We start from the raw sequence: 57,671 nt of genomic DNA on the forward strand, positions 1-57,671 counted from the left end.
AAGTGCCCACACAGATTGATAGGTCTATATTGTTAAAGAGCTTGCTTTGCGAGAAATTTTCTCTCAAAGCGGAGGTGAATTCTAGCGAGATAATTGAGAGTGTCAAACACTTTTTTCAATTTATTTTCTCAGAAGTTTTTTACCCCTTCGACTCTGCTGAAGCCTTGTGGCGTCTGCCGTGTCGATGGATGCGCATTATAGGGAGAAGATTTTCTTTGGCAAGACTAAAAATGCATTTTTTCTAAAAAAACATGCCAAATGGATACTTTCCATCCAACCAGAAAAATACCCATAAATAACACCCAAGTTTTCTACAGATTACCCACAAAACCCTGTGGATAACTACTCATCACTGTCAAAGAAATAGGAAATCCGAGATCTTGGATTTAGGTACTCCCTAATTTTTTCAGGCAGTTTGGATGGATGAATCGCGTTTACGATTTTTAAGTCTTTTGATGCAAGGTCAATAATCGGCGCTTGTGTACGCGGAACTGAAGGGTCATAAACTAAGACATTAGGAAACAACAAGTGTGACGCATTTACCGAGATCACCAACCCCACCATATTATTGGAAAGTTGTACTACCGTTCCCGGTGGAAAAACGCCCATAAACTTGATCAAGATATTAAGGTTTTCTTCTTTATATAGATGTTTGCAATTCTTATATAAATGAGAGAGCGCGGTATAAGGTATCTTTTGTTCGGAAGGGACTGGCGTATGGCACAAATTATCAAAAGCATTCGCCACAATGATCACTTGAGCCAGCTCATCGATATCATCCCCTTTTAACCCTTTAGGATAACCCGAGCCATCTCTCATCTCATGATGTTGGGCTATGACTCTTTTCGCGCTTTCAGGAAAGTCATCAATTTGATTCGCCATATCCAAGCCGTACTTGGTGTGCAACTTAAGATAGTTACTTTCTGGTTCAGTGAGCGGCACCTGTTTACGTAAAATAGCCGTTGGGATTTTAATTTTGCCCATATCATGAAAGAGCGCTGCAAAAGAGAGCGCTTTAAGCTGCTCTGCGGAGTATCCTTTTGCACGTCCAATCATCATAGCAATGACAGCAACGTTCAACGAATGGAAGTAGATATCTTCAAATTCATTTTTGCCATTCATTAAATGTAATGTGACATTATCATCGCACATCAACTTCTCAACGATATCGTCAATCAATTGTTTGGCTTCATCAACAGCAGCGGCGGGACGATTACGTATTTTCGTCATCACAGAGCGCATACGGGCGAGGGAACGCTCGAACTCTTTCTCACATTGAATGACTCGACGGCGATAAGCGCTAAGCTTTTCGATGCGCTTTTGCTTCTCTTGCCATAGCTTCTGAGCTTCCAGCTCTAAAGTGTCGTCCTTCTTTACTTCTACTTGCGGCTGATTCGCTGGTAGAGGCGATACTTCGCTCTGTTCTGAGTTAAAATAAACAAACTTAACTCCAAGGTGTCGGATCATCTCAACTTGTTCTTGGTCTTTGATTTTGAAGCTATTTAATAGGAAGGGGTGCTCGTTCCACTTGAGTGGGAGACGGATATGTAAGCCGGGCTGAATACGATCCACTGTAAGTTTAATTATTGCCACTTTTCCACTACTGATTTAGTTCTTCTTGATAAGCCTTTAATAGTAGTGGATTTTGTAAATGAATTCATCAATAAGGCCGATGTATAAAGCGTCGATGTGCTCACCATCAATAGACAATAACGAGTAGGTTATAGGCCACTCAACCTTTAGCACTTACCATAAAGACCTATCGGCCTTACGTATTTTCAGTTGAGCTTCAAAGATAGGCTTGCTTTCTATTTGTTGATCTTTGACTAGCCCTATAAGAGTTTGCACTGCCACTCTCGCCATGTCACTAATTGGGAAATGAACCGCAGATACCGTAGGGTAGAGACTTTCACATAGGTCGACACTATCAAAGCTTACTAACGAAATTTGTTCTGGGACAGATATCTTATGTTCATGCAGAAATTGCATTGCCCCAACCGTCATCTCCTCACTACAAGAAAAAAGCGCGGTTATTTCAGGATGCCGTCTATATATAGAAGCCATTGCATCATAACCACTTTGACGGCCGTAGTTACCTTCTTCACACCAGCTTTCATCAATTTCGATGCCCGCACTCTTCATTGCATCTACATAACCTAACTTTCTAAGTAAGCTATTATGACGCTGTGAAGGGCCGGTAATACAAGCAATGTGCCTGTGCCCCCCCGAGATAAGGTGCTCTACCGCTATTCGACTCGCATCATGATGATTGAACGTGACACACCGCTCTTCAATACCTTCTACATAACGATCAAGTAATACAAACGGCGTTGGTAACTTTGCTAGTTCACGCAACTCATCATCAGACAAATAACGGCTGTGAAGCACATAACCATCGCAGCGAAGATCATTAAAACGCTCAATAGCCTCTCGCTCTCCTTCTGCGGAATGGTGACCTTGTGCGGTAATCAAAAACTTCTTATGGATGTCTAGTTCCGTTTGAACTTGCTCCATCATCTCCCCGAAAAATCCACCGGTGTAGTACGTCACCAATAAACCAACCATGTTACTTGATGAAGTCGCTAGGGAGCGGGCAATCGCACTTGGGCGATAATTTAATTGCGCCATGGCCGCTTCGACTTTTTTTCTTGTCTCTTCACGGAACTTGCCTTCGCCATTAATAATGCGAGAAACGGTGGAACGGTTTACTCCAGCGAGTTCTGCGACATCTTTTATCCTTGCCATATTGCTATTTAATCCAACTGCATGTTTTATTCGAAGAGATAACCTAGATAAAGCGGCCACCAGCAAGTCGTAAGGTGATAATAGGGTTCGACGCCGGCGGCCTAAATCATACACTGGCAACTTTGTGAGAAGAAATAAGCTCAGAGTAATCCGTGACTGCGATACCATGTTGAACAAGTTCTTGCTTAAGTATCGGGGAGGTCAGAACCTGCAGCTCTAATTCTCGTTGCAGCGCGTAACCGCTGCTAAGTATTAGAGGTTGATCGGCCTCTGCGGGATGACACATCACTTCGACAATATCGTACTGAGACTTTAATCTGAGCAAGCCCCTTAGCAACCCATCGAGACTTACACCTTGATCATAAAATTCATCAGTGAAGAAATATCGAACAGGATTCCTGACATGGCATAACCCACTTCCGCGTAAAGGTACACGATATTTTGTAGCAAGTTCTCTTATAACAGGGAGCAATTGAGGGTGAGTGTGCGCATGGTGATGGCTATCTAGATGACTCAATGATAAGCCTAAAGCAAGAAAGTGCTCTATTTGGCTTTGCGCTTCTTCATACACAGCCTTTAAATCGAAATCTTGTTTTTTCCATAACTCGGCATAACTAACAAAGTGCTCCTTACCATTGGTAAGATTAGGGTGCCCCGTAATTGGAGCACCAGCGGTAAAACGAAGGTGTATACCAATTTTCAAGTTAGAATTTTGTTTCGCTAATTCGACGGCATGCTTCTCGGCCCCCATCCCTACCATCATGGTGGTCGACCGAACCACACCTTGCTGGTGTGCTTTGATGATTCCGTTATTCACTCCGGGCGTTAAGCCAAAGTCATCAGCGTTAAAAATCACTTTCATTGGTGATATCCCTTTTTACAGCATTGTCAGTTTAAATTGAGGAAGGTAAGGTGCATTCACTTTCAATATGTCGTCCAAAATGGATTTCGCTCGCCCAATATCAGGCACTAACGGATTATTGGTCAACGCCATAAGTGCTTTGTCATAACTCCCTTCAACCGCAGCTTCAATCGCTAATTGCTCGTAAGCCTTAACTTGGTAAAGTAGTCCTTTTATGTTGGTCGAGAGCTCCCCTACTGCGAGCGGTTTTGCCCCCCAACTACCAATAACTGCACTACATTCAATCACAGCATTGTCAGGTAAACCGTTAATTGCGCCATTGTTTAGTACGTTCACCACATGAATACTATTGCGATTGTTATAAATCGAGTCCACTAGGTTCAATGATGCATCGGAATAGTAAGCTCCTCCCCGCTCTTCTAACTCTTTTGGTTTATGAGCCAAGTTAGGATCTTGATACAGCTTAAATAATGCCGATTCGGTCTCCATAACTTGTTCAGCACGCGTGCCTTGTTCACCCGCGCTCTGTTTTTCTTCCGCTAGCATGGCATCTGTTTGATAGAAATAACGATGATAAGGACAAGGGATCGCCCCTAACGCTTTAAGAAATGCAGGATCCCACGGTTCCTCCCAAATATTCTTCATACTGAAGTTGGCACCATCTCCAACCTTCTCTAGTACCGTTTGAGTAATATCCTCTCCTCTAAGCCATGCTTTATGTACCCACACCAAGTGATTCAAACCAGCGAACTCAAGTTGCAGCTCTTTTGGTTCACAATCCATCATCTCGGCAATCATCATTTCCATCGAAACAGGCACATTACAAAGTCCAATACTCTTCACTTTGGTATATTTACTCACCGCTTCAGAGACTAAACCTGCTGGGTTAGTAAAATTCAACATCCAAGCATTTGGGGCTAATTCTTCAATATCTTTGCAAATATCGAGGATTACAGGAATGGTTCTCAATGCTTTGGCGAAACCACCCGGTCCTGTAGTTTCCTGACCGATAACATCATATTTAATAGGAATACGCTCGTCGTTCGCTCGCGCAGCTAAACCACCAACACGGAATTGCGTCATAACAAAGTCCGCACCTTTGATTGCTTCACGACGATCAAAACCCGCTTTAATTTCAATGTCAGCACCAGCTTTATCGACCATTCGTTGCGCTAAACCTGTGATGATCTCTAACTTCTCCGCCCCAGACTCAATATCAACAAAGTGCATCTGTTTAACAGGTAAGAACTCCAAACGTTTAATAACACCCTCAACAAGTTCCGGAGTGTAACTACTGCCGCCACCTATAATGGCGAGCTTGATTGCATTTCTCGGCATCGTGGCTTCCTTACCTTTCAGAAATTTGCTTGTTCAATGCGACGATTTCTACCGCCATTTCCTGCGCTAAGATGGTCGTCATTAAATGATCTTGAGCATGCACCATAACCAAGGTCATTGGCACTTTGCCCTCTCCTTGATCCTCTTCAATCAATTGCGTTTGAATCAGGTGCGCTTTGTTAATGCACTCTTTCGCTTGAAAAAGCTTTTCTTCCGCTGCTGCAAAGTTTCTCTCTCTCGATAGGCGCAATGCCTCATAACTCAAACTTCTGGCTTCACCCGCGTTGCAGATAATTTCCATCACGACTAATTCTTGTTCCATGTATTCTCTCCGAAAGGGAGGGCTATCGAATGACAGCCCAATCATCTTTATGCTGTTACGCCTTCACCGGATGGTTGTTCCGCGTCTTTTGTTTCTTTGCTTGTTGGAAGCTCTTGCTCTAATACTTGCTTTTCAAACATCTTGAAGAACGGCAAGTAGATAAACAGGTCAAGAATCAGTAGCCCTATCACGAGCAACACAGGTGAGAATGTCCAGCCGCTACCCCACGATGCACCGATAATAGCTGGTGTAGTCCAAGGTGTTGTTGCCACACCCATTCCAACAAAACCAAGATGCACAGCAAAATACGCAATGGTGGCATTCAAGATAGGTGCGAATACGAATGGAATAAATAGAATAGGGTTCATCACCACAGGGCTACCAAAAATAACCGGTTCGTTAATTTGGAAGAAACCAGGCACTGCACTCATACGTCCAATACTTTTGAGGTGAGCTGAACGACTGAAGGACATAAGCATTACCAGCGCTAATGTTGCACCCGAACCACCAATAAAGATGTAGAAGTCCCAGAATGGCTGAGTGAATACATTTGGAATAGGTTGGCCAGCAACAAACGCGTCGATGTTAGCACTGATATTAGTAAGGAAGATGGGAGACAGAAGACCAACGACAATCGCCGCTCCATGGATGCCCGCAAACCACAATAACTGACAAACAAGCAATGCGCCAATGATCGCTGGTAACGTATTTGAAGCACTGATCAATGGTTTGAACATTGCCATCACCGCATCAGGAATCAACATATCGTATTGCATTTGAACAAAAATACTCAGAGGGTAAAGCGTAACGAAAATCGCTAAGACGGGTAGCAATACCTCAAAGGATCGTGCAATAGCCGGAGGCACCTGCTCTGGCATGCGAATCGTAATGTTATGCTTTTTCATAAAGCGGTACAGCTCGACAGAAAAGAAAGCACTCATTACCGCAGTAAAAATCCCCGTTCCTCCCATATGATTCATTGCCAAAGCGCCGTCTTTAGCAGGAGCTGCAATTAATAAGAAACTCATAAGCGACAAAACAGCACTGGTTATCCCATCCATTTTGTACGCTTTCGCCAAGCTATAGGCGACCCCTAGCGAGACGAATATCGTCATGATTCCCATCGACATATTGAACGGCATCATAATGGTATCGAAATGCGTCGTCGCAAAGTCCAACCATATTTGACCTAGAGTAAACGAAGTCCCTTCTTCAAATGGTGGAAAAGCAAATATTAAGATAAAGCTACCTACAATAATAAACGGCATTGCCACGATAAATCCGTCTCTCATTGCTCTAACATGAGGTTGATTACCCACTTTTGCTGCAATTGGGGCTATATGCTTTTCGACTATTCCTATAATCACATCATAAAGCTTCATAGAGTCCATCCTTATTTTTAGACAAAAGAACCCCACATCAAATATCAATATTTGATGATTGTTCTTTTTATTTTAAACTATTGAATTAGTTAATAAGTTCTAATGCTTGCTTTAATACTTCTTCCCCTTTCATCATTCCATAAGCCTGTGGGGAAATTGCTTCTATATTTTTACCGTGCTCTTGAGCTGTTTTTCGCAACTCTTCTAATTGGAATCGAACTTGAGGTCCAAGCAAGCAAACATCGTACTCTTTGATTGCTTCATCAAACGCGTTCACAGACAACGCATCAATCTTACATACAATACCTTGCTTTTCAGCAGCTTGCTCCATCTTTCTAACCAACATACTGGTCGACATCCCAGCGCTACAGCATAAAAGGATCTTTTTCATAGCCTTACTCCCGTTGTGTAATTTTCAATCTACAAAAACTGTAGCAAAAATAACCAACGCAAAAAAGCGCAACCGGTTGCATTGTTCGTGAACTAAATCTCACTTTAGAAAATACGCTCTATTTTTTATTAATTATTTAGGTCTAGGATAAAAGCCAACAGAATAATAAAACACAAAATTTATATTTATAACTATCAATATATTACTACTGACAACGTCATAATTAATTTCTTAAAAGGAATAAAGAATGAAATTAAATAAACTGGCTATGGTTACACTCTTAGGCACTGCTCTATCTCAATATTCGTTTGCCCAAGCAGACCCAAAAGGCACGATATATTTAACTTTTGATGACGGCCCTATTAACGCGTCAATCGATGTGATTAATGTGCTTAATGAACAAGGGGTTAAAGGCACTTTTTACTTTAATGCTTGGCACCTAGATGGGATTGGTGATGAAAATGAGGACCGCGCTTTAGAAGCTTTGAAACTGGCTCTCGATACAGGGCATATCGTAGCGAACCACAGTTATGCCCATATGATCCATAACTGCGTGGAAGAATTTGGCCCTAACAGTGGTGCAGAATGTAATGCGACGGGCGATCATCAAATTAACTCTTACCAAGATCCTGTCTACGACGCTCTAACATTTGACGAAAACTTAGCAGTACTCGAGCGATACCTACCAAATATTTCCAGTTACCCAAACTATCGCGGTGAAGAGTTTGCTCGATTGCCATATACCAACGGCTGGCGTGTAACAAAAAACTTTAAAGCAGATGGCTTATGTGCAACCTCTGATGACTTAAAACCTTGGGAACCTGGCTACGTCTGTGACACTAACAACCCGTCAAACAGCGTTAAGGCCTCGATTGAAGTTCAAAATATCTTAGCGAATAAGGGATATCAAACCCATGGTTGGGATCTCGACTGGGCACCGGAGAACTGGGGCATTGCAATGCCAGCAAATAGTTTGACGGAAGCAGAACCGTTTCTAGGTTATGTTGATGCGGCCCTAAACAGTTGTGCGCCAACGACGATCAACCCTATCAACTCCAAAACACAAGAATTCCCTTGTGGTACTCCGCTACACGCAGACAAAGTTATCGTGTTAACACATGAGTTCTTATTCGAAGATGGCAAACGTGGCATGGGAGCAACCAAAAACTTACCTAAGCTGGCTAAGTTTATCCAAATCGCAAAAGAAGCAGGATACGTTTTCGATACCATGGATAACTACACACCTGTTTGGCAAGTTGGTCAGGCATACGTTGCTGGTGATTACGTAACACATTCAGGTACTGTTTATAAAGCGGTTACAACGCACGTCGCACAACAGGATTGGGCACCGTCTTCAACGTCTAGCCTTTGGACAAATGCCGATCCTGCAACTAACTGGACACTAAACGTTGCTTATGAAGCAGATGATGTCGTGACTTACCAAGGTCTTCGCTACCTCGTAAACATTCCGCATGTATCACAGTCGGATTGGACTCCTAATACACAGAACACCTTGTTCACAGCTCTATAGGCTGTTCCTACTATCACCATGTAGTAGTTTGCGCGAGGCATACCCCTCGCGCTTTTTTTATTTTGGATAACCAGAAACAACAAAGCCCCGACTTTCGTCGAGGCTTTGTCTTAAAATATGGTACCGGTGGGCAGAGTTGATTGGACAAGCATTCCTGCCGCCACCGCGAAGGCAACGCTAACTTTCTTCCACCATTTTCAAACACCCAAAACGACGAAAGGCGGCTATACAAGCGACCTTTCTATGTATGGTACTGGTGGGTGGCTTGATTGGGCAGGCACTCCTGATGCCACGCTGGATTTGAATTTACAAACCCCAGATACAACAAAGCCCCGACTTTCGTCGAGGCTCTGTCTTGGAATATGGTACCGGTGGGCGGACTTGAACCGCCACGCCCGAAGGCAACGGATTTTGAATCCGTCGTGTATACCAATTTCACCACACCGGCATCTCGGGGCTATTGCCCTTTGATGGTTGGCATTATACGTAAGCTTTTGACCTGCGCAAGCAGAAAAACCTTAAATAACTATCGTTTGCTGATAATTTCGCCACAAAGTGTGACAAAGAAGATCTCATCACAGTTCAGTCTGCCATATCACCTGATAACAAGACCTCCCTCTCAGCCCTATAAACGGTTAACTGTAATATCCGAAACGTAACCATTACCAATATTAGAAAGCGCACCATGAATCATCCGCGCTGCATCACATGCACTCATAAAGCTACTGGTGTCTAAAGACTTACCGCTCGTCTCCCAAAATTCCGTCGCCATACCTCCGGGATACACAGCGATAATTTTCATTGGTTTGCCTTTTAACTCCATACGAACGGATTCAATCAAACCTTTGACAGCCCACTTCACCGCACAATAGGTCGATTCTTGTGCCTTAGCTTGCTGTGCTGCTGTCGACATCACCATCACAACATTTACTGGCTGCTCTTGATAACGTTTGACCAACTCTCGAAGAATATTAATCGCCGAAGTGAGGTTATTTTCAATCAGCTTTTGAATCTCTTGCGGGTCTTGCTCAGCTAATAAACCAAAATACCCACTTCCAGCACAGTGAATCAGAGTAGAAGGCGCTTTAGGCAGCTCATTAAACAAATTCTCGACTTGGGATGTATCCACCAAATCACAACTACGCACTTGAGCTTTATTAGATAGGTGTTGAGCAAGAGTCGCCAACTTCTCTTCACTGCGTCCAGTTAACAGTGTTTCTTCGCCTTGAGCATCATACAACTTAGCTAGTTGCGCACCTAGTCCACTGCTCGCGCCGGTAATCACGATCATCTTGTACCTCTATCACGTCATTCGTAATCTCATGTTCTAAGCAAGGTACCGTATGTTTGACGATTTCACAGGTTAGGTGACGCGAAGTTTGAACTGGATAGCTTTGTTAAGTTAGACGATGGATATAAAGTGTCTTCTGCTATGGTGATTTCTTCGTAATTAGAGACTCTGTGCGTTAGCTCTCTTTTCACCGACAAGCGGAATCTATATCCTGACGCACAATTTTAAAGGTAAGTGATGGAACTATGACGACTTCTACAACTCTTCCACCAGCGGGCTTATTTCGCCGATTAGCGGCGTTGTTCTACGATATGCTGATTATCTTAGCAATTGAAATGATGGCCGCCGGCGTAGTGATGGCAATCGTCTTTGCGTTAAATGCAGCAGGATTATTGAGCTATGGAGAATATGCAGATGCAGCGGATATGCTAGGAAAGCACCCTGTATTAAGCCCGCTATTTACCCTTTACTTGGCGACAGTCTGGGTATATTTCTTTGTCTTCTTCTGGACACGAGCAGGTCAAACACTAGGCATGCGAGCTTGGAAGATGCAGATCCGAAACAGCAAAGATGGCTCAGCTATTTCTGTAACTCAGGCACTGATTCGCCTAGCAACCTCTGGTTTCGGCTTAGCTAACCTCACTGTACCCATTGACCCACAGAAACGTGGTTTCCATGATATCTGGGCAAAAACTGAAGTCGTGGTATTACCGAAAGCTAAATAGTTAAATGGCAGAAGCAAAATAGAAAAAGGAAGGCATGCCGCCTTCCTTTTTTATGTTTACTGTCTTTGGGAATCTATAGCTTTCTTCTGAGCAGAGATACCGCAATAGCTAAGAATACGAGACTTGGAGCCAGTGCACCGAATACTGGCGGGATGCCATATACCAAGGTTAGAGGACCAAAGAATTCACTGGATATGTAAAAAGTAAAGCCAGCAACCACCCCCGAAAGCACCCTTGCCCCCATGGTCACACTACGTAATGGACCGAATACAAATGACAGTGCCATCAACATCATTACCGCGATAGAAAGCGGTTGAGATAGCTTGCGCCAAAATGCCAGTTCATAACGTGAAGCATCTTGCTCTGATGCTTTCAGGTATGTCACATAGTCATACAAGCCACTTAGTGACAGCTCTTCTGGTTTTACCGTCACGACTGCCAGTTTGTCTGGTGCTAATGAGGTGTGCCACTCCATTTGTTCCAAATCACGCTTGGTAATGACGTTTTCATTCTCCATGTCAGTAACTTGCACGTAGCGCATCAGCCAATTGTTGTCTTGTTGGTAATCAACCTCTTCAGCAAAAATGACTTTCTGTAGGTTTTTATCATCATCAAAACGCCACATGTTCAAACCATAGAGTTTGTCGTCTTCAACTTTGCCGATAAAGATAAAATCATTGGCATCACGAGCCCAAACACCAGCCCGAACAGAAACGATACTACCGCCAGACAAAGCAAACGCTCGTAGATCACGTGCCATTTTTTGTGCTTCAGGTGCGCCCCATTGGCCAAGCGTCATGACGATTAGCATTAATGGAACCGCGGTTTTAAGCACTGATAAACCGATATCCAACTTAGAAAAGCCGGCTGCTTGCATTACTACGAGCTCGGAGCTGGAAGCCAACATACCAAGGCCAATTAATGCCCCCAACAACGCAGCCATCGGGAAAAACATTTCTACATCGCGAGGGATACTTAGTAACACAAAGTAGAGGGCATGCATTAAGTCGTATGCACCACGGCCGACTTTACGCAGCTGCTCTACGTATTTGATGATGCCAGACAAACCAACAAAGGTCGCTAACACCAAAGCCGTGGTAGAGATTATCGTTCTACCGATGTAAAGGTCTAAGAGTTTGAACACAGCTTACGCGAGCCTCTTCTTACGGAATTTTTCTTTCATTCGACGAGCAGGAACACTGTCCATCATGTTCGCCAGGATAGCGACCAAAAGCAGCATCGCATTAATAGGCCACATGCCAATAGCAGCAGGTATAGCACCATCCTCTAACGCAGATTTCGTTGCACTAATTGCAAGGAAGTACGCCAAGTAAATCAAGATGGCAGGGCCCATTTTAGCGAAACGTCCCTGACGTGGGTTGACCGCGGAAAGCGGAATAACCAACATCGTCAACAGCGGAATACACACAAACAATGAAATTCGCCATTGCAGTTCTGCTTGCGCTTCTGGATCGGGATGACCGATCAAATCTGCGGTTGGGTAAGCTTCCCAATCACGACCTTTTTGCTTCACTTCGCGCTGGCCAATCAAGCCTTCATATTCGTCAAACTTGGTGATCATGTATTCCACGCGAGTCGGCACACCTTCATAGCGCGTGCCCTCATGCATCGTAATGATCTGACGACCATCCGACAGTTCTTTTACATCGCCTGAAGAAGAGAACATCACGCTTGGTAGAATGGAATCGCGAGGGCGCATCTGTGCAACAAACACGTTGCTTAACGTGCTGTTTTTGATGTCGTCAATAAACACGACTGACGAACCATCTGGCGTTCCTTGGAATTGGCCTTTCTTTAGCAGGTCAACGCTGTTTTCTGCCGCGACTTGCTCGTACAGTTGCTCGACACGGTCCTGAGACCAAGGCGATAACCACAACGCATTAAACGCAGCAACACCTGATGTAATCAGAGCTAAGTACAATGCCGCCTGTACCAAGAATTTATTCCCGATACCGGTGGCATTCATTACCACGATCTCACTTTCCGCATACAAGCGACCAAAGGTGATCAATATGCCGATGTACAAACTTAATGGCAGCATCAATAAACCCATGGCTGGCATGTTTAAACCAACCACTGAGAAAATTAATCCAGCAGGAATATCCCCGTCCGAAGCATCAGCAAGAACACTGATAAACTTCTGGCTCACAAACACCAAAAAAAGTACGAAGAAAATCGCAAATTGGCTCTTGAGTGTTTCGCGGATCAAATATCTAACAATAATCACGCTGAAATTACCTATACAAAACTTGTTTTTTTGGTCGAATCACTATAGTTTCCCGTTGAACCATTTATTTTTTTAAAAATTATAAACTAGATGTTAGCGCTTAAATCAGCTCTGTTGGTAAGACCTGAGCTTAAATTCAACAAGTAAGCGATCATTATCTAACATTTAGAGCAATTTGTCTTCAGGATGTAGGAGTACGCATGGAGTTCAGTGTTAAAAGTGGCAGTCCAGAGAAACAACGTAGCGCATGTATCGTTGTTGGTGTGTTTGAACCACGTCGCCTTTCTCCAGTAGCCGAACAACTTGATAAAATCAGTGACGGTTACATCAGTTCACTACTTCGCCGTGGTGATCTAGAGGGTAAACCTGGTCAGATGCTACTACTGCATCAAGTACCAGGTGTTTTGTCAGAGCGCGTTCTACTTGTAGGTTGTGGTAAAGAACGTGAACTCGGCGAGCGCCAGTACAAGGAAATCATTCAAAAGACGATCAGCACACTTAACGAAACCGGTTCAATGGAAGCAGTATGTTTCCTAACTGAACTGCACGTTAAAGGTCGCGATACGTACTGGAAAGTACGTCAAGCAGTTGAAGCGACTAAAGATGGTCTTTACACATTTAACCAGTTCAAGAGCGTTAAGCCAGAAACTCGTCGTCCACTGCGTAAGCTAGTGTTCAACGTACCAACGCGTCGTGAACTGAACCTAGGTGAAAAAGCAATCACCCATGGTCTAGCTATTTCTTCTGGTGTGAAAGCATCAAAAGATCTTGGCAACATGCCACCAAACGTAGCAAACCCAGCTTACTTAGCCTCTCAAGCTCGTCGCCTTGCTGACGATTACGAAACCGTAACCACCAAGATCATTGGTGAGCAAGAGATGGAAAAACTGGGCATGACATCTTACCTAGCAGTAGGTCGTGGTTCGAAGAACGAATCTATGATGTCGATTATCGAATACAAGGGTAACCCAGAGTCAGAAGCAAAACCTATCGTTCTCGTCGGTAAAGGTCTGACGTTCGATTCAGGCGGTATCTCTCTAAAACCTGGTGAAGGTATGGATGAGATGAAGTACGACATGTGTGGTGCTGCGTCTGTATTCGGTACAATGAAAGCGCTAGCGAAGCTAAACCTACCAATCAACGTTATTGGTGTTCTAGCAGGCTGTGAAAACATGCCAGGCAGCAACGCTTACCGTCCAGGTGACATCCTAACAACCATGTCTGGTCAAACTGTAGAAGTTCTGAACACGGATGCGGAAGGTCGTCTTGTTCTTTGTGACGCACTGACTTACGTAGAGCGTTTCGAACCAGACTGCGTAGTTGACGTTGCAACGCTAACGGGAGCTTGTGTTATCGCACTAGGCCACCACATCAGCGGCGTAATATCTAACCACAACCCACTTTCTCATGAGCTAGTAAACGCTTCTGAGCAAGCAAGTGACCGTGCATGGCGTCTACCAATGGCAGACGAGTACCATGAGCAGCTGAAGAGTCCATTTGCTGATATGGCAAACATTGGTGGTCGTCCTGCAGGCACTATCACCGCAGGTTGCTTCCTGTCTAAGTTTGCTAAGAAGTACAACTGGGCACACGTCGATATCGCGGGTACAGCTTGGAAGTCAGGCGCAGCGAAAGGCTCAACGGGCCGTCCTGTCTCAATGCTTGTCCAATTCCTTTTGAACCGCAGCGGCCAAGAGACTGAAGAGTAATTTCTGAACACTATCTAAAAGGGCCGCAAGGCCCTTTTTTATTACCCCGATTTTCTTGAGAGAGAATAGGAATGTAAAATGGTCTAAGGATGAGACCAATGGCAAGTGAGAGAATGATGCAAACTGCAACCTTCTACATCATTAAAGAAGAGAGCCCTCAAGCAACAAAGACGGGCTTTGAACAATACATCGTATTCTTGGCTCAGCACTTTGCTCGCCAAGGAGCTAAAGTGTATTTGAACTGCCAAGATAAGTCGCACGCCGAACAACTGGCCGAGGCTTTTTGGCAAATTGATGCAGATAAGTTCATGGCTCATAATCTCGTAGGTGAAGGACCGAAATACGCCACCAATATTGAGATCGGCCATGAAGGCGTAAAACCTAATTGGAATCGTCAATTGGTAATTAATTTGGCGGAAAATGAGACAACCTTTGCGAACAAGTTTGCTCAAGTGGTAGACTTCGTGCCTTGCGAAGAAAAAGCTAAACAGGTCGCAAGAGAAAGGTATAAAATTTACCGTCAAGCAGGTTATCAACTGCAAACGATCGAAATTCAATATCCTTAACGGTCAATCCTTATAGTTAAGGCGATCTTGTTAAGATCCCTCACTTATAAAGATTGACTTAGATTCAACCATCAACGTATCCATTAAAAGAGCGCTATGGAAAAGACATACAACCCAACTTCAATTGAACAAGCTCTGTATCAGACTTGGGAAGAGCAAGGCTACTTTAAGCCACACGGTGACACTACTAAAGAATCATACAGCATCATGATCCCGCCACCGAACGTCACTGGTAGCCTACACATGGGCCACGCGTTCCAAGATACGATCATGGATACGCTTATCCGTTGTGAGCGCATGAAGGGTAAAAACACTCTTTGGCAAGTAGGTACGGACCACGCAGGTATCGCAACTCAGATGGTTGTTGAGCGTAAGATCGCTGCAGAAGAAGGCAAAACAAAACACGATTACGGCCGTGAAGCTTTCATCGACAAAATCTGGGAATGGAAAGGCGAATCTGGCGGTACTATCACTAAGCAGCTTCGTCGCCTTGGCGCATCTGTAGACTGGGACCGTGAGCGCTTTACGATGGACGATGGTCTATCTAACGCCGTTCAAGAAGTGTTCGTACGTCTATACGAAGACGATCTAATCTACCGCGGTAAGCGTCTAGTTAACTGGGATCCAAAGCTACACACAGCGATTTCAGATCTAGAAGTAGAGAACAAAGACACTAAAGGCAACATGTGGCACTTCCGCTACCCACTAGCAGATGGCGTTAAAACAGCGGATGGCAAAGACTACATCGTTGTGGCTACGACTCGTCCAGAGACCATGCTAGGCGATACTGGTGTTGCGGTTAACCCAGAAGATCCACGTTACAAAGATCTTATCGGTAAAGACATCATCCTTCCTATCGTTGAACGTCGCATTCCAATCGTGGGCGATGAGCACGCAGATATGGAAAAAGGTACTGGCTGTGTGAAAATCACACCTGCGCACGACTTCAACGACTACGAAGTTGGTAAGCGCCACCAGCTACCAATGATCAACATTCTGACTTTCGACGCAAATATCCGTGCTGCATCTGAAGTCTTCAACACTAACGGTGAAGCAAGCGACGCCTACAGTACTGAGCTACCAGCTAAGTACCACGGTATGGAGCGTTTTGCCGCTCGTAAAGCTATCGTTGCTGAATTCGACGAGCTAGGTCTACTTGAAGAAGTGAAAGATCACGATCTACAAGTTCCTTACGGCGACCGTGGTGGAGTGGTTATCGAACCAATGCTAACTGACCAATGGTACGTACGTACTGCACCTCTAGCGAAAACAGCGGTTGAAGCAGTAGAAAACGGCGACATCCAATTCGTTCCTAAGCAATACGAAAACATGTACTTCTCTTGGATGCGTGACGTTCAAGACTGGTGTATCTCTCGTCAACTATGGTGGGGTCACCGCATCCCAGCTTGGTACGACAACCAAGGTAATGTTTACGTAGGTCGTGACGAAGAAGAAGTTCGTAAGAACAACAACCTAGAGTCAGTAATTGAACTACACCAAGACGAAGACGTACTGGATACATGGTTCTCTTCTGCACTATGGACGTTCGGTACTCAAGGTTGGCCAGAGCAAACTGACGATCTGAAAGTATTCCACCCTTCAGACGTACTAGTAACTGGTTTCGACATCATCTTCTTCTGGGTTGCGCGCATGATCATGATGACCATGCACTTCGTGAAAGACGAAAACGGCAAACCACAAGTACCATTTAAGACAGTTTACGTTACTGGTCTAATCCGTGACGAAAACGGCGACAAGATGTCTAAGTCGAAAGGTAACGTACTTGACCCAATCGACATGATCGATGGTATCGACCTAGAGTCTCTAGTAGAGAAGCGTTGTGGCAACATGATGCAGCCTCAGCTAGCGAAGAAAATCGAGAAGAACACTCGTAAGACGTTTGAAAACGGTATCGAAGCATACGGTACAGACGCACTACGTTTCACTCTTGCAGCAATGGCATCAACAGGTCGCGATATCAACTGGGATATGAAGCGTCTTGAGGGTTACCGTAACTTCTGTAACAAACTATGGAACGCAAGCCGTTACGTAATGATGAACACAGAAGAGCAAGATTGTGGCTTCAACGGTGGTGAGATTGAATACTCACTAGCGGACAAGTGGATCGAGTCTCAGTTTGAACTTGCAGCGAAAGCGTTCAACAACCATATCGACAACTTCCGTCTAGATATGGCGTCTAACACGCTTTACGAATTCATCTGGAACCAATTCTGTGACTGGTACCTTGAGCTTACTAAGCCAGTTCTATGGAAAGGTACTGAAGCGCAACAGCGTGGTACTCGCCGTACACTAATCACGGTTCTTGAGAAGACTCTACGTCTAGCTCACCCAGTGATTCCTTACATCACTGAAACTATCTGGCAAAGCATCAAGCCACTAGTTGAAGGTGTAGAAGGTGAGACAATCATGCTGCAAGCACTGCCTCAATTCGACGAAGCAAACTTCAACCAAGAAGCGCTAGACGATATTGAATGGGTGAAAGCGTTCATTACCAGCATCCGTAACCTACGTGCTGAATACGACATCAACCCAGGTAAGCCGCTTGACGTTATGTTGAAAGCAGCAAACGCAGAAGACGCAGCGCGTCTAGAAGCAAACAAACAAGTTCTGATGTCTCTAGCGAAACTAGAATCTGTACGCGTACTTGCTGCTGACGAAGAAACGCCAGCGTGTGCAACAGCACTGGTTGCTAAGTCTGAGCTTATGATCCCAATGGCGGGTCTGATCGACAAAGACGCTGAGCTTGCTCGTCTAGATGGCGAAATCAAGAAAACTCACGGCGAAATCAAGCGTATCGAAGGCAAACTAGGTAACGAAGGCTTCGTAGCGAAAGCTCCTGAAGCGGTTGTTGCTAAAGAGCGTGAGAAGCTTGAAGGTTACAAAGAGACACTAGCTAAGCTGGAAGAGCAGAAGACAACGATCGCTGCACTTTAATCGCTAAAAGCTAGAATAAAAGAATCAAAGGGTTGGTGTGAAAGCATCAACCCTTTTTGCATTTTATTGCTCGGAAAGCTTTCAAAGATATTCACTACTCTCTCCTACTCTGCCTCATATTTAATAGTTTTTACCTATCAAACTAATCTTAACTGCCCATTAGATTTAATGATAATAATTCTCAATAATAGACCTATCGAAACAACACAACAATTGAGTAATTATCATGAAAAAGACACTAACCTTTGCAGCACTCCATTTTACTATCGCGTTTAGTGTCGCTTACGTGCTTACTGGCGACATTCTAATTGGTAGTTTAATTGCCATGATTGAGCCTTCAGTGAACACCGTCGCTTTCTACTTTCATGAAAAAGCATGGGCAAAAGTCCCTGCGCTTAAAGCTCGTCAGTGGATGACCAAAATAAAAACCGCAAGCTTTGCCACTATCCACTTCAGTGTTGCCTTTACCGTAGTTTACTTACTAACAGGTGATGCGTTTGTCGGCGGTATCATGGCAATGCTAGAGCCAAGCTTGAATACAGTAGCGTACTACTTCCACGAGAAAGTATGGATGCGTAGATCAGATAACCAAGCACCACAGTTCTGTCTGCACCAACACGCTTAAACATGGAGGCTCAATACGCCTCCTAACGAGCAAAATGACATTTACCATTGACAAAGTTGCGCACCGCAATTAATTTAATTGCGGTGCGCAACTTTATTTTTAGAGGTAAGTGATAATGAATGCTCGTCAACTCCGACACTATTCCCGTCAAGCCGTCCGATTGCTTGGTATGCTCGATAAGCAATGTGGCGACGTCGCTCTCACTCCAGTGCAAGCGCACGCGTTAGGTGAGATCCAACTGCAGCCGTTGACCATCAATCGACTAGCACAACAGCTCAATGTCGACAAGTCCAATGCAAGCCGCACCGTAACTGGGCTGATCAAATTAGGTTTAGTTGAGAGTATCGAAAACCCGAAAGACAAACGCAGTCAACTTGTGGCGCTTACAGAGCAAGGTCAACAGGCGTTATCGCAACTAGACCAACAGCAAAACAGCTTCTTTGAACAACTGCTTACCCAACTGGATGACAGCGAGCAAGAGCAACTCAAACTTGGTTTAGAGACTTACCTAAAAGGGCTAACAAAAGTGTGTCAGGCAGAGGAATACGTTCTTCGACCTCTTACCAAAGCAGATAACTCGCAAGTTGCAAACGTGATTCGCGCAGTCTCCGCAGAATACGGTTTAACCGCAGACAAAGGTTATGGTGTGGCCGATCCAACGCTTGATGACATGTACTCGGTTTACGACCAACAAGGCGCAGCTTACTGGGTAGTAGAGTACCAAGGCGAGATTGTGGGTGGCGGCGGCTTTGCACCTTTAGCTGGTGAGCCAAATGTGTGTGAGCTGCAAAAGATGTACTTCTTACCTCAAACACGAGGGCACGGCTTAGCCAAACGCATCGTCGCATTGAGCTTACAGCTAGCGAAACAGTTTGGGTATCAGCAGTGCTATTTAGAAACGACAGAATGTCTAAGAGAAGCGGTAGGCTTGTATGAAAAGCTAGGCTTTGAGCATCTCGATGCCCCGCTAGGACAAACAGGGCATGATGCATGTGAAGTCGTGATGCTTAAGACGCTATAGCGTTTTATCCCCAAACTTAAAGTACAAGATGGGTAACACAGAGCTCTTGGCTAAGTGCCACTGTAAATGCTTGGCGCTGCCCATCCAACTCCACTACGAGTTCGTAGAGATCTTTTGGATCGGGATCGTTAAGATCGGCATACTTTGGCGCTTCAATCTGGAATAAAGCACTCGCATGATCCGCTCGGACATCAATAGGAATATGGTAAGTCATGCCATTAAACTTAACCGATGCCGATACTAGACCCGGTGCAAAAGTTTGATAGTACAAGTCTACTTTAAACTCACAACCACCACCGTGGTGCCAAATCTGCTCGGTAGCCACGCGGTCTAAACGCACATTGCGAATAAACTGCAGGTACGGTTCTTGCCATACCCCTAAGCGCTCATCACTCTTTTGGTATTCATGATCCGCAAGTGAGCACAACTCCGGTTTATCCTCATCCAGCAGAAGATCTTCTTCTTCCTCGAGGAAAAGGATCTCAAAACGGTTGCGCCCCATCTGCATAAATGGACGAATGTCTTTTTTGTATATGCTTTGCGAACCGTCACAGTCGAACAATGCGACTCCGTTCAAACGCACTTCTGCATGGTAATCCACACCACCCAACACCATTTCTACCGCTGGAAATGCCATCATGGATTCATCCACTTCAATGTCGTGCATCAGGTGCCACTCTTGCTGACGAATCGCTTCTTCAGTCAGTTCAGCAGGCAATACCTGACTCAAAGGAGCAGGGAAAGTAATGTCATCCTGTGGGATAGAAAGGTCCGTCAGTGGAGAGACTTGCCATAAACCGGCGAGTGAGAGTTGCATATACACCTTGAGCTAGATCAATTTTCACGCATTATATACACAAGTAACTTAGGGTTACAGGCTATAAGCAGACAAACTCAATGAGAATTATTTATCGTTATCTTCGGTTATCATTTTCAAGGCACAAAAAAGCCAGCGATAAACGCTGGCTTTTTAGATTGAATAAGAGGATTACTCTTCGTCTTCATCATCTTCTTCAGGGTAAAGCGCATCTTCGCCTTCGTAGTAAGTACCCCAACCGTCGTAAATGATGTCGTATTTTTCTGCAAGGTGAATCAACTTCTCAACCTGTGCATCAATCGCTTCTGCGTTTAGTGCAGATTCCATTGTTGCATCACAGCAAAGCAGTTTGTTACCGTCTTCATCTTCTGTTTCTTCAGCTTCAAGCACTTCAAAGCCCATTTTGAATGCTTCCACAACCGCTTTCTCTAGCGTGTCGAAGTCTTCTGCAAATAGGTGGTGCTCGATTTCGTATAGTGAATCTGGATCGCTGCCGTCTTCTAGCAATGCTGCAATGATATCGCGAGTCTCTTCCTTTTGAATCTCAATTAATTCTTCTACTGATAGATATTCATCTTCGTGAGACATGTTTTGGCTCCAGATTAGTTACTTGATGAAAACACTATACTCAAGACTGAGTATGTTAATGCGGTGAAATATGGCACGGATTGCGATGAAAAGCCACAAACAAACACCAAACGGCTTGGATTCTTAACGAATATTCTTTCTCAAAAATCGAAACCTCGCTCACAGAAACAAAAAATTAACAAAAACAAGAAATCTTTAATATTCAGAAGATCCTAATCAAGTAAATTCGTCGAGATAGGAGAGTGCATTGCGTGTTTATGGCTATGAAGTGAATACACCAACAAGGCAATTAAAAATGCAAGCGAATAAAGAAAGCTTTAAAAATGCATATTTGAGAATAGTTATGCGCGTTTTATGCACTAACAATGTGAGTCTATTGAAAGCGAGTAAAAAGAATAAAAACGCACTTTTTAAATACTATGAACAAAGCTCTAAATATAGAATTTAAAAATGCAAAGCATTAATTTACAAAATATATCGCTAATAAAACCCAAAATATCGACATATAGAGTAAGTTCTAGGACTTGCATCTTTGCGGCAAGCTTGTCATAACTAATGGCTGGAAAATTTGTAAGGATACAAAATGAGCAAGCTGTACGTTGGATCAGAAGTTGGTCAACTTAGACGAGTGTTATTGAATCGCCCAGAGCGTGCCCTCACCCACCTCACCCCATCAAACTGTCACGAACTGTTATTTGACGATGTGCTCGCGGTAGAAGCTGCAGGGGAAGAGCACGATGCATTTGCCCGTACACTACGAGAGCAAGATGTCGAGGTGCTACTGCTACACGATTTGCTCGTAGAGACACTTGCCGTTCCTGAAGCAAAACAATGGTTGTTGAATACTCAAATCTCCGATTTCCGCTACGGTCCAACATTTGCTCGTGATTTGCGTCAATACTTTGCAGAAATGGATGACGAGCATCTTGCGACTATCTTTCTTGGTGGTTTGGCCTACTCTGAACTACCAATCAAATCCTCTTCGATGCTACCGAAAATGAAGCGTCCATTGGATTTCGTTATCGAACCTCTTCCGAACCACCTCTTTACCCGCGACACATCATGTTGGGTATACGGCGGCGTTTCTCTTAATCCAATGATGATGCCAGCGCGACAACGTGAGACCAACCATCTGCGCGCGATTTACCGTTGGCACCCAACTTTCGCAGGTCAAGATTTCATTAATTACTTCGGTGATGAAGACCTTCACTATGACAACGCAAACGTAGAAGGCGGTGATGTACTGGTTATCGGTAAAGGTGCCGTTTTGATTGGTATGTCTGAGCGTACAACCCCACAAGGTGTAGAAAACTTAGCGGCGAGTTTATTTAAATCTGGTCAGGCGAAAGAAGTGATTGCTATCGACCTACCAAAACACCGCTCGTGCATGCATCTTGATACGGTCATGACGCACATGGATGTGGACACTTTCTCGGTATACCCAGAAATCATGCGTAAAGATTTAGACACCTGGCGCCTAACACCTAAAGGCAACGGTGAAATGCATGTCGAAGCATCACACAACTATCTGCATGCCATCGAATCGGCACTTAGCTTAGATCAATTGAAGATCATCACAACGGGTGGTGACAGCTATGAAGCTGAACGAGAGCAATGGAACGATGCCAACAACGTACTGACGGTGAAACCTGGTGTTGTGATTGGTTACGAACGCAACGTCTACACTAACGAGAAGTACGACAAAGCTGGCATTGAAGTCCTGACTATTCCGGGTAACGAGCTTGGTCGCGGTCGTGGTGGTGCACGCTGTATGAGCTGCCCAATCGAACGTGATGATATTTGAGAAACCTCTCCCACCAAATAAAACCAATTGAGACTAAGGTTGATGTGAATGCATCAACCTTTTTTTGCTTTTAATTAAAATAATTATTCACAATAAAAGCATTTATATGTTTTAATGCTTTTATTCTTTATCAACCAAACGACCTAAGGGACGAGCTATGGCTTTCAATTTACGTAATCGCAACTTTTTGAAGCTATTGGATTTCTCAACTAAAGAGATCCAGTTCTTGCTCGAACTGTCCGCAGAGCTGAAAAAAGCTAAATATGCAGGAACAGAGCAGAAGAAACTTCAAGGTAAAAACATCGCGCTAATCTTTGAGAAATCTTCTACTCGTACCCGATGTGCGTTTGAAGTTGCTGCCTTTGACCAAGGCGCTCAGGTCTCTTACATCGGCCCTTCTGGTTCGCAGATTGGTCATAAGGAATCCATGAAAGACACCGCACGCGTTCTTGGTCGTATGTACGACGGCATCGAGTATCGTGGCTTTGGTCAATCTATTGTTGAAGAGCTCGGTACTTACGCAAGCGTCCCTGTTTGGAATGGTTTGACTGATGAGTTCCACCCTACCCAAATTCTTGCTGACTTCCTGACCATGCAAGAGCACGGGCGCGGTAAACAACTACATGAGATGACGTTTGCCTACCTTGGTGATGCTCGTAATAACATGGGTAACTCACTCATGGTTGGCGCAGCAAAAATGGGCATGGACATTCGCCTTGTAGCGCCAAAAGCCTTCTGGCCAGAAGAAGCATTAGTCGCAACTTGCCAAGAGATAGCCCAACAAACTGGCGCGAAGATCACGCTGACTGAAAACGTTGAAGAAGGCGTTAAAGGCTGTGACTTCTTATACACCGACGTTTGGGTCTCCATGGGCGAATCTGCTGAAGCTTGGGATGAGCGTGTTGCACTGATGACACCTTACCAAATCAATATGGATGTGATTAAGCAAACGAGTAACCCTCATGTGAAGTTCATGCACTGCCTGCCAGCCTTCCACAACGATGAAACGACTGTAGGTAAAGAGGTGGCAGAGAAATACGGCATGAAAGGACTAGAGGTAACGGAAGACGTGTTTGAATCAGAGTACTCCATCGTATTCGACGAAGCCGAAAACCGCATGCACACAATCAAAGCCGTGATGGTAGCAACGTTAGGAAGTTAGCCAATATTGGTTACAAAAAGCATGAGGTAATCGCTTGCGCTCACTAAAGTTAAGCGTATAATGCTCGGCAATTTGTCTGAGGATTATGAAATGACCAAGCCGATTGCTGACGTAAAAACGCGATTTGCTCTAGCTAAGCGACTACGCTTACGCGCTGTTATTTTCGTTAATTCTATTGAATTTTAAAACCTCCCCATTTGGGGAGGTTTTTTTATGTCCGAAATTCCACCAGGGTAATTTTGGGGATAGTCACCACTGTTATAGGGAAGAAGATCATGGCGAACTCGCTTTACCAGAAGCACATCATCTCTATTCCAGAGCTTTCACGTGAAGAACTGGAACTGATTGTAGAAACTGCAGGTCAGCTAAAAAAAGAACCTCGTCCAGAACTGATTAAAAACAAGGTTGTAGCGAGCTGTTTCTTTGAGCCATCCACACGTACTCGTCTGTCATTCGAAACAGCGATTCAACGTATTGGTGGCGATGTTATTGGTTTTGATAACGGTGGTAACACCTCTCTGGCGAAAAAAGGCGAGACACTGTCTGACTCAGTTCAAGTGATCTCTTCTTACGTCGATGCCTTCGTTATGCGCCACCCTCAAGAAGGTGCAGCGCGCTTGGCATCCGAGTTCTCTAACGGCGTTCCTGTGATTAACGCTGGTGACGGTGCCAACCAACACCCAACACAAACGCTACTCGACCTATACACGATTGCAGAAACACAAGGCCGTCTAGACAACCTGAACGTTGCGTTCGTTGGTGACCTAAAATACGGTCGCACCGTGCATTCTTTGACTCAAGCATTGGCGAAGTTCAATAACATTCGCTTCTTCTTTGTGGCACCTGAAGCGCTCGCGATGCCTGATTACCTATGTGAAGAACTCGATGAAGCAGGTATTCAATACAGCCTGCATACAGACATGGAAAGCGTGATTCCTGAACTAGACATTCTGTACATGACACGTGTACAGAAAGAGCGTTTCGATGAATCTGAATACGCGCACATCAAGTCAGCTTACATCCTAACAGCGGCACTACTAGAAGGTGCACGTGAGAACTTGAAAGTGCTACACCCACTGCCACGCGTGGATGAAATCACCACAGACGTCGACGTAACACCGCACGCTTACTACTTCCAACAAGCAGAAAATGGCGTGTACGCGCGCCAAGCATTGTTGGCATTGGTTCTAAACGAAACACTGTAATCGAGGGAGAAAAAGACATGACTAAAGAAACTCAATTGCAGGTAGAAGCAATCAAAAATGGCACAGTAATCGACCATATTCCAGCCCAAATTGGTATCAAAGTGTTGAAATTGTTCGATATGCACAACTCTTCTCAACGCGTAACGATTGGCCTTAATCTGCCATCATCCGCATTAGGTCATAAAGACTTGTTGAAGATCGAGAACGTGTTCATCAACGAAGAGCAAGCAAGCAAATTGGCACTATACGCACCACACGCTACGGTTAACCAAATCGAAAATTACGAAGTGGTAAAAAAGCTGGCACTAGAGCTTCCTGAACGTATCAATAACGTATTTGAGTGCCCAAACACGAACTGCATTACGCATAACGAACCAGTTGCGAGCAGCTTCCAAGTATTCGAGAAGAAGGAAGAAATCCGTCTGAAGTGTAAATACTGTGAGAAAGTCTTCGCTCGTGAGATCGTCACTGAACGTTAATTTCCCGCTTCAATTCTTGCTAACGATAAATTGACTGATACCCCGCCCGTGCGGGGTATTTTGCTCTTTACGTGCTTCATGTTTAAAGGCACACTGATTCTTCTTAAGAACGCTCAAATTGTTTGAGTACACTCTTTATTCCCCTAAACAGATGGAACAATTCAAATGACGAAAGTACTTCACACTGAGTCTGCACCAGCAGCAATCGGTCCTTACGTTCAAGGCGTAGATCTAGGTAACATGGTTCTAACTTCTGGCCAAATCCCAGTAAACCCAGCAACAGGTGAAGTGTCTGCGGACATCGCAGAGCAAGCACGTCAATCTCTAGAAAACGTGAAAGCAGTGGTTGAAGCTTCAGGCCTCAAAGTCACTGACATCGTAAAAATGACGGTATTCGTTAAAGACCTAAACGACTTCGGTACTGTGAACGAAGTTTACGGCAAGTTCTTCGATGAGCACGAAGTAGCAAACTACCCAGCACGTTCTTGTGTCGAAGTAGCTCGCCTACCAAAAGATGTTGGCATCGAGATTGAAGCAATCGCCGTTCGTAAATAATTGCGCTTGCTAAGAAACATAAAAAAACGGGTAGCTTAGGCTACCCGTTTTTTATTGTCTTTTTGTTGCAGTGTTCTATTTCAATTTAAGCGGCATTACGCTGTTTTACTTCTTCATCCAGCGCTTCTAGCTTCGCTTTCATTTGATCGCGACAGGTGTTTGCAAGTTCACGAACGCCTTCTTTGCCATAGCCTTCAGAGCTGATTGGTGGCAGCATTTCAATGATGACATGACCGTTATTCCAACGGTTCAATTTAATGTGATCAGTTGAACTACACACGATCGGAATGATTGGCACCTCTGCGCCGATAGCAGCATGGAATGCGCCGGTTTTAAATGGCAGTAAGCCACGGCCACGTGAGCGCGTCCCTTCTGGGAACATCCATACTGAAACGTCACTCTGCTTAATGCTATCAACTACTTGATCAATAGTGCCCTTAGCTTTAGAACGGTTACCACGGTCAATTAAAATGTTACCCGTTAGCCAGTAAAGCTGACCAAATAGTGGCATCCACGCTAAGCTTTTTTTACCTACCGTCACGACTTTTGGTGTCACTGCTGAAGATACAGTAAACAAATCCCAGTTGTTTTGGTGGTTCGCGATGTAAACATGCTGACCACGAGAGTAAGCATCTTCAGGAATTCGTAATTCTAATTTGATTCCGAACACACGAGACATCTTGCCGAACAAGCGGCCAAAAGTGAAAACGTGCTTAGGATTTCGAGGACTTAATAGGCAGTAACCACAACCACCAATAAACATCACAATTGCGAAAATTGCGACAGCAAATACACGTAATAGTGCAATCATTGTTGTTCTCCAGGAACCGGCTTTACGCCAGATACAGCTATTGTTGGTTCTTTGGACATAGTCATCAGCTATGAAAGAGAGCGCGACATAAAAAAGCCGAAACCTGAGTTTCGGCTCTCTTTATATCGAAGTCAACTGCGATGCAGTTTAACCCGCCTCACTCACGCGCTCAATATTTGCGCCAAGAGCAGACAGTTTATTTTCGATTTTGTCGTAACCACGATCGATGTGGTAAATACGATCAACGATGGTTTCGCCTTTCGCGATACAACCTGCAATCACCAAACTTGCCGAAGCTCGTAGGTCAGTGGCCATTACTTGCGCACCACTTAGAGAATCTACGTCACCACAGATGACTGTGTTACCTTCGATTTCCGCTTTTGCGCCCATGCGCATCAGTTCAGGTACGTGCATGAAACGGTTTTCAAAGATCGTTTCAGTAATTACGCCGCCGCCTTTCGCCATCATGTTTAATAGCGTGAATTGTGCTTGCATGTCAGTCGGGAAACCTGGGTGTGGGGCAGTACGAATGCTTACCGCTTTCAGTTCACGGTCCGTCATATCTACAGAAATCCAGTCTTCACCAGTCTCTACTAATGCGCCCGCTTCTTCTAGCTTCGCAAGTACCGCTTCTAACAAGTGACCGTTGGTGTTACGACACACAACTTTGCCGCCAGAAACAGCCGCAGCAACAAGGAACGTACCCGTTTCGATACGGTCAGCCACAACGTTGTGCTTACCGCCACCTAAACGCTCAACACCTTCAATAGTGATGGTGTCTGTGCCCGCGCCTGAAATTTTTGCGCCAAGCTTGTTTAGGAAGTCTGCTGTATCAACGATTTCAGGTTCACGCGCTGCATTATCTAGCGTTGTGGTACCTTCCGCTAACGCTGCCGCACACATGATAGTAATCGTTGCACCAACACTCACTTTGTCCATCACAATGTGAGCGCCTTTTAGACGGCCGTCCACTTCTGCTTTTACGTAACCATCTTCTAGTGTAATCGTTGCGCCAAGCTGCTCTAGACCTGTGATATGTAAATCAACAGGACGAGCGCCAATCGCACAGCCACCAGGTAGAGAAACTTGACCTTTACCAAAACGAGCCACCAGCGGACCAAGTGCCCAGATTGATGCACGCATGGTTTTCACCAAGTCGTAAGGTGCGCAGTATTCGTTGATGCTGCTTGGATCGACATGAACAGAACCATTACGGCTTACTTTTGCGCCCAAACGCTTAAGCAGTTCCATAGTAGTATCGATATCACGAAGGTGTGGCACATTCGCCACCTCTACTGGCTCTTCAGCCAAGATAGACGCAAACAAAATCGGCAGTGCTGCGTTTTTTGCACCTGAAATGGTCACTTCACCAACCAGTGGTTTATCTGACCCAATAACTCGAAACTTTTCCATCAATAAACCTTAAAGCGACATTAGCTTTTTATCACGAGCCCACTCTTCTGGAGTGAACGCTTTAATCGATAGCGCGTGAATGTCGTTACGCTGGATGTAATCCATCAGAGGACCGTAAATTAACTGCTGCTTCTTAACGCGGCTCATTCCATCGAAACAAGCATCAACAGCAACCACCTCATAGTGGCTACCTTCACCTTTTACATGCACTTCTTGAAGGTTTAGTGCTTCTTCTAGTAACTGTTGTACTTTTGCGCTATCCACAATTTACCCCTGATAATTCTGTATATGTTTGGCCACTAAAGATTCAACGTTGCTCAGCTGAAACAAAGTGCGCAATTGCGCCGGCACGAAACTGAGCATTATATGACAGTTTTGTTTTTTTGCATGCTCTAATAAGTGGATTAACATCACCATTCCCGCAGAGTCGACGCGCTCAATCTCTTCTAACGAGCATTCTAACTCGGTTTGAGATGGCTGCCATCGCTGCGCAACGGCCCACAAAGAAGGCACGGTATCTCGATCCAACGCCCCTGTAAGCTTAAGAATATCTGATTGTAAATGCCACTGAGAATGAGACTGCGCCATTACTTTGCTGCCTCGAAACGAATTGGCTGTGCCGCCAATTTTTCAAGATCTTTTGCTACCGCTAGGATACCGTCTTGACGAATCTTTGTATTCCACTCCGATTGCTTGCTTGAAAGTAAGCTAATACCTTCTGCAACCATATCGAATGCTAACCATTCACCAGTTTTCTTATCTTTACGCAATTTAAACTCAAGTTTGATGTTCGGACGCGGCGCGTCGATGATATCCACTTTAATGCTTGTAATGCGCTTAGATGGGTCTAACTTAGGTTCAGGGCCAAACTCGATTTGCTGGTCTGTGTATTGCGTTAAGACTTGTGCGTAAGACGTCACCAAGTAAGAACGAAATGCCTTAATAAACTCACCAACGTCTTCACGCTTCGCGCCTTTTAAGTTCGGACCAAGCAGTTTTAATGCCGCATAGCGATCGTTGACGTAAGGCATCAGCTCTTCTTCAACGATAGTCTTAAGCAAATTCGGATCTTGCTTAATTTGTGGCTGTTCAGCTTTCAAACGATCAAATGTCACTTCCGCAACTTGTCTCATCATTTGATAAGGCTGAGTTTTATCTACTTCTGCAGCCACTGCACCGAAAGCAGTAAATGCCGCTACGAAAGAAAGTAATAATCTAGAGAACATGGGTTATTCCTTACTCGTGTTGCCAGAATCGCCGGAGCCACCGATGCTGTATAGCACCTGTCCAATTAAGTCTTCTAAAACTAAGGCAGACTTGGTGTCTTCGATGGTATCACCATCAACTAACATTTCTTCATCATCAAAGATGAAACCCGGAACTAAGCCAATGTACTGCTCGCCAATCAATCCAGAAGTCAAAATTTGTAAACTAGAAGTTTCTGGGAATTGATTGTATTGACTGTTAATCGACAAGCTCACAATTGGAAGTAGGCTTTCAGGGTTAAGTGTAATATCACTCACACGACCAACCACAACGCCGCCAACTTTCACTGGTGAACGAACTTTTAAACTACCAATATTATCGAACTCAGCTTTCAGGGTATAAGTATTGCCAGAGCCAATGCTTTTTACGTCAGCAACCTGAAAAATCATCACAAGAATCGCGCAAATTCCTGCCAATACAAAGCTGCCAACCCATAATTCAGTTTTACGTGTTTGTTGCATGATTAATTCCCAAACATCAATGCGGTCAGTACAAAGTCTAGTCCCAGTACTGCTAAAGAAGAATGCACTACCGTGCGCGTCGTTGCTCGGCTGATCCCTTCCGAAGTCGGAATCGCGTCATAGCCATTAAAAAGAGCGATCCAAGTAACGGTAATCGCAAACACGATACATTTGATCATGCTGTTACCAATATCTTGGCCTAATTCTACTGACGACTGCATTGCCGCCCAAAAACTACCGTGGTCAACGCCTTTCCAATCAACGCCAACAATTTGAGCGCCCCAGATACCAATAGCCATGAAGATCATCGCCAACAGTGGCATGGAAATCACACCTGCCCAAAAACGAGGAGCGATAACGCGTTTAAGCGGGTCTACCGCCATCATTTCCATACTCGAAAGCTGCTCAGTGGCTTTCATCAAGCCGATTTCTGCGGTTAATGCAGACCCAGCTCGCCCAGCGAATAACAAGGCGGTTACCACAGGCCCTAGCTCACGCAATAGCGATAGAGAGACCATTTGCCCGAGACTGCCTTCCGCACCGTAGTCCACCAGCACGACATAGCCTTGTAAACTCAACACCATGCCGATAAACAAACCCGATACGACAATGATAGCCAGAGACTGCACACCAACGGAGTAAAGCTGCTTCACTAATAACGGGAAGTTTTTGACCGGTTGTGGTCGGGTTACCAAAGCACCAACCAACATTAGTGTCGCACGGCCAAAGGCTTCACAGATGGCCAACGTGCGTCTTCCTAATGAAGCGACAAATTGAATAAAACTATCGACCATCAAATAAATCCTTTTCGATACTTTGAGCGGGAAATCGGAACGGTACCGGACCATCCGCATCACCCAACAAGAATTGCTGCACGCGTGGATCTGGATTGGCTCTCAGATCTTGTGGCGTGCCAAAAGCAATGATTTTGCCATCGGCCATCAAATAAACCCAATCCGCAATACTCATCACTTCTGGTACATCGTGTGAAACGACAATCGAAGTCAGACCTAGCGCTCGATTCAAATTACTGATCAACTCAACTAATACGCCCATGGTGATCGGATCCTGACCAACAAACGGTTCATCATACATGATAAGGTTGGGATCGAGCGCAATCGCGCGTGCTAAAGCAGCTCGCCTAGCCATACCGCCAGAAAGTTCACTTGGCATCAACTTTGCGGCACCACGTAGACCTACGGCTTCAAGCTTAAGCAGCACCATAGTACGGATAAATTCTTCAGAGAGTTCTGTATGTTCACGTAAAGGAAAGGCAACATTATCGAAAACGTTCAAATCCGTGAACAGAGCGCCTGATTGGAACAACATGCTCATCTTCTTTCGAGCATGGTAAAGCTTCTTACGTGAGAGTGCTGGAATGTTATCGCCATCAAACCAGATCTCACCTTGTTCGGGGTACAACTGACCGCCAATTAAGCGTAACAGTGTCGTTTTACCGATCCCCGATGGCCCCATAATGGCCGTCACTTTCCCTTCTGGCACGTGTAAATCAACGCCATCAAAGATCTTACGTTCGCCTCGTGAAAAAGTGAGATTGTTAACGGTAACTAAATCGTTGTTCGACATACTATCTCTTCTACTGTTTGTGAGTTTGACTCACAGAGTCATCAGCCAACTCAACCCCGATTGTTTTCAAGATATTACGTCGAGAATATCCTAAAGTGACTTCGGTACACTTATTAGGCTGCAATCATAAGCACATTGAACTTGAATTAAAAGCACTGTTCAATTAAATAAAGCCGACCAAATTCAAGCAATTCTTCATAAAATATGACGAAATCAAAGGAAGGTGTTTAAATTCAACTCCAGATAAGCGGTATCAAATACAACACGCGATCGAGCAACAATTAAACACAATTTCGTTACTAACCTTTAATTTATTTGTTGTTTATCTTCCATTTTTGGCTGTGAAAGGTCAAAATTAGCGGTTACTCATTTCACTTATTTTTATTACTTAGGAATCATCATGCTCGAAGCCGTAGCGTTGCTTATCGTCGGTCTTGTTATACTTGTATGGAGTGCAGATAAACTTGTTTTTGGCTCTGCAGCTCTGGCCCGCAACGTCGGTATTTCACCTTTAGTGATCGGCATGACCATTTTGGCGATGGGTTCTTCTGCGCCAGAAATGATGGTTTCTGCAACCGCAGCATGGGACGGTAAAACCGACACAGCTGTCGGTAACGTTCTTGGCTCGAACATCGCCAACATCGCTTTAATTCTTGGTATCACCGCCATCATCAAACCACTTTCCATCAGCTCTGCTGTGGTTCGTCGAGAATTGCCATTGATGATAGCAGTAACCGTGCTGGCTGGTATTTTACTTTGGGATAACCACCTAGGTTTCTACGAAGGCGTATTGCTGTTTGTACTCTTTGCTGCGTTCCTATTTGCCATGTTGCAAATCAGCCGCAAAGAACAAAAAGCAGGTGATGCTTTTGTCGATGAACAAGAATCAGAAGTCCCTGAAGGTGTAAGTAATCCAAAAGCCGTTATGTGGGTTGTGATAGGTCTGATACTTCTACCTTTGGCAGCAAGCATGTTAGTCGACAACGCCGTCATCATTGCAAAACACTTTGGTATGAGTGATCTCGTTATCGGCCTTACTATCATTGCTATCGGCACTAGCCTACCGGAGCTTGCTGCATCTCTAGCGGGCGTTCTAAAGGGCGAAGACGATATGGCAGTGGGTAACATCATCGGTTCAAACGTTTTCAACATTTTGGCGGTAATGGGCCTACCGGGCATCATCAATCCTTCAATGCTAAGTGAATTTGCGATGGGTCGTGACTTTTGGGTTATGCTCGGCGTATCGCTACTGCTTGTGGCAATGTGTCTTGGTAAATCTCGCAGTATCAACCGTTTAGAAGGTTCAATCCTGTTTGTGTGTTTCTTAGGCTACCAAGTGTACCTATTCGCAAACATGGCCGCTTAATAACATAATAAGTAAAGACAAATTGGAGCTCTGATATGTCCACTCAATTTGATTTTCGTGCTGCTGCTAAACAAGTTCTTGATATTGAAGTGACCGCACTTCAACAACTGGACCAGTATTTTGATGCGCAGTTTGAACAAGCTTGCGAATTGATTCTTTCCAATAATGGCAAAGTCGTTGTTATGGGGATGGGCAAATCAGGTCACATTGGCAACAAGATTGCTGCGACCCTTGCAAGTACAGGCACCTCCGCGTTTTTTGTTCACCCTGGTGAAGCTGCGCATGGTGACCTAGGAATGATCAGTGAAGGCGATATCGTCATTGCGATTTCTAACTCTGGTGAGTCTCACGAGATTTTATCTCTATTCCCAGTATTGAAACGTCTGAACATCAAAATTATCAGCATGACAGGCAAGCCTGAGTCGAACATGGCCAAATTGTCGGATATGCATTTGCAAATCACCGTTCCGCAAGAAGCCTGCCCACTTGGTCTTGCACCAACGAGCAGCACAACAGCAACTTTGGTCATGGGCGATGCTCTTGCCGTTGCCCTGCTTCAAGCTCGTGGTTTTTCTGCAGAAGACTTCGCTCTATCACACCCTGGTGGTGCGTTGGGAAGAAAATTGCTGCTCAAGCTGTCTGATATTATGCACTTTGGTAATGCACTACCAAAAGTTGCGCCAGATGCATTGATTCGCGACGCACTTCTTGAGATTTCAGAGAAAGGCTTAGGGATGACCGCGATTGTCGATGAGCACGATGCTATGCTTGGTATATTCACTGATGGTGACTTGCGTCGTACTTTGGATAAACGTATTGATATTCACACCACAGCAATCGGTGAAGTGATGACTCAAAACCCAACAACGGCTCATCCAGAAATGTTAGCTGTCGAGGGTTTGAATCTTATGCAAGATAAAAACATCAATGCTCTGATCTTGTGCGACAACAACAAGATTGTTGGTGCGCTGAATATGCACGATTTGTTGAAAGCGGGTGTGATGTAATCCATCCATCAACAAATGTTTACACAATTTGATTAACAGATTAAGGCAATGGTCAGGGAAGTACTGAGCTAAGATAAAGGCCTTTATTTTATGAGTTTTACTCGCCTTATTTATTTGCTCCTGATCTTCGTTGTCGCATGGTGTGGTTATTATTTGCTGACACCAAAAGGCGATGAAGATATACAGGTTGCACCTAATTTAGAACTGCCTATGTTCAGTGGTACTGGACTAGAAAATATCACTTATGGTGAAAATGGTGTCCGCAGTTACATCATTCGCTCCAACAGCTTGGATCATTACGCCAAGAGTGGAGATACGATTTTTAATAGCCCAACACTGATGGTTTACCGTGAAGGTAGCGTTGTTGAGTGGAAGGTCACTGCAACAAGAGCAGTACTTGATGAAGACCAGATCCTGACGTTATACGACAAAGTTCTCATGCAAAACTTATTGCCTGACGCAAGCTTTGACACCATGGCAACAGACAAGTTGGTCATCAACTTAAGCAATCGTGATTTTAAAGCCGACCAACAAGTAATGTTGGTTGGACCACAATTTGAAACTACCGGAGGCGCAATGCAAGGCAACTTAAAAGCCCACACTGCGACTCTGACAGATGAAGTTCAAGGTCGATATGAAACCGTTACACCTTAGCCTATTGGCATTGGTATTAGCAGCGCCACAAGCGTTGGCACTAAAGTCGGATACGCAACAGCCGGTTTACATTAATTCAGACACCCAGCAGGTGGACATGAAGAGTAACCAGGTGACCTTTAAAGGTGATGTATCTCTTAAGCAAGGTAGCATCAATATCGATGCTGACAGAATTGTTGTAACTCGTGACCCGAAAACGGAAGCGATCAAACAAATTCAAGCATTTGGTAAACCTGCCACTTTCTCTCAATTGATGGACGATGGTAAAACACTCAGTGGTCAAGCTACTGAATTGGATTACCGTATCTCTACTGACGAATTGACCATGAAAGGCCAAGCACAGCTAGCCCAAGACAGTAACACCATCAAGGGCTCATCAATTCGCTACCAAATTGGTCAACAGAAGCTTGTTGCTGACAGCTCGAAGAATGAGCGCGTTACCACCATCCTGCAACCGAACCAAATCGAGAACTAATATGGCAGTACTGAGCGCAAAGAATCTTGCTAAAAGCTACAAGAAACGCAAGGTCGTTACGGACGTGAGCCTCGAAGTCGAGTCTGGTCAAATTGTGGGACTGTTGGGTCCAAACGGCGCAGGTAAAACCACATCGTTTTACATGATTGTCGGCTTGGTACCTCGTGATGAAGGCATCATCACTATCGACGATCAAGACATCAGTATCCTACCGATGCACAGTCGCTCGCGCCTAGGTATCGGCTACTTGCCACAAGAAGCTTCCATATTCCGTAAGTTATCGGTTGAAGACAACATCATGGCCGTCCTAGAAACTCGCCAAGAGTTAACTCGAGAAGAGCGCCAAGATAAGCTGGAAGATTTATTGGAAGAATTCCACATACAGCACATACGCACCAGTGCGGGTATGGCACTATCAGGTGGTGAACGCCGCCGTGTAGAAATCGCTCGTGCATTGGCAGCAAACCCTCAGTTCATTTTGTTGGATGAACCGTTCGCGGGTGTTGACCCAATTTCGGTTAACGACATCAAAAAAATCATTGAACACTTGCGCGATCGTGGTCTTGGTGTGTTAATCACTGACCATAACGTTCGTGAAACCTTGGACGTTTGTGAAAAAGCCTATATCGTAAGTCAAGGACACCTTATTGCTTCAGGAACTCCGGATGAAGTTCTCAATAACGAGCAGGTGAAACAAGTTTATCTCGGTGAACAATTCCGTCTATGATTACATTAGGAACGGTAAGATTCTGAGCATTACAAGGTAAGTAACACTGAATGAAACCTTCATTACAACTCAAGCTAGGTCAACAGTTAGCCATGACGCCGCAGCTACAACAAGCGATTCGTTTGTTGCAATTGTCGACGCTCGACCTTCAACAGGAAATCCAAGAAGCCTTGGACTCCAACCCTTTATTGGAAGTTGAAGAAGGCCAAGAAGAACCTCAAGCAAATGGTGAAGACAAATCAGCACTCGATGCTGCAGACAACAGTGCCAATGAAACTGCCGAGATTGATGTTCCTGATAGCTCAGACGTGATTGAAAAATCTGAAATCAGCTCTGAGCTAGAAATCGACACCACTTGGGACGATGTGTACAGCGCGAACACTGGCAGTACAGGCTTAGCGCTTGATGACGATATGCCGGTCTATCAAGGTGAAACCACTGAATCGCTGCACGATTACCTAATGTGGCAGTTAGACTTAACGCCATTTAGCGAAACCGACCGCACCATCGCGTTAGCCATCATTGATGCGGTTGACGACTACGGTTACCTCACGCTCTCTCCAGAAGAAATTCATGAAAGCTTCGACAACGAAGATGTTGAACTTGATGAAATCGAAGCCGTTCGCAAACGCATTCAGCAATTTGACCCCCTTGGCGTTGCCTCTCGCAACCTTCAAGAATGTCTATTACTGCAATTAGCGACCTTCCCAGAAGATACACCGTGGCTCGCTGAAGCGAAAATGGTGCTGAGCGATCATATCGATCATCTTGGTAATCGCGATTACAAGCTCGTCATCAAAGAGACCAAACTGAAAGAAGCAGACCTACGTGAAGTGTTAAAGCTGATTCAGCAATTGGACCCTCGACCTGGCAGCCGTATTACTCCAGATGATACCGAATACGTTATTCCTGACGTTTCCGTTTTTAAAGATCATGGCAAATGGACGGTTTCCATTAATCCTGACAGCATCCCAAAACTGAAAGTAAATCAACAATATGCGCAACTGGGTAAAGGCAACAGTGCCGATAGCCAGTATATTCGCAGCAATTTGCAAGAGGCAAAATGGCTGATTAAGAGCCTAGAAAGCAGAAACGAGACGCTTCTCAAAGTTGCAAGATGTATTGTTGAACATCAACAAGATTTCTTCGAGTATGGTGAAGAAGCCATGAAACCAATGGTACTTAACGATGTAGCATTGGCAGTGGACATGCATGAATCCACGATTTCTCGTGTGACTACACAGAAGTTCATGCACACACCACGTGGCATTTTTGAATTGAAGTACTTCTTCTCTAGTCATGTCAGTACAGACAATGGCGGAGAATGTTCGTCCACAGCAATTCGCGCGCTCATCAAAAAGTTGGTCGCAGCGGAAAATACCGCTAAACCATTGAGTGACAGCAAGATTGCTGCTCTTCTGGCTGACCAAGGGATTCAAGTCGCAAGACGTACGATCGCGAAGTATCGTGAATCCTTGGGTATCGCCCCTTCAAGTCAGCGTAAACGCCTACTTTAAGGCACCAACTGAAAAGGAAAGTCTATGCAAATCAATATTCAAGGCCATCACGTTGATCTTACCGATTCAATGCAAGACTATGTTCAATCAAAGTTTCAGAAGCTCGATAGATTCTTCGACCATATAAACCAAATACAAGTTGTACTAAAAGTTGAAAAACTTAACCAAATCGCGGAAGCTACGCTTCACGTAAATCAGGGCGAAATCCACGCGTCATCGAATGACGAAAGTATGTATGCAGCAATTGATTCGCTGGTGGATAAATTAGTTCGTCAACTTAACAAGCACAAAGAAAAACTAAACAGTCATTAATCATGCAATTGAGCGAGATACTGTCACTGGACTGCACCAAAAGTGCAGTCCATTGTACAAGTAAGAAACGAGCCCTAGAGATGATCAGCCAAATTGTTGCTGAAAACACGGGCCAAGATTCAACCGAACTGTTTGAGTGTATGCTCAGCAGAGAAAAGATGGGTAGTACGGGTATCGGCAACGGTATTGCTATCCCTCACGCAAGAATGTCATCCAGCGATAAAGCTATTGCCGTATTACTTCAATGTGATGAAGCGATTGAGTTTGATGCGATCGACAACCGACCTGTAGACCTTCTCTTTGCGCTTCTGGTTCCAGAAGAACAGTGCAAAGAACACCTCAAAACACTATCCTCTATGGCTGAACGCTTGAGCGACAAGCAAGTGTTAAAAATGCTGCGCAAAGCTCAGAGCGATGAAGAACTCTACGACATTATGATTCATCAGTAATCGAGGCGATCACCATGCGATTAATTGTTGTTAGCGGGCACTCCGGTGCCGGGAAGAGTGTTGCCCTGCGCGTACTTGAGGACTTAGGGTATTACTGCGTAGACAACCTACCAGTTAACTTACTTGATGCGTTTGTAAAGTCGGTATCCGACAGTAAACAGAACGTTGCCGTAAGTATCGATATTCGAAATATCCCAAAGAAACTCAAAGAGCTGAACACCACTCTCGAAAAACTCAAAACTGAGTTAGACGTAACGGTGCTGTTCTTAGATGCGAACAAAGAGACCTTACTCAAACGCTACAGCGAAACCAGACGGATCCATCCGCTGTCGCTTGGCGCTCAATCCTTATCTCTTGATCAAGCCATTGAGTTAGAACACGAGATACTGATGCCCTTAAAAGCACACGCGGACTTAGTGCTCAACAGCAGTGGTCAATCCCTGCATGACTTGAGCGAAACCGTACGTATGCGCGTTGAAGGGCGAGATCGAAAAGATCTGGTGATGGTATTCGAATCCTTCGGTTTCAAATATGGACTACCCTCTGATGCCGATTACGTGTTTGATGTGCGCTTCTTGCCAAACCCGCATTGGGAACCAGCATTGCGCCCTCTTACAGGTCTAGATGCCCCGATTGGAGCCTTCCTAGAGCAACATCAATCTGTACTCGATCTTAAGTATCAAATTGAAAGTTTTATCGAGACTTGGTTGCCTCTGCTAGAAAAAAACAATCGCAGTTACTTAACTGTCGCGATTGGTTGTACTGGTGGTAAACATCGCTCAGTGTATCTCACGCAAAAAATTGGTGAGTTCTTCGCTGACAAAGGCCATCAGGTACAAATTCGCCACACTTCATTGGAAAAAAATGTTAAGGAATAACGGTGGAATTAAGTCGTAAGGTATTGATCCAAAACCGCTTAGGGCTTCACGCTCGCGCTGCGGTAAAACTGGTCGAACTGGCACAAAGCTACGATGCGATCATTACGATCGACAACGAAGAAGATAAAACAGCCACCGCTGATAGCGTTATGGGGCTATTAATGCTTGAGTCCGCCCAAGGGCAATACGTGACGATCCACGCCACTGGCGATCAATCAGAGCAAGCCCTTGATGCGGTTTGTCATTTGATTGAAGATAAGTTTGATGAAGGCGAGTGATTCACTCGCTTTTTTATTTTTAACACCCAAATATTCCACATCGCTTCCCCTTCCTACTTAAATTCCGATAAATAATTTTGTCGACTTTCATAAGTTGTTATTAAAAGGTGCCTAGAATTAAGTTATTATTCAAAGCATTGTAAATATCAGGAATTAGGGGGAATGAATGGCAGAGCAAATAGAATTCGACCAAGCTCACCAAGCCCTCCAAGAAGTCACAGAAGCGCTGGAAAACGGCCGCTTTGTCCATGTTCGTCGCCAATTGCAGGACATGGAACCTGAGGATATCGCCCACCTTTTAGAAGCCTCTCCACGTAAAAGTCGTGAAGTACTCTGGCAACTGACTGACCCAGAAGACTACGGTGAGATTCTTGACGAGCTAAACGAAGACGTCAAAGACAGTCTCGTGTCCAAAATGGCCCCAGAAGCGCTTGCAGAAGCGACGGAAGGCATGGACACTGATGATGTGGCTTACGTACTGCGTAGCTTGCCTGACGACGTCTCACGTGAAGTTCTATCCCAGATGGACACCGCTGACCGTCAACGAGTCGAAACGGCGCTATCCTACCCTGAGGATACCGCTGGCGGATTGATGAACACCGACGTAATCACCATTCGTGGTGATGTGGATGTGGACGTTGTCCTGCGCTACTTACGCATGAAAGGCGAACTGCCAGAAGCAACCGATGCGTTATACGTCATTGATGATGATAGTAAGCTGATTGGTGAACTGCCGATTACCACACTGATTACCACTCAACCTGATGTCAAAGTCAGTGCTGTGATGGAAGATGCCGACGATGCAATTACCGTAGATACCAGTGACTCTGATGTTGCTAGTCTATTTGAACGTCGTAACTGGGTATCTGCACCTGTGGTTGATGAAAACCAACATCTGGTTGGTCGTATCACCATCGATGACGTGGTCGATGTTATCCGTGAAGATGCCGAACACTCAATGATGAGTATGGCGGGTATGGATGACGATGAAGATACCTTCGCACCTGTCGTAAAATCCGCTCGTAAGCGCAGTATTTGGCTCGGTGCCAATGTACTTGCAGCGCTAGCGGCGGCCTCAGTATCCAACATGTTTGAAGCAACACTAGAGCAAATGGCGGCTATCGCCGTCTTGATGACCATTGTTCCATCGATGGGTGGCGTTGCGGGTAACCAAACGGTCGCTCTGGTGATCCGCGGTTTAGCGCTTGGTCATATTGGTGATTCAAACAAACGAGAACTATTGCTGAAAGAAGCCGCTATCGGCTTACTTAACGGCATCATGTGGGCACTGATCATCGGCGGTATCGTGGTTGCCTGGAAAGGAAACTGGATGCTTGGCGGTATCATCTCTGCGGCCATGTTGACCAACCTTTTTGTAGCAGGTGTTGCCGGCGTAACCATCCCTATTCTACTCAAGAAAATGAATATCGACCCAGCCTTGGCTGGCGGTATGGCACTGACCACGGTCACTGACGTGATTGGTTTGTCAGTCTTCTTAGGCCTCGCGACCCTGCTGATTTAATCTCATGTCATAAACTGCCATGAACAAGCAATAAAAAAGCCTGATGAGTACATCAGGCTTTTTTGCATCTAGCGGTTAGCGGGGTGATATTATTCGCCCGCAACCTTCATGGTATCAAGCAAGATAGAGCCGGTTTGGATTTGAGAACGCGTTTCCACATCGCTACCCACGGCAACAATTTGGTTGAACATGTCTTTTAGGTTACCCGCAATGGTAATTTCTGATACTGGGTATTGGATTTCACCATTTTCTACCCAGAAGCCAGCAGCACCACGAGAGTAATCACCTGTCACGACGTTCACGCCTTGGCCCATGGTTTCAGTTACCAGTAAACCTGTGCCAAGTTCTTTCAGCATTTGCTCGAAACTTTGTCCCGTCGACTTCACGTACCAGTTGTGGATACCACCAGCATGGCCAGTTGGGTCCATTTTCATTTTACGAGCCGCATAACTCGTTAGCAGGTAAGTCGCGAGTACACCATCGGTGATGATTTCTCGATCTTGCGTGTACACACCTTCACTATCAAATGGACTAGAAGCTAGGCCACGTAGGACATGTGGACGCTCTGAAATATTGAACCACTCTGGAAGTACTTGCTTGCCGAGGTGATCAAGTAAGAAAGAGGATTTACGGTACAGGTTACCACCGCTGATTGCCATCACTAGGTGGCCAATCAAACCTGTCGCTACGTCCGCAGCAAACATGACAGGGTACTTACCCGTTTTCAGCTTTTGAGCGTCTAAGCGACTGATGGTTTTTTCTGCAGCACTGCGGCCAACCACTTCAGGAGCCCAAAGATCGTCACGATGGCGAGCAACGGTGTAGCTGTAGTCACGCTCCATCTCACCATTTTTGCCTACACCAATCACACAACAGCTGGTACTGTGGCGACTTGACGCGTAGCTTGCCAACAAGCCATGGCTATTACCGTACACTTTGACGCCGTAATGACTGTCATAGCTCGCACCATCGCTTTGCTTAATCGCATCGCTGTAGTTAAGTGCTTCTTTTTCAGCGGCAATCGCAACTTGTGCTGCGTAATCTGGATCGGGTGCGTCTGGGTGGAAAAGGTCTAAATCAGGCACCTCTTTCACCATATATTCTTTCGGAGCTGGGCCCGCGAATGGATCTTCTGATGTGTATTGAGCGATGTCTAATGCTGCTAACACCGTTTGCTCGATAGCCGCTTCGCTCAAATCGGATGTGGAAGCACTGCCTTTACGTTGGCCACGGTAAACGGTAATACCCAGTGCGCCGTCGCTGTTGAATTCAACGTTTTCCACGTCACCCATGCGAGTGGAAACACTCAAACCCGTGCTCTTGGTAATTGCGACTTCAGCGGCATCAGACTTCGCCGCAGCGATTTCTAGTGCACGTGAAACGGCTTGTTCTAGCTCGGTACGTTGCTCAGCAACCTGCTGTTTAATATCCATTGTCTTTCACATCATGTATTCGATGTACAATAGAATAACAAGAATTTCGCTTTCTCCCCACGATTCTTGTTAAAATAGTCATAATATTAATCAAAACACAGGCAACTGAAATGGCACGTAAGAATCAAAAAGCGCCATGGGAACCAGAAGAAGAGATCATCTGGGTAAGTAAATCCGAGATGAAGCGCGACATGGAAGAGCTGCAAAAGCTTGGCGAAGAGCTTGTCGGCCTTAAGCCAGCAGCTCTCGAAAAGTTTCCATTGAGCGAAGACCTACGCGAAGCAATTGCTGATGCGCAGCGCTTTAAAAACGAAGCACGCCGTCGTCAACTGCAACGTATCGGTAAGTTAATGCGTTACGAAGATCCAGAGCCAATCCAAGCGGCACTAGACAAAGTTCGCAACAAACACTCGCAAGCAACAGCGGCACTACACAAGCTTGAAGCGCTGCGTGATCGTGTAGTCGAAGAGGGCGACAAAGCAATTGATGACGTTATGGAGCTTTATCCAGAAGCAGACCGTCAACGTCTACGCCAACTTGCTCGCCAAGCAGCGAAAGAGAAGAAGGCCGGTAAACCAGCAAAATCTTACCGTGAAATTTTCCAAATTCTAAAAGCCTTGAACGAAGAAGAAATCTAATTCAACGCTTAAGAACGCAAAAAGCAGACCTTTGTGTCTGCTTTTTTTATGCCTATTTTCTAGTATTACGCTAGACGATTGAGGTTATCACCACGATCAAACGCGTTAATATTCTCAATTAAAATCTCAGCTAAACGCTGTATCGAAGAATCACTTCCCCACGCAACATGCGGCGTTAGTAGCAAGTTAGGCAAATGCATATTCGCAATCAACGGGTTGCTTTCATCAGCGGGTTCTTGGGTAAAGACATCAAACCCAGCCCCAGCAATCTCACCTTGCTTTAACCCATCGACCAAAGCTTGCTCATCCACCAAGCCGCCACGTCCGGTATTAATCAAAATAGACGTTGGCTTCATCTGCTTAAGTTCCGCTTCACCAATCAAATTATGTGTCTCATCATTCAATGGACAATGTAGCGTGATGGCGTCCGCTTGATCCAACATCTCGGAAAAAGAAACATAGCCTTCTCGGCACTCCGTTACACCTTTACGTTCTGCAAACAACACATTCATACCCAATGCTTTTGCCAATTGTGCCGTTGCTTGACCTAATGCGCCGCTGCCAAGCACACCTAAGGTGCTGCCTGCAACATCTCCAATCGGATGCGTAAAGAAACAGAACTGCTTGTTGCGCTGCCATTCGCCAGCAGCGATATCTTGGTGATAACCAAACAAGTTACGACGCAAAGCAAACAGCATCGCGATAACGTGTTCTGGCACAGAGCGGGTCGCATAGCCACGCACGTTGGTAACCGCGATGTTGTGCTCGGCGCAATAGTTTACATCGACGTTATTAAAGCCCGTTGCCGCGACGGCAATCATCTTGAGGTGAGGAAGTTGAATGAGAACAGATTGGTCGAGCACCACCTTGTTGCTGATCACGATATCCGCATCAGCAAGACGCTCAACAACTTGCTCAGAAGAAGTCAGATCGTATTCCACCCAATCATGGGCAAAGCTTGGACGAGGTATTTGAATTTGGGCTGGGATGGTCGCTCGGTCGAGGAAGACCACTTTAGGCAGTGACATAACAACTCCTTGTTCACTGCCTAAAGATGAATTTATGGACGTGGCAGTGTTTTGTAATCTGGTAATTTACGCGCTGGGTTGAAATAGTCAAAGATCATCTCTTCCGCTTCCAGGTAAAAATCACAAGGAACAAAAATACTGCGCAACCAATCGGTTTTCGGGTGGTAAAAGCTCAGCTCTGCGGCGTGCAACTCTAGACGTTCAGAGAAGGCTTTTGCTTCTTCTGTTGCGTAGAACTCATCACCCACAATTGGGTGACCTGACGCTTGCATATGAACACGCAATTGGTGTGAGCGGCCTGTAATCGGCAATAAACGCACAATCGTCGTCTTTGAACCATCAGGGTGTTCTTCTCGCTTCGCTACTTGGAAGATCGTCCTAGAGGGTTTGCCATCTTCAAAGCATACTTTCTGCAGAGGACGATTCGGCCAATCACAAATCAAAGGCAGATCGATCTCGCCCTCTTCTTGTTCAATATGGCCCCAAACACGTGCGTAGTAGATTTTATGCGTCAATCGGTATTGAAACTGTTTTTTTAACGCACTTTCTGCACGCTTGTTTTTAGCAAGAACCATTAAGCCAGAAGTGCACATATCTAAACGATGCACGACTTGAATGTCTGGATATTGCTCGGTTAAGCGACTCCACATGCTGTCATAGTGCTCAGCAAGACGCCCCGGCACAGAAAGCAAACCAGATGGCTTGTTTACCGCCAAAATTTGCTCATCTTCAAAAACGACATCAAACCAAGGGTCGGTTGGTGGATTGTACTCAAGCATTGCCATGGGCAGGATCTCTACAGAATAAAAACGCGCTGATTATACCCAAGAGATGCAAAGATGCATGCAGAAAAATCGCTTAAATCCTGCCTCTTTTTACCATCGATATAACTTTTAGAAATAACAAAAACAACCAAGTCAATAACGAAGAGAAAAATCAAAAAAAATCACTTCGTAAATATAAATTGACAAGCTGAGCGGTAATGTTATTTATAAGCACTAGTTGACACAAAAAGGACAATAATAAATGGAATCCGCAGTATCCGATCAACCCCAATCCAAAGTCTCGCAATTCTTCCGCTCTCTTGGCCCTGGTATTCTCATGGCCTCTGCCGCCGTCGGTGGTTCTCACCTTGTTGCATCCACCAAAGCTGGGGCTATCTACGGCTGGCAACTTGCGGCGCTCATCCTGCTGGTAAACCTTTTTAAATACCCATTCTTCCGAGCAGGCGTGCAGTACACCATGGGCACTGGTAAAACGTTGGTTGAAGGCTATGCCAAACTTGGTCGCCCATACTTGTGGTTGTTCTTATTCCTCAGTTCCGTTTCTGCGGTCATCAACACAGCAGCACTGTTGATGTTCAGTGCGAGCTTGTTGGGCTATTTCATTCCATTTTCTTTGTCGATGGCATCACTCAGTGTCATTGTTTTGGTAACATGTTTAGTGATTTTATTCGCCGGCCACTACAAAGCACTGGATACACTTTCAAAAGTCATTATGACGGTCTTAACGATAGCGACGCTACTTGCGGTTGCGATAGCGTTTGGAAACCCTGTAGAGCCTGTTGCGAACTTTGAATCCCCTTCTCCGTGGTCAATTGCTGCCATCGGCTTTATCGTTGTGACCATGGGCTGGATGCCTGCTCCAATCGAGATCTCTTGTTTAACGTCTGCGTGGCTAAAGCGCCAAACTAGCCAACAAGAAGTTACGGCAAAATCTGCCCTGTTTGATTTCAACGTCGGCTACATTGGTACTGCGGTATTGGCTTTGGTGTTTGTATCACTAGGTGCGTTGATGCTGCACGGTTCAGGTATTGAGCTTAAGAGCTCCGGCGTAGGCTTCTCCCATCAGCTTGTTGGCTTGTACGCCTCAACCATTGGTGAATGGTCACGTTACCTGATTGCTGTGATTGCGTTCTTTTGTATCTTCGGCAGCACCATTACGGTAATTGACGGCTACTCGCGTGTGATTTCAGACTCTCAACGGTTGCTGCGTTCACAACCAGAAACCGATCCAACAGCGACGTCGGCCATCATGCTTATTGTTTCTCTATGTGCTTTAGGTATCGTTGTTTTCTGGGCTTCAGCACTATTACCGATGTTGAACTTTGCCATGGTATTGGCGTTTATGACGACGCCATTCTTCGCGCTTTTAAACTATATTCTAGTGAGTAAAACCGACTTGCCTAAGCCATTGGCGCTGGGTCGTAAATTGAAGTGGTTGTCGATTGCTGGTTTGATTTACTTATTCGGCTTCTTAGCGCTATTCATTTGGTGGAAGTGGTTGATGTAATCAGCTGTGAGCAATCAACTGAGCTTATGAGATAAAAGCTCAGATAAAGAAAAAGGTCTTCAATTGAAGACCTTTTTTCGTTTGTATGGACGCTGATTAGTTGTGGCTGACGACAATTAAACGTAGCGAATCTAGCTGAACCTGAGCTTGGTTGATATAACCTGTTAGCTCTTTGATTTGTTCTTCAATCGCTTCAATTTCTTCGTCACGGATGTTCGGGTTAACCGCTTTCAGTGCTTGTAGGCGCTCAAGCTCTGCATTCAAGCTTTGTTGCATGTCTTGCTGTGCTTGCTTGCGAATCTCTTCCACTTTCTGCTCAACCAATGCGTCACCCGCTTCGATGAGGCTGTGGATGTCTTTCTGTACTGATGTCACTAGCTTGCTGCCTAGGTGACGGTTTACTGGGCTAAGCTGACGGTTGAAACCTTCAAACTCAACCTGAGAAGACAGATCATTACCACGACCGTCCATCATCATGCGGATTGGCGTCTTCGGTAGGAAACGCGTAATACCGCTGCGTTTTGGTGCTTGCGCATCCACCGCGTAAACCAACTCAAGCAAGATAGTGCCCACTGGTAGCGCTTTGTTCTTCAGCAAAGAAACCGCTGACGTACCCACACCTTCGCTCATCAGCAGATCGATACCGCCTTGAATCATTGGGTGTTCCCAACTGATGAAGTGCATGTCTTCGCGAGACAGCGCGGTATCGCGGTCAAACGTGATTGTCGCGCCTTCGTATGGCAAACCTGGGTAGCTTGGCACCATCATGTGCTCAGATGGAGTTACAATCAGTGCGTTTTCACCCTTGTCGTCTTGGTTCAGACCGATGGTATCGAACAGAGACAACGCGAATGTCACTAGGTTTGTATCGCCATCCGTCGATGCGATTTTCTCAACGATCTGCTGCGCTTTGTCGCCGCCGTTTGAGTGCATTTCTAGCAGGCGGTCACGACCTTGCTCAAGTTGTGATTTCAGCTCTTTGTTCATCTTCGCTGATTCTTCAATCACTTCATCAAGGCTTGAAACATCACCAGATGCCAGCATTTCAATCAGTGCATCAGAGTACTTATCGTAAACCGCGCGACCTGTTGGACACGTTTCAGCAAACGCGTTCAGACCTTCATCGAACCAACGCGCAAGGATCGCTTGTGAAGTACCTTTTAAGTAAGGTACGTGGATGTCGATGTCACGCTTCTGACCGATACGGTCCAGACGGCCAATACGTTGCTCTAACAAGTCAGGGTTGAATGGCAAATCGAACATCACAAGCTGGTTAGCAAACTGGAAGTTACGACCTTCTGAGCCGATTTCGCTACAGATAAGAACCTGCGCGCCACCCTCTTCTTGTGCGAAGTAAGCCGCTGCTTTATCACGCTCAAGAATCGACATACCTTCGTGGAATACGGTTGCACGAATACCTTCACGCTCACGCAATGCTTGCTCAAGTTGCAACGCAGTGCTTGCACGAGAAGCAATAACCAATACTTTATCGCTGCGCTTCTCTTTTACTTTTTCAAGTAACCAGTTCACACGTGAGTCGAACTGCCACCAGCTTGAATCTTCGCCTTCAAATTCTTGGAAGATTTCTTCTGGGTAAAGGTTCTTCACCGCGCGCGCTTCTGGTGTCATCTTGCCACCGATCATGCCTGATACACGCATTGATGTGGTATACTGCTGCGGAATATCCATTGGCATAAGATGCACGTTACGCTTCGGGAAACCTTTGATTGCAGCACGTGTGTTACGGAACAGCACTCGACCTGTACCGTGACGGTCCATCAGGTTGTCGATCAGTTCTTGGCGTGCTGACGCTTTCGCTTCTTCATCACTGTCGCTTTCGATAATACGGAATAGCGGCTCAACGTCCTGCTCAGAAAGCAGTTCTGTAATTTGGTTTTTCGCTTCGTCTGGCAGTTTCTCACCAGAGAATAGCGACGTGATAGCATCCGCAACAGGTGCGTATTGCTCTTCTTCTTCAACAAACGCTTCATAATCGTAGAAACGATCTGGATCTAGAAGACGTAGACGAGCGAAATGGCTCTCACGACCTAGCTGCTCTGGCGTTGCGGTAAGCAGTAACACACCCGCTGTGCGTTCTGCCAAGCCTTCTACCACTTGGTATTCGCGGCTTGGTTTGTCTTGGCTCCACTCTAGATGGTGCGCCTCATCGACAACCAATAGATCCCACTCACCTTCAAGCGCTTGTTCAAAACGCTTACGGCTCTTACGTAGGAAATCCAGTGAACACAGTACGTATTGCTGCGTATCAAATGGGTTTTCTGCTTCTGCAAAAGCTTCAATACAGCGCTCTTCATCGAAGATAGAGAAGTGCAGGTTGAAACGACGCATCATCTCAACGAGCCACTGGTGTTGCAGTGTCTCTGGTACCACGATAAGAATACGCTCGGCACGACCCGCCAGTACTTGCTGGTGGATGATCATGCCCGCTTCGATGGTTTTACCAAGACCCACTTCATCCGCTAGCAATACGCGAGGCGCGTGACGGCGACCGACTTCGTGTGCAATGTACAGCTGGTGAGGGATCAAACCTGCACGCATGCCACACAGACCACGCATTGGGCTCTTGTGTTGTTCAAATTGGTTTTGTAGCGCACGGTAGCGAAGTACAAAGTTGTCCATGCGGTCGATTTGACCTGCGTACAACTTGTCTTGCGGTTTGTTAAAACGAATGTGGTTGCTTAGGAAGATTTCACGCAACACGATCGCCGTTTCTTGCGTGTCTTCACGAGTACCGAAATAGGTGTATAAACCTTCATCTTCCAGTACTTCTTCAACTTTTAATGACCAACCTTCTTGGCAATCGATGACATCACCGACGTTGAACGTTACTCGGGTAACTGGTGCATCGTTACGTGCGTAAACTCGGTTTTCCTCTGATGCTGCAAACATCAATGTCACAGTACGAGCATCCATTGCCACTACGGTACCTAAACCTAAATCGCTTTCCGTATCGCTAATCCAGCGCTGCCCCAAAGCAAATGTCATGAATTGACTACCTCGTTGTTGTTTCTTGTTGGTCTCTACCCATCCCGATGGGCATGGATATTAGTTTAGATCTGATTCTGGCTTCTGCTATGCCAATCGTGCTTGTCATGCCACTTTGTGCTGTGCATTTTTAAGCCAGCTGAACATGATAAATCGGACGTAGCCTATACGCAGAAAAAGGTCGCTAATCTTACTTGAAGCTGTGATTTAGGTCACGTCGAAACCGCCCAGAGGGCAAACTTTTTTTCCTGAATTAGGAATGCAATCAAATTGTAAAAAACTCATGACAATTATTAGGTTGTAAGAAGTAAATTTTACGTATACTTCTATTGAGGGCGCTTAGAGTCATCGTGCATGATTTGAGCGCATTAAGTACACGATTAGGATCAACACGGGTTTGCAGTAAGTTGTCTTGCTACTCGGTTGCGCACTAACCGACATTGCCCGACAACCTCTATTGCAAGCAATCAGAGTTAGGAAGTCTGTTCCTTCTTAACTACTAGCCAGCAAAGCCGCGCTGCGGCAAGGAGACGCTATGGGCGATACCGATCGGAAACTGTTTGTACTCGATACCAACATTCTTCTTCATGAACCCTTCGCCATCTTCTCTTTCCAAGAACACGATGTCGTCATCCCTATGACTGTGTTGGAAGAACTCGATCGAATCAAAGACAGCAAGCGTGATGTTGCACGAGATGCACGCGTTGCGATTCGCGCTTTGGAGGATTTATTTAGAGAAGCCACGCCAGATGAAATCTCAGAAGGCATTCCCGTTTCTAAAGACAACCCAAGCCAAGGCACCATCTCTATTTTGGCGGACTTCGAATTGCAGGAAACCGTCAAAGCCTTCGCCGACAAAGCCGGTGATAACCGCATACTCAATGCGGTGCTTTATCTGCAAAACAAACGCGCACCACGCGAAGTTGTGCTCGTAACCAAAGACATCAACATGCGTTTGCGAGCCAAAGGTGCTGGCGTACGTTTCGTTGAAGACTATCGTACGGATCAGCTGATTGATGATATCCAATACCTCACCAAAGGCTTTCAGCAACGTGAAGGCGAATTTTGGAGTGGTGTGGATGAGGTGGAAAGCTACGCGCTGGGTGGAAAAACGTTCCATAAACTCAGCCGCGAACCGTTCGACCCGACCTTTATTAATCAATACGTGATTGATGAAGAGAGTGATTTTGTAGGTCGAGTAGAAACCATCAATGAGGATAAGCTCACCTTACTCGACCTCAGCCGTGAGCGCATGATGCATCGCCGCGCTTGGGACATTACACCGAAAAATATCTATCAAGGCATGGCGATGGATGCCCTGCTCGATCCAGATATTGACTTGGTGATTCTGACCGGTGCCGCCGGTAGTGGTAAGACACTGCTCGCAATGGCAGCGGCATTGGAACAAACCATTGAAAAAGGCATGTTCGATAAGATCATCGTAACACGGAACACGCCAGACATTGGGGAGTCGATTGGTTTCTTACCGGGATCGGAAGAAGAGAAAATGATGCCTTGGTTAGCAGCGGTGACCGATACCTTGGAAGCGCTGCACAAGAACGACCATTGCACCGAAGGCTCGATGAAGTACATCTGTGATAAAGCCAACATTCAGTTTAAGTCGATTAACTTTATGCGTGGCCGCTCTATCCAGAACGCCTTTGTCCTGCTCGATGAGTGTCAAAACTTAACCGCTTCACAAATCAAAACCATCATCACCCGTTGTGGTGAAGGCACTAAGATTGTGTGTTCGGGTAACTTGGCACAGATTGACTCTCACTACCTAACCCCAGTGACGTCAGGTCTGACGTATATGGTTGAACGTTTCAAGAACTTTGAAGGCAGCGCCAATATTCACCTAAATGGTGTGGTGCGAAGTCGCTTAGCAGAGTTTGCGGAAGAGAACCTATAGCGAATCATCTCCCCCTAAAACCAAAAGAGCGCTCAATGAGCGCTCTTTTTAATTCTGCTTCAGATGAAGTTTATTCAGTACCACCAACGGTGATGGAATCGAGCTTCAATGTAGGCTGACCAACGCCAACCGGTACGCTTTGACCCGCCTTGCCACACACGCCAACACCTCTGTCGATGCTTAGGTCGTTACCAACCATAGAAACTTGCTGCATCGCTTCAATGCCAGAGCCAATCAGCGTTGCGCCTTTCACTGGACGAGTGATTTTGCCATCTTCAATCAAGTACGCTTCTGATGCTGAGAATACGAACTTACCAGAAGTGATGTCCACCTGACCGCCACCGAAGTTTGGTGCGTACAGACCTTTCTTCACCGTGGAGATGATCTCTTCTGGTGTGTGCTCACCCGGTAGCATGTAAGTGTTAGTCATACGTGGCATTGGTAGATGCGCATAAGACTCACGGCGACCGTTACCTGTTGGGTTTACACCCATTAGACGTGCGTTTAGCTTGTCTTGCATGTAGCCTTTTAGAACGCCATTTTCGATAAGCGTGTTGTATTGACCGTTCACACCTTCATCATCGACGTTCAATGAGCCGCGTAGGTCTTTTAGCGTGCCATCATCCACGATAGTACAAAGTGGAGACGTCACTTGCTCACCCATCTTGCCAGAGAACACTGACGATTCTTTACGGTTGAAGTCGCCTTCTAAACCGTGGCCTACCGCTTCGTGCAGCAATACGCCCGGCCAGCCAGAACCAAGTACCACAGGCATCATGCCTGCAGGTGCTGCTTCTGCTTCTAAATTCACTAGCGCCATACGAATCGCTTCATCAGCGAATTGGAATGCTTGTTTCACGCCATTCGTTTCAGATAGGAAGAAGTCGTAACCGAAACGACCACCGCCACCAGCGCTACCGCGTTCGCGGCGATCGCCTTTTTCAGCAAGAACACTGATTGAAAGACGAACAAGCGGGCGAATGTCACCAGCGTAAGTACCGTCGGTTGCAGCAACCAACATTTGCTCATGCACACCACTGATGCTGATCGATACTTCTTTGATCATTGGCTCTTTGGTACGAATGTACGCATCTAAAGACAATAGCAGTTCGGTCTTTTGTTGCTTTTCCCAGCTTGCTAGTGGATTTACCGCATCGTAGTAAGCTTGGTTATCAGAACGTTTGAATGCGTGCACTTTGCCATTTTGGCCTTGCTGCGCAATACCACGCGCGGCAATCGCACTTTGCTTCAAACCGTCTAGTTGAATTTGGTCTGAATAGGCGAAACCGGTTTTCTCGCCTGTGACTGCTCGTACACCGACACCACAATCAATATTGAAAGAGCCATCTTTAATGATGCTGTCTTCTAGAACCAGAGACTCGTGCCAGCTGGACTGAAAGTAAATGTCCGCATAATCGATCTGGCGCGTCGCAATGCTCGCTAGTGTGTCAGCGATGTCTTGCTCTGTCAGACCGTTTGGGGCAAGGAGTGCCTGTTCTATTTGGTTTATGCTCATAGTTAGCTCTTTTATTTCCGTTTCAATTCATTTTGAAAGCGACTGTGTTGAGTCAGCGGCATATTCTGCCTTACTTGCTGGTTGTGTGACAAATCTATCTCCGCCACCAGCAATCCTACTTGGTCATTCAATTGTTGGTGAACGCGCCCCCAAGGGTCAATCACCATAGAATGCCCCCAAGTTTGGCGACCACATGGATGTGTCCCCGTTTGTCCGCAGGCTAGAATCCAACATTGGGTTTCAATCGCACGCGCTCGAAGTAGTACTTCCCAATGCGCTTGCCCCGTCACCGCGGTAAACGCAGCGGGCACAACAATAACTTGTGCTCCTGCTAAGCGTAACGCTTTAAACAATTCAGGAAAGCGTACGTCGTAGCAAATACTTAAGCCTACCGTACCAATATTGGTCTCTGCCGTCACGATACGATTACCTGCACTAAAGGTATCCGACTCACGATAGCTACCATGCCCATCGGCGACATCCACGTCAAACATATGCAGCTTATCGTAATGAGCAATGCACTCGCCTTGCGGTGAGAAAACCAATGTCGTGGTAGTCACACCTTGTTCAGTGCGAATCGGCATGCTGCCGACTATTAGAGTTAATTGATTGCGTTGTGCGATCTCAGATAAACACCGCTGAATAGGACCGTCACCCAAAGTTTCTGCGTTCTGGTGATAAGCCTCTCGGTTGGCAAACTGCGTAGCGTTTTCTGGTGTCACAACCAGCTTCACACCTTGCTCAGCTGCCAATGCACATTGCTTGGCAATGAAGTCCAGATTCTCCTCGATATCTGGACCCGATGTCATTTGAATGATGCCAACACGTTCCATGTATTCAATTCCTTGTTCGTCAGAAGACTGACCGCGCAATTACTTCGCTTGCTCACGCAGTTTTTCTGGCAACTTGTATTCACCTTTGCTTCGTGAAATCTCTTTTACGGTAGGTGAATCCAGAGGACCTTTCACTTCGTAATTTACCTGCGTGAAGACTTCCACCACAGGAGAGATAACGGTCGAAATCGCCAGTACGTACAGCGCGGTTTGAGGTGCTACTGCAAAGGCGGTCAGCATTGGAATACCCGAAGTGATGTCTGGTGTGAAGTTCACTTCCGCATCTACCAAGCGTGTGTTCATGTCAGCAATACCGCGAATCTTCATCTCTCCAGCTAATGCATCCATCACAATATCGTTGGTGATAAACACGCCATCTTGGATCTTGCCTGTCCCCGAGATTGAGTTGAATGCCATCCCTTTATCGAATACGTCAGTAAAGTCGAGCTGCATCTTACGAATGATAGAATCGAGACTAAAAAGCCCCAGCAATCGCGCTGCACCACTGACTTCAGTGATCACACCTTTACCAAACTCAGTAGACACATCACCTTGCAAGCTTTGTGTCTTCATCGACCAAGGTGCGCCATCCCAATCTAGGTTGGCATTAATTTCAAACGGCGCTTGTTGGATACCGGAAGTAATCCCAAATCGCTCCATCAAGTCACTGTTGTTTTCACCCTTCACTTTCATGGTCAGGTTTGAATGACTTCGCTCTTTCGTCAGTTCCCACCATCCGCTCATGTCAACACGGTTTTGACCACTACTGAAGTTAACATTTTTCCATTCGAGGCGGTTGTTAGCACGCTCGACGTCCACATTTACCTTACCGACCTTGTAACCTTGCAACCAAAAATCATCAATGCTCAAGGTTAAGTTTGGCATCTCTGTATGGAACTTGCGGTCAAAGTTTGAGATGAGCGGCGCGGCTTGGTCTTCACTGGCAAACAGAGAACTGCGTTCTTTGGTCATCTCATCAAAGCCAGGAATATACAAATGCAAATGATCTAAAGAGACAGATAAGTCAGAAGGTTTGAGGTAATTTGCTTTGCCCTTCACCTCTTGGCTGTCTACTTCTAATTGCCAACTCGAGTTCTTTTTACGTGCATTCAAATCCACATCATGGAACTCAATTCCACCAAGCTCTAAGTTCTGCACATCCATGTTAATGCGCGTCGGCAGTGGAATGGTTGGCGTCTTCATGCTCGATAGTACAGATTGAGTTTTGCTTTGCGGCACATGCATAAGATCAGCCCAACGATCTAAGCTCAGGTCATCCAAACGAATCGAGGCATTGTGTCCAACGACTGGGCTAATTTTAAAACCACCATTACCTAAAACCAGGTGCGTTGCCGTCAATTCCGGCACATCTCCTGAAATATCAATTTCAGTTTGGTATTTCGCATTTGGTATTTCTAAACGAGCAGAGATACTCTCTTGGTTGCCCGATGCTTGTAGTTTAGCTTGTCCTTTTTCGCCGCGCTTTTTCGCTAACGGGTAAGGATAATCACTCACAAGCTGACTAAGCTGCGCCAAAACGTCTACCTGATACGTAAAGCCTACGTCATTGAGTTGCAAGTCGATGTCCATTTGCCAAGGCGCATGACCAGAAACGAGGCTCAACCAGCGCTCACCAAGATAAGGCTTAAGTGGGCCGACTTCCCAATCACCTAAGGTGTTGATAGTCACGTTGTAGCCTTGTTCGGCATTCTCACCACGAAAATCAAGTGAAATAGGCTGTTTCAACAGTTCGGCCGACAAGCCAGAAGTGGTCACAACGTCGTTATCAAACTTGATACGGCCCGTCGCGTTTTCTAACGTCATCGGCGGCGCATCAATATCAACACGGTTGTTTTTAAGATCGGCGTAACCCCAAGCACGCGCGTCTTTCTCGGAGTCAAATGGGATATTGAGTTGGAACTCTGAATAAACAGGACCACTCACTTGCAATGCCGTCAAAGCCGCACCAACTGAATCGACGAGAGGGGTTGCCATCATGTAATCACGAACTTCATTGCCCGGCGCACTAGCCTTGGCTTCGATTTCGATGTGACCACCTTCAGCAAGCTCAGGAATACGTCCTGTAATTCGCTTAGCTTTGACACCATTTAACGTCGCAGACTTCGAGTCCAAATACATGGCATCGTTTTCGAACAGCAAATCTAACTGTAGATTGGTGATGGTTGGCCACGCCGTGTCAAAACTGAATTTCGCATTCTTCAATCCAACCCAAGCTTGGAACATACCGTTGTGTTCTTTGTATGGGAAATCACCAAGCTCACCATACCAAAGCAGTTTTGCAGTATTGACCTTACCACCTTGAATTGCGGTAGATAGGTAGTCGGTCAGGTCTTGCCCAAGCGCAAGAGTTGGCAGATAACGCCAAGTTTCACCCGCGTTGTAGAGGTCAGCTTCGGCATAAAACGATAGGAATGGGCTTTGATCTTTCGGGAAATCAAGACGGAACGCGCCAAGTACCTGTAAGTCAGGTGTCGCTGCAGTCACTTTATCTGACCACAAACGCCAACCGCTCTCGTCTTGCTGCCAAATAATGTCCACCTGACCTTGTTTGATATTCAGTGGCGCTTGGAAAACATCACCGTATGGAAAAACATCATCAATCACGGTAACTTTGGCTTTCGCCTGATTTAAGTCACCAGCTACAGTACCTTGCACGTGGTTAAAGCCCGGCAATAACTCCCATTGGGTTAAGCCTAATTGGTCTAGCTCGGCAGAGTAGCGCAGGGTATCAAGCCCACCGCTCATTGAAAGACGAATGTCTTCCACTCGTCCTTTGGGTGCGAGTTTGTTAAGCAATTCACTCGTGGATTCCGACTCTGGCGCTAACTTGATTAATGGCGTCAATGCTTCAATATCAAGTTGAGACAGATTAAGTAACCAACCATCCGGCTGCCAATCAAACGCGACGTCTAACTCTGGCCAAGGTCGGTCATCAGTGCGGATTTGCAGTGAGTGACCATTTACTTTCCAACCATCTTTGTCTGGGGAAAGCTTAAAAATGCCTGATTCAAGCAATAAGTCATGACGACCATTTTCATTCCAAACCAGCTCAGATGGCTGCAATTCAACATAGGCATAATTCGGCTGGCTGTGTTTTAGAGTGAGCCATGTATTCAGGCTCACCTTGCCCGATTCCACACCTGATTCATCACGCATGTAAGTGGTTAACCAAGGTGTGACAGAAAGGTCTTGTGCACTCACATAGAATTCACCTGAAACATCGCGTAGTGAACCATGATCTTTGAAGTTGGCACGCACTAACAAAGCATTCAAACTCGCATCCGCAATGCTTACGGTTCCTTCTGCTAAATGGTGTTTGCCATCGTTACTCCAACGAAGCTGCTCTATGTCTAAGCGGCGCGTTTCGCCAGAGACAGATTTGTACCAAATGCGCGAGTCCGTAATGGTAAAATCTTCAAATTGACGTAACAGCAATGAATCGAGTTGGTCGATTAATTTGCTTTCATTTTTACTGGCATTCGCTTGCGGTTCTTTGCCTTCTGATTTGGACAGAAGATCGACGGTACGAATATCTAAAGCCAAGTCGTCGATTGTCAAATCTGCGACCACAGGTCGAAACTTGAAAATCGATTGGATCAAATCAAATTCGATATGAATTTCATCAACGGCAAAACGTGCGTCTTGGTTATTCGGCAAATTCGCCTCTAAACCTTGCAACGAAATCGAGGGGTGGCTATTACGCCAAGAACCAGCAACGCTGGTGATAGAAAAGTCAAAACCTGTGCCTTGCTTGACCCAGGTTTTGATCTCATCTTGGAAGTGGTTAAGTTGTGGCAATGCTACGCGCAGGGTAGTTACTAGTATGGCTAAAAGAACCAACAGAGTAACCAAGCTCCACGCGCAGAAGCGCCCGAAACGGTTAAAACCAGAATTCACAAATTTTCCAATTACATCATCACGACGTCAAACTGCTCCTGAATGTACAGG

The 57,671-nt window shown here is 45.5% G+C and carries 55 protein-coding genes, 1 tRNA gene and 1 pseudogene (1 of these 57 running past the window's edge); 28 read left to right on the forward strand and 29 right to left on the reverse strand.

The window, feature by feature from the left end:
* A pseudogene (locus L1076_RS23710) lies at window positions 1-245 on the forward strand (hypothetical protein); the annotation flags it as partial.
* Between the two features lie 97 nt (window positions 246-342).
* Here L1076_RS23710 and L1076_RS23715 read toward each other — a convergent pair.
* The 7 genes from L1076_RS23715 to L1076_RS23745 form a co-directional block, all read right to left on the reverse strand.
* A complete protein-coding gene (locus L1076_RS23715) occupies window positions 343-1,593 on the reverse strand; it encodes a DUF3391 domain-containing protein (protein WP_237304617.1) in 1,251 nt (416 codons plus the stop codon).
* Window positions 1,594-1,746: 153 nt separating this feature from the next.
* Complete coding sequence (locus tag L1076_RS23720) at window positions 1,747-2,745, reverse strand: LacI family DNA-binding transcriptional regulator (protein ID WP_102389441.1); 999 nt, start codon at window positions 2,743-2,745, stop codon at window positions 1,747-1,749.
* 106 nt (window positions 2,746-2,851) lie between these two features.
* A complete protein-coding gene (chbG, locus tag L1076_RS23725) occupies window positions 2,852-3,607 on the reverse strand; it encodes a chitin disaccharide deacetylase (RefSeq protein ID WP_038864458.1) in 756 nt (251 codons plus the stop codon).
* Window positions 3,608-3,622: 15 nt separating this feature from the next.
* Window positions 3,623-4,945 carry a 6-phospho-beta-glucosidase gene (locus L1076_RS23730; protein ID WP_038864460.1) on the reverse strand — a complete coding sequence of 441 codons (1,323 nt, stop codon included), beginning with the start codon at window positions 4,943-4,945 and terminating at the stop codon, window positions 3,623-3,625.
* 10 nt (window positions 4,946-4,955) lie between these two features.
* The gene (locus tag L1076_RS23735) at window positions 4,956-5,267 is read right to left on the reverse strand and encodes a PTS lactose/cellobiose transporter subunit IIA (protein ID WP_038864462.1); all 312 of its coding nucleotides are present in this window, start codon (window positions 5,265-5,267) and stop codon (window positions 4,956-4,958) included.
* A gap of 47 nt (window positions 5,268-5,314) precedes the next feature.
* Window positions 5,315-6,649: a PTS sugar transporter subunit IIC gene (locus L1076_RS23740; protein WP_237304618.1), complete on the reverse strand. Its 1,335-nt coding sequence runs from the start codon at window positions 6,647-6,649 to the stop codon at window positions 5,315-5,317.
* A gap of 85 nt (window positions 6,650-6,734) precedes the next feature.
* On the reverse strand, window positions 6,735-7,040 hold the full coding sequence (locus L1076_RS23745) for a PTS sugar transporter subunit IIB (protein ID WP_063345294.1): 306 nt from the start codon (window positions 7,038-7,040) through the stop codon (window positions 6,735-6,737).
* A 247-nt stretch (window positions 7,041-7,287) separates the two neighbouring features.
* Here L1076_RS23745 and cod point away from each other — a divergent pair, with 247 nt between their 5' ends.
* Complete coding sequence (gene cod, locus L1076_RS23750) at window positions 7,288-8,571, forward strand: chitin oligosaccharide deacetylase (protein ID WP_039975714.1); 1,284 nt, start codon at window positions 7,288-7,290, stop codon at window positions 8,569-8,571.
* Between the two features lie 363 nt (window positions 8,572-8,934).
* Here cod and L1076_RS23755 read toward each other — a convergent pair.
* Together L1076_RS23755 and L1076_RS23760 are read right to left on the reverse strand one after the other, a co-directional pair.
* Window positions 8,935-9,019, reverse strand: a tRNA-Leu gene (locus tag L1076_RS23755).
* Window positions 9,020-9,196: 177 nt separating this feature from the next.
* Window positions 9,197-9,862 (reverse strand): SDR family NAD(P)-dependent oxidoreductase, encoded by a 666-nt coding sequence (locus L1076_RS23760; RefSeq protein WP_054757006.1) that lies wholly within the window; start codon window positions 9,860-9,862, stop codon window positions 9,197-9,199.
* 245 nt (window positions 9,863-10,107) lie between these two features.
* Here L1076_RS23760 and L1076_RS23765 point away from each other — a divergent pair, with 245 nt between their 5' ends.
* On the forward strand, window positions 10,108-10,587 hold the full coding sequence (locus tag L1076_RS23765; RefSeq protein ID WP_039975711.1) for an RDD family protein: 480 nt from the start codon (window positions 10,108-10,110) through the stop codon (window positions 10,585-10,587).
* Window positions 10,588-10,660: 73 nt separating this feature from the next.
* On the opposite strand, the gene lptG is transcribed toward L1076_RS23765, so the two are convergent.
* Together lptG and lptF are read right to left on the reverse strand one after the other, a co-directional pair.
* Window positions 10,661-11,731 (reverse strand): LPS export ABC transporter permease LptG, encoded by a 1,071-nt coding sequence (lptG, locus tag L1076_RS23770; protein ID WP_038879670.1) that lies wholly within the window; start codon window positions 11,729-11,731, stop codon window positions 10,661-10,663.
* Between the two features lie 3 nt (window positions 11,732-11,734).
* Window positions 11,735-12,835 (reverse strand): LPS export ABC transporter permease LptF, encoded by a 1,101-nt coding sequence (gene lptF / locus L1076_RS23775; RefSeq protein WP_038864471.1) that lies wholly within the window; start codon window positions 12,833-12,835, stop codon window positions 11,735-11,737.
* Window positions 12,836-13,035: 200 nt separating this feature from the next.
* On the opposite strand from lptF, the gene pepA reads away from it, so the two are divergent.
* The 5 genes from pepA (at window position 13,036) to L1076_RS23800 (ending at window position 19,711) form a co-directional block, all read left to right on the forward strand.
* Window positions 13,036-14,544 carry a leucyl aminopeptidase gene (pepA, locus tag L1076_RS23780; RefSeq protein ID WP_010450385.1) on the forward strand — a complete coding sequence of 503 codons (1,509 nt, stop codon included), beginning with the start codon at window positions 13,036-13,038 and terminating at the stop codon, window positions 14,542-14,544.
* A gap of 116 nt (window positions 14,545-14,660) precedes the next feature.
* Window positions 14,661-15,110 (forward strand): DNA polymerase III subunit chi, encoded by a 450-nt coding sequence (locus L1076_RS23785; RefSeq protein ID WP_038864600.1) that lies wholly within the window; start codon window positions 14,661-14,663, stop codon window positions 15,108-15,110.
* Window positions 15,111-15,206: 96 nt separating this feature from the next.
* A complete protein-coding gene (locus L1076_RS23790; protein WP_039975709.1) occupies window positions 15,207-18,065 on the forward strand; it encodes a valine--tRNA ligase in 2,859 nt (952 codons plus the stop codon).
* A 226-nt stretch (window positions 18,066-18,291) separates the two neighbouring features.
* Entirely contained in the window at window positions 18,292-18,690 is a 399-nt protein-coding gene (locus L1076_RS23795; RefSeq protein WP_042601054.1) for a DUF2061 domain-containing protein, read from the forward strand.
* Window positions 18,691-18,805: 115 nt separating this feature from the next.
* Window positions 18,806-19,711: a bifunctional helix-turn-helix transcriptional regulator/GNAT family N-acetyltransferase gene (locus L1076_RS23800; RefSeq protein ID WP_104026809.1), complete on the forward strand. Its 906-nt coding sequence runs from the start codon at window positions 18,806-18,808 to the stop codon at window positions 19,709-19,711.
* Between the two features lie 16 nt (window positions 19,712-19,727).
* Here L1076_RS23800 and L1076_RS23805 read toward each other — a convergent pair whose 3' ends face one another.
* Both L1076_RS23805 and rraB read right to left on the reverse strand, forming a co-directional pair.
* Window positions 19,728-20,528 (reverse strand): hypothetical protein, encoded by an 801-nt coding sequence (locus L1076_RS23805; protein WP_038864479.1) that lies wholly within the window; start codon window positions 20,526-20,528, stop codon window positions 19,728-19,730.
* A 171-nt stretch (window positions 20,529-20,699) separates the two neighbouring features.
* Window positions 20,700-21,116 carry a ribonuclease E inhibitor RraB gene (gene rraB, locus L1076_RS23810; protein WP_237304619.1) on the reverse strand — a complete coding sequence of 139 codons (417 nt, stop codon included), beginning with the start codon at window positions 21,114-21,116 and terminating at the stop codon, window positions 20,700-20,702.
* A gap of 583 nt (window positions 21,117-21,699) precedes the next feature.
* On the opposite strand from rraB, the gene arcA reads away from it, so the two are divergent.
* The 6 genes from arcA to L1076_RS23835 all read left to right on the forward strand — a co-directional run bounded on the left by arcA (window position 21,700) and on the right by L1076_RS23835 (window position 26,321).
* The gene (gene arcA, locus L1076_RS23815) at window positions 21,700-22,920 is read left to right on the forward strand and encodes an arginine deiminase (RefSeq protein WP_237304620.1); all 1,221 of its coding nucleotides are present in this window, start codon (window positions 21,700-21,702) and stop codon (window positions 22,918-22,920) included.
* Between the two features lie 157 nt (window positions 22,921-23,077).
* Window positions 23,078-24,082, forward strand: a complete 1,005-nt coding sequence (locus L1076_RS23820) for an ornithine carbamoyltransferase (protein WP_237304621.1) — start codon at window positions 23,078-23,080, stop codon at window positions 24,080-24,082.
* 60 nt (window positions 24,083-24,142) lie between these two features.
* Window positions 24,143-24,268 carry an aspartate carbamoyltransferase gene (locus L1076_RS27075; RefSeq protein WP_082037739.1) on the forward strand — a complete coding sequence of 42 codons (126 nt, stop codon included), beginning with the start codon at window positions 24,143-24,145 and terminating at the stop codon, window positions 24,266-24,268.
* An 89-nt stretch (window positions 24,269-24,357) separates the two neighbouring features.
* Entirely contained in the window at window positions 24,358-25,287 is a 930-nt protein-coding gene (gene pyrB / locus L1076_RS23825; RefSeq protein WP_005441998.1) for an aspartate carbamoyltransferase, read from the forward strand.
* 17 nt (window positions 25,288-25,304) lie between these two features.
* Entirely contained in the window at window positions 25,305-25,766 is a 462-nt protein-coding gene (gene pyrI / locus L1076_RS23830; protein WP_038864489.1) for an aspartate carbamoyltransferase regulatory subunit, read from the forward strand.
* Window positions 25,767-25,931: 165 nt separating this feature from the next.
* Window positions 25,932-26,321, forward strand: a complete 390-nt coding sequence (locus tag L1076_RS23835; RefSeq protein WP_005432832.1) for a RidA family protein — start codon at window positions 25,932-25,934, stop codon at window positions 26,319-26,321.
* Between the two features lie 85 nt (window positions 26,322-26,406).
* On the opposite strand, the gene L1076_RS23840 is transcribed toward L1076_RS23835, so the two are convergent.
* The 8 genes from L1076_RS23840 to mlaF all read right to left on the reverse strand — a co-directional run bounded on the left by L1076_RS23840 (window position 26,407) and on the right by mlaF (window position 31,859).
* Window positions 26,407-27,132 (reverse strand): 1-acylglycerol-3-phosphate O-acyltransferase, encoded by a 726-nt coding sequence (locus tag L1076_RS23840; RefSeq protein WP_038864490.1) that lies wholly within the window; start codon window positions 27,130-27,132, stop codon window positions 26,407-26,409.
* A 147-nt stretch (window positions 27,133-27,279) separates the two neighbouring features.
* Window positions 27,280-28,545 carry a UDP-N-acetylglucosamine 1-carboxyvinyltransferase gene (gene murA / locus L1076_RS23845; RefSeq protein ID WP_038864493.1) on the reverse strand — a complete coding sequence of 422 codons (1,266 nt, stop codon included), beginning with the start codon at window positions 28,543-28,545 and terminating at the stop codon, window positions 27,280-27,282.
* A gap of 9 nt (window positions 28,546-28,554) precedes the next feature.
* Window positions 28,555-28,809, reverse strand: a complete 255-nt coding sequence (gene ibaG, locus L1076_RS23850; protein WP_005432865.1) for a BolA family iron metabolism protein IbaG — start codon at window positions 28,807-28,809, stop codon at window positions 28,555-28,557.
* Window positions 28,810-28,812: 3 nt separating this feature from the next.
* On the reverse strand, window positions 28,813-29,133 hold the full coding sequence (locus tag L1076_RS23855; protein ID WP_038864494.1) for a lipid asymmetry maintenance protein MlaB: 321 nt from the start codon (window positions 29,131-29,133) through the stop codon (window positions 28,813-28,815).
* Complete coding sequence (gene mlaC / locus L1076_RS23860; RefSeq protein ID WP_038864496.1) at window positions 29,133-29,771, reverse strand: phospholipid-binding protein MlaC; 639 nt, start codon at window positions 29,769-29,771, stop codon at window positions 29,133-29,135. The genes L1076_RS23855 and mlaC overlap by 1 nt, the downstream gene beginning before the upstream one ends.
* A gap of 3 nt (window positions 29,772-29,774) precedes the next feature.
* On the reverse strand, window positions 29,775-30,272 hold the full coding sequence (gene mlaD, locus L1076_RS23865) for an outer membrane lipid asymmetry maintenance protein MlaD (protein WP_038879692.1): 498 nt from the start codon (window positions 30,270-30,272) through the stop codon (window positions 29,775-29,777).
* A gap of 2 nt (window positions 30,273-30,274) precedes the next feature.
* A complete protein-coding gene (gene mlaE / locus L1076_RS23870; protein WP_038879694.1) occupies window positions 30,275-31,066 on the reverse strand; it encodes a lipid asymmetry maintenance ABC transporter permease subunit MlaE in 792 nt (263 codons plus the stop codon).
* Complete coding sequence (gene mlaF / locus L1076_RS23875) at window positions 31,056-31,859, reverse strand: phospholipid ABC transporter ATP-binding protein MlaF (protein ID WP_237304622.1); 804 nt, start codon at window positions 31,857-31,859, stop codon at window positions 31,056-31,058. The genes mlaE and mlaF overlap by 11 nt, the downstream gene beginning before the upstream one ends.
* 400 nt (window positions 31,860-32,259) lie before the next feature.
* Here mlaF and L1076_RS23880 point away from each other — a divergent pair, with 400 nt between their 5' ends.
* The 11 genes from L1076_RS23880 (at window position 32,260) to mgtE (ending at window position 41,044) form a co-directional block, all read left to right on the forward strand.
* Window positions 32,260-33,225 (forward strand): calcium/sodium antiporter, encoded by a 966-nt coding sequence (locus tag L1076_RS23880; RefSeq protein WP_038864502.1) that lies wholly within the window; start codon window positions 32,260-32,262, stop codon window positions 33,223-33,225.
* 35 nt (window positions 33,226-33,260) lie between these two features.
* Complete coding sequence (kdsD, locus tag L1076_RS23885; protein ID WP_039975700.1) at window positions 33,261-34,232, forward strand: arabinose-5-phosphate isomerase KdsD; 972 nt, start codon at window positions 33,261-33,263, stop codon at window positions 34,230-34,232.
* Window positions 34,233-34,322: 90 nt separating this feature from the next.
* Window positions 34,323-34,886, forward strand: coding sequence for an LPS export ABC transporter periplasmic protein LptC (gene lptC, locus L1076_RS23890; protein WP_038864505.1), 564 nt, complete (start codon window positions 34,323-34,325; stop codon window positions 34,884-34,886).
* Entirely contained in the window at window positions 34,867-35,361 is a 495-nt protein-coding gene (gene lptA, locus L1076_RS23895; protein ID WP_237304623.1) for a lipopolysaccharide transport periplasmic protein LptA, read from the forward strand. The genes lptC and lptA overlap by 20 nt, the downstream gene beginning before the upstream one ends.
* Window position 35,362: 1 nt before the next feature.
* A complete protein-coding gene (gene lptB / locus L1076_RS23900) occupies window positions 35,363-36,088 on the forward strand; it encodes an LPS export ABC transporter ATP-binding protein (RefSeq protein ID WP_038864508.1) in 726 nt (241 codons plus the stop codon).
* Between the two features lie 50 nt (window positions 36,089-36,138).
* Window positions 36,139-37,605: an RNA polymerase factor sigma-54 gene (locus L1076_RS23905; protein ID WP_039975699.1), complete on the forward strand. Its 1,467-nt coding sequence runs from the start codon at window positions 36,139-36,141 to the stop codon at window positions 37,603-37,605.
* A gap of 24 nt (window positions 37,606-37,629) precedes the next feature.
* Window positions 37,630-37,917, forward strand: coding sequence for a ribosome hibernation promoting factor (hpf, locus tag L1076_RS23910; protein ID WP_045465378.1), 288 nt, complete (start codon window positions 37,630-37,632; stop codon window positions 37,915-37,917).
* A 2-nt stretch (window positions 37,918-37,919) separates the two neighbouring features.
* Entirely contained in the window at window positions 37,920-38,366 is a 447-nt protein-coding gene (gene ptsN / locus L1076_RS23915) for a PTS IIA-like nitrogen regulatory protein PtsN (protein ID WP_038864515.1), read from the forward strand.
* A gap of 14 nt (window positions 38,367-38,380) precedes the next feature.
* On the forward strand, window positions 38,381-39,244 hold the full coding sequence (gene rapZ, locus L1076_RS23920) for an RNase adapter RapZ (protein WP_038864517.1): 864 nt from the start codon (window positions 38,381-38,383) through the stop codon (window positions 39,242-39,244).
* 2 nt (window positions 39,245-39,246) lie between these two features.
* The gene (locus tag L1076_RS23925; RefSeq protein ID WP_038879700.1) at window positions 39,247-39,522 is read left to right on the forward strand and encodes an HPr family phosphocarrier protein; all 276 of its coding nucleotides are present in this window, start codon (window positions 39,247-39,249) and stop codon (window positions 39,520-39,522) included.
* 166 nt (window positions 39,523-39,688) lie between these two features.
* Window positions 39,689-41,044 (forward strand): magnesium transporter, encoded by a 1,356-nt coding sequence (gene mgtE / locus L1076_RS23930; RefSeq protein WP_038864521.1) that lies wholly within the window; start codon window positions 39,689-39,691, stop codon window positions 41,042-41,044.
* A gap of 89 nt (window positions 41,045-41,133) precedes the next feature.
* On the opposite strand, the gene pmbA is transcribed toward mgtE, so the two are convergent.
* Window positions 41,134-42,477 carry a metalloprotease PmbA gene (pmbA, locus tag L1076_RS23935; protein WP_038864524.1) on the reverse strand — a complete coding sequence of 448 codons (1,344 nt, stop codon included), beginning with the start codon at window positions 42,475-42,477 and terminating at the stop codon, window positions 41,134-41,136.
* A 110-nt stretch (window positions 42,478-42,587) separates the two neighbouring features.
* Between pmbA and yjgA the strand changes: the two genes are divergently transcribed.
* On the forward strand, window positions 42,588-43,115 hold the full coding sequence (gene yjgA / locus L1076_RS23940) for a ribosome biogenesis factor YjgA (protein ID WP_038864526.1): 528 nt from the start codon (window positions 42,588-42,590) through the stop codon (window positions 43,113-43,115).
* 65 nt (window positions 43,116-43,180) lie between these two features.
* Here yjgA and L1076_RS23945 read toward each other — a convergent pair whose 3' ends face one another.
* Together L1076_RS23945 and L1076_RS23950 are read right to left on the reverse strand one after the other, a co-directional pair.
* Complete coding sequence (locus tag L1076_RS23945) at window positions 43,181-44,143, reverse strand: D-2-hydroxyacid dehydrogenase (protein ID WP_237304624.1); 963 nt, start codon at window positions 44,141-44,143, stop codon at window positions 43,181-43,183.
* Window positions 44,144-44,175: 32 nt separating this feature from the next.
* The gene (locus L1076_RS23950; RefSeq protein ID WP_237304625.1) at window positions 44,176-44,928 is read right to left on the reverse strand and encodes a pseudouridine synthase; all 753 of its coding nucleotides are present in this window, start codon (window positions 44,926-44,928) and stop codon (window positions 44,176-44,178) included.
* 241 nt (window positions 44,929-45,169) lie between these two features.
* Between L1076_RS23950 and L1076_RS23955 the strand changes: the two genes are divergently transcribed.
* Complete coding sequence (locus tag L1076_RS23955; RefSeq protein ID WP_045408562.1) at window positions 45,170-46,435, forward strand: divalent metal cation transporter; 1,266 nt, start codon at window positions 45,170-45,172, stop codon at window positions 46,433-46,435.
* A 96-nt stretch (window positions 46,436-46,531) separates the two neighbouring features.
* Here L1076_RS23955 and rapA read toward each other — a convergent pair whose 3' ends face one another.
* Window positions 46,532-49,441, reverse strand: a complete 2,910-nt coding sequence (gene rapA / locus L1076_RS23960) for an RNA polymerase-associated protein RapA (RefSeq protein WP_038864536.1) — start codon at window positions 49,439-49,441, stop codon at window positions 46,532-46,534.
* A gap of 535 nt (window positions 49,442-49,976) precedes the next feature.
* Between rapA and L1076_RS23965 the strand changes: the two genes are divergently transcribed.
* Complete coding sequence (locus tag L1076_RS23965) at window positions 49,977-51,353, forward strand: PhoH family protein (RefSeq protein WP_038879704.1); 1,377 nt, start codon at window positions 49,977-49,979, stop codon at window positions 51,351-51,353.
* 70 nt (window positions 51,354-51,423) lie between these two features.
* On the opposite strand, the gene tldD is transcribed toward L1076_RS23965, so the two are convergent.
* The 4 genes in view from tldD to rng are tightly spaced (at most 39 nt apart) and all read right to left on the reverse strand, a layout consistent with a single transcriptional unit that may run on beyond the window.
* Complete coding sequence (gene tldD / locus L1076_RS23970) at window positions 51,424-52,869, reverse strand: metalloprotease TldD (RefSeq protein ID WP_005438159.1); 1,446 nt, start codon at window positions 52,867-52,869, stop codon at window positions 51,424-51,426.
* 11 nt (window positions 52,870-52,880) lie between these two features.
* On the reverse strand, window positions 52,881-53,702 hold the full coding sequence (locus tag L1076_RS23975; RefSeq protein ID WP_237304626.1) for a carbon-nitrogen hydrolase family protein: 822 nt from the start codon (window positions 53,700-53,702) through the stop codon (window positions 52,881-52,883).
* A 39-nt stretch (window positions 53,703-53,741) separates the two neighbouring features.
* A complete protein-coding gene (locus L1076_RS23980; RefSeq protein WP_237304627.1) occupies window positions 53,742-57,620 on the reverse strand; it encodes a YhdP family protein in 3,879 nt (1,292 codons plus the stop codon).
* An 11-nt stretch (window positions 57,621-57,631) separates the two neighbouring features.
* Window positions 57,632-57,671, reverse strand: the final stretch of a protein-coding gene (gene rng, locus L1076_RS23985; RefSeq protein WP_039975690.1) for a ribonuclease G. The gene runs 1,430 nt beyond the window's last position; only the last 40 of its 1,470 coding nucleotides appear in the window; its start codon lies beyond the right edge, outside the window — the gene reads right to left on this strand; it ends in the stop codon at window positions 57,632-57,634.

The organism is Vibrio sp. MMG023 (genome assembly GCF_021654215.1).
In the GTDB taxonomy this organism is placed as follows: domain Bacteria; phylum Pseudomonadota; class Gammaproteobacteria; order Enterobacterales; family Vibrionaceae; genus Vibrio; species Vibrio jasicida.

Excerpts from the sequence above, each read along its gene's own strand:
- mlaE (WP_038879694.1), bottom strand. The coding sequence starts at position 31,066 with ATGGTCGATAGTTTTATTCAATTTGTCGCTTCATTAGGAAGACGCACG.
- L1076_RS23735 (WP_038864462.1), bottom strand. The coding sequence starts at position 5,267 with ATGGAACAAGAATTAGTCGTGATGGAAATTATCTGCAACGCGGGTGAA.
- L1076_RS23765 (WP_039975711.1), top strand. The coding sequence starts at position 10,108 with ATGACGACTTCTACAACTCTTCCACCAGCGGGCTTATTTCGCCGATTA.
- L1076_RS23795 (WP_042601054.1), top strand. The coding sequence starts at position 18,292 with ATGAAAAAGACACTAACCTTTGCAGCACTCCATTTTACTATCGCGTTT.
- L1076_RS23840 (WP_038864490.1), bottom strand. The coding sequence starts at position 27,132 with ATGATTGCACTATTACGTGTATTTGCTGTCGCAATTTTCGCAATTGTG.
- kdsD (WP_039975700.1), top strand. The coding sequence starts at position 33,261 with ATGTCCACTCAATTTGATTTTCGTGCTGCTGCTAAACAAGTTCTTGAT.
- L1076_RS23790 (WP_039975709.1), top strand. The coding sequence starts at position 15,207 with ATGGAAAAGACATACAACCCAACTTCAATTGAACAAGCTCTGTATCAG.
- lptB (WP_038864508.1), top strand. The coding sequence starts at position 35,363 with ATGGCAGTACTGAGCGCAAAGAATCTTGCTAAAAGCTACAAGAAACGC.
- chbG (WP_038864458.1), bottom strand. The coding sequence starts at position 3,607 with ATGAAAGTGATTTTTAACGCTGATGACTTTGGCTTAACGCCCGGAGTG.
- lptA (WP_237304623.1), top strand. The coding sequence starts at position 34,867 with ATGAAACCGTTACACCTTAGCCTATTGGCATTGGTATTAGCAGCGCCA.
- pyrI (WP_038864489.1), top strand. The coding sequence starts at position 25,305 with ATGACTAAAGAAACTCAATTGCAGGTAGAAGCAATCAAAAATGGCACA.
- L1076_RS23835 (WP_005432832.1), top strand. The coding sequence starts at position 25,932 with ATGACGAAAGTACTTCACACTGAGTCTGCACCAGCAGCAATCGGTCCT.
- pepA (WP_010450385.1), top strand. The coding sequence starts at position 13,036 with ATGGAGTTCAGTGTTAAAAGTGGCAGTCCAGAGAAACAACGTAGCGCA.
- L1076_RS23855 (WP_038864494.1), bottom strand. The coding sequence starts at position 29,133 with ATGGCGCAGTCTCATTCTCAGTGGCATTTACAATCAGATATTCTTAAG.
- L1076_RS23820 (WP_237304621.1), top strand. The coding sequence starts at position 23,078 with ATGGCTTTCAATTTACGTAATCGCAACTTTTTGAAGCTATTGGATTTC.
- L1076_RS23945 (WP_237304624.1), bottom strand. The coding sequence starts at position 44,143 with ATGTCACTGCCTAAAGTGGTCTTCCTCGACCGAGCGACCATCCCAGCC.
- ptsN (WP_038864515.1), top strand. The coding sequence starts at position 37,920 with ATGCAATTGAGCGAGATACTGTCACTGGACTGCACCAAAAGTGCAGTC.
- mlaF (WP_237304622.1), bottom strand. The coding sequence starts at position 31,859 with ATGTCGAACAACGATTTAGTTACCGTTAACAATCTCACTTTTTCACGA.
- rapA (WP_038864536.1), bottom strand. The coding sequence starts at position 49,441 with ATGACATTTGCTTTGGGGCAGCGCTGGATTAGCGATACGGAAAGCGAT.
- L1076_RS23880 (WP_038864502.1), top strand. The coding sequence starts at position 32,260 with ATGCTCGAAGCCGTAGCGTTGCTTATCGTCGGTCTTGTTATACTTGTA.
- L1076_RS23955 (WP_045408562.1), top strand. The coding sequence starts at position 45,170 with ATGGAATCCGCAGTATCCGATCAACCCCAATCCAAAGTCTCGCAATTC.
- mlaD (WP_038879692.1), bottom strand. The coding sequence starts at position 30,272 with ATGCAACAAACACGTAAAACTGAATTATGGGTTGGCAGCTTTGTATTG.
- L1076_RS23720 (WP_102389441.1), bottom strand. The coding sequence starts at position 2,745 with ATGGCAAGGATAAAAGATGTCGCAGAACTCGCTGGAGTAAACCGTTCC.
- rraB (WP_237304619.1), bottom strand. The coding sequence starts at position 21,116 with ATGTCTCACGAAGATGAATATCTATCAGTAGAAGAATTAATTGAGATT.
- murA (WP_038864493.1), bottom strand. The coding sequence starts at position 28,545 with ATGGAAAAGTTTCGAGTTATTGGGTCAGATAAACCACTGGTTGGTGAA.
- yjgA (WP_038864526.1), top strand. The coding sequence starts at position 42,588 with ATGGCACGTAAGAATCAAAAAGCGCCATGGGAACCAGAAGAAGAGATC.
- L1076_RS23730 (WP_038864460.1), bottom strand. The coding sequence starts at position 4,945 with ATGCCGAGAAATGCAATCAAGCTCGCCATTATAGGTGGCGGCAGTAGT.
- L1076_RS23975 (WP_237304626.1), bottom strand. The coding sequence starts at position 53,702 with ATGGAACGTGTTGGCATCATTCAAATGACATCGGGTCCAGATATCGAG.
- tldD (WP_005438159.1), bottom strand. The coding sequence starts at position 52,869 with ATGAGCATAAACCAAATAGAACAGGCACTCCTTGCCCCAAACGGTCTG.
- L1076_RS23805 (WP_038864479.1), bottom strand. The coding sequence starts at position 20,528 with ATGCAACTCTCACTCGCCGGTTTATGGCAAGTCTCTCCACTGACGGAC.
- mlaC (WP_038864496.1), bottom strand. The coding sequence starts at position 29,771 with ATGTTCTCTAGATTATTACTTTCTTTCGTAGCGGCATTTACTGCTTTC.
- L1076_RS23965 (WP_038879704.1), top strand. The coding sequence starts at position 49,977 with ATGGGCGATACCGATCGGAAACTGTTTGTACTCGATACCAACATTCTT.
- pmbA (WP_038864524.1), bottom strand. The coding sequence starts at position 42,477 with ATGGATATTAAACAGCAGGTTGCTGAGCAACGTACCGAGCTAGAACAA.
- hpf (WP_045465378.1), top strand. The coding sequence starts at position 37,630 with ATGCAAATCAATATTCAAGGCCATCACGTTGATCTTACCGATTCAATG.
- mgtE (WP_038864521.1), top strand. The coding sequence starts at position 39,689 with ATGGCAGAGCAAATAGAATTCGACCAAGCTCACCAAGCCCTCCAAGAA.
- arcA (WP_237304620.1), top strand. The coding sequence starts at position 21,700 with ATGAGCAAGCTGTACGTTGGATCAGAAGTTGGTCAACTTAGACGAGTG.
- cod (WP_039975714.1), top strand. The coding sequence starts at position 7,288 with ATGAAATTAAATAAACTGGCTATGGTTACACTCTTAGGCACTGCTCTA.
- rapZ (WP_038864517.1), top strand. The coding sequence starts at position 38,381 with ATGCGATTAATTGTTGTTAGCGGGCACTCCGGTGCCGGGAAGAGTGTT.
- L1076_RS23950 (WP_237304625.1), bottom strand. The coding sequence starts at position 44,928 with ATGGCAATGCTTGAGTACAATCCACCAACCGACCCTTGGTTTGATGTC.
- L1076_RS23745 (WP_063345294.1), bottom strand. The coding sequence starts at position 7,040 with ATGAAAAAGATCCTTTTATGCTGTAGCGCTGGGATGTCGACCAGTATG.
- L1076_RS23800 (WP_104026809.1), top strand. The coding sequence starts at position 18,806 with ATGAATGCTCGTCAACTCCGACACTATTCCCGTCAAGCCGTCCGATTG.
- L1076_RS23785 (WP_038864600.1), top strand. The coding sequence starts at position 14,661 with ATGCAAACTGCAACCTTCTACATCATTAAAGAAGAGAGCCCTCAAGCA.
- L1076_RS27075 (WP_082037739.1), top strand. The coding sequence starts at position 24,143 with ATGCTCGGCAATTTGTCTGAGGATTATGAAATGACCAAGCCGATTGCT.
- pyrB (WP_005441998.1), top strand. The coding sequence starts at position 24,358 with ATGGCGAACTCGCTTTACCAGAAGCACATCATCTCTATTCCAGAGCTT.
- lptC (WP_038864505.1), top strand. The coding sequence starts at position 34,323 with ATGAGTTTTACTCGCCTTATTTATTTGCTCCTGATCTTCGTTGTCGCA.
- L1076_RS23740 (WP_237304618.1), bottom strand. The coding sequence starts at position 6,649 with ATGAAGCTTTATGATGTGATTATAGGAATAGTCGAAAAGCATATAGCC.
- L1076_RS23905 (WP_039975699.1), top strand. The coding sequence starts at position 36,139 with ATGAAACCTTCATTACAACTCAAGCTAGGTCAACAGTTAGCCATGACG.
- L1076_RS23760 (WP_054757006.1), bottom strand. The coding sequence starts at position 9,862 with ATGATCGTGATTACCGGCGCGAGCAGTGGACTAGGTGCGCAACTAGCT.